General features: G+C 43.8%; 45 protein-coding genes (2 of these 45 only partly in view). 38 read left to right on the forward strand and 7 right to left on the reverse strand.

From position 1 onward, the window contains the following. The 10 genes from IGJ44_RS04375 to IGJ44_RS04420 form a co-directional block, all read left to right on the forward strand. A protein-coding gene (locus tag IGJ44_RS04375; RefSeq protein ID WP_005225346.1) for a GGDEF domain-containing protein crosses the window boundary here: on the forward strand, window positions 1-91 show its end. Its footprint begins 962 nt before the window's first position; the window shows 91 of its 1,053 coding nt (coding positions 963-1,053); its start codon lies off the left edge, out of view; the stop codon is at window positions 89-91. 59 nt (window positions 92-150) lie between these two features. Continuing rightward, on the forward strand, window positions 151-1,191 hold the full coding sequence (locus IGJ44_RS04380) for a bifunctional glycosyltransferase family 2/GtrA family protein (RefSeq protein WP_074932399.1): 1,041 nt from the start codon (window positions 151-153) through the stop codon (window positions 1,189-1,191). Beyond that, window positions 1,188-3,452 carry a glycosyltransferase family 2 protein gene (locus IGJ44_RS04385; RefSeq protein ID WP_167827130.1) on the forward strand — a complete coding sequence of 755 codons (2,265 nt, stop codon included), beginning with the start codon at window positions 1,188-1,190 and terminating at the stop codon, window positions 3,450-3,452. Before IGJ44_RS04380 ends, IGJ44_RS04385 begins: the two co-directional genes overlap by 4 nt. Next, window positions 3,427-5,256, forward strand: coding sequence for a lantibiotic ABC transporter permease (locus IGJ44_RS04390; RefSeq protein WP_167827129.1), 1,830 nt, complete (start codon window positions 3,427-3,429; stop codon window positions 5,254-5,256). Before IGJ44_RS04385 ends, IGJ44_RS04390 begins: the two co-directional genes overlap by 26 nt. A gap of 304 nt (window positions 5,257-5,560) precedes the next feature. After that, window positions 5,561-7,465, forward strand: a complete 1,905-nt coding sequence (locus tag IGJ44_RS04395) for a BglG family transcription antiterminator (protein ID WP_430606184.1) — start codon at window positions 5,561-5,563, stop codon at window positions 7,463-7,465. A gap of 1 nt (window position 7,466) precedes the next feature. Next, window positions 7,467-7,916: a PTS sugar transporter subunit IIA gene (locus IGJ44_RS04400; protein WP_167827127.1), complete on the forward strand. Its 450-nt coding sequence runs from the start codon at window positions 7,467-7,469 to the stop codon at window positions 7,914-7,916. A 23-nt stretch (window positions 7,917-7,939) separates the two neighbouring features. After that, window positions 7,940-8,257 (forward strand): PTS fructose transporter subunit IIB, encoded by a 318-nt coding sequence (locus tag IGJ44_RS04405; protein ID WP_008380922.1) that lies wholly within the window; start codon window positions 7,940-7,942, stop codon window positions 8,255-8,257. Next, window positions 8,247-9,383: a PTS fructose transporter subunit IIC gene (locus IGJ44_RS04410; protein WP_144771415.1), complete on the forward strand. Its 1,137-nt coding sequence runs from the start codon at window positions 8,247-8,249 to the stop codon at window positions 9,381-9,383. Before IGJ44_RS04405 ends, IGJ44_RS04410 begins: the two co-directional genes overlap by 11 nt. A gap of 2 nt (window positions 9,384-9,385) precedes the next feature. Beyond that, window positions 9,386-11,971, forward strand: coding sequence for a glycoside hydrolase family 38 C-terminal domain-containing protein (locus IGJ44_RS04415; RefSeq protein ID WP_167827126.1), 2,586 nt, complete (start codon window positions 9,386-9,388; stop codon window positions 11,969-11,971). Window positions 11,972-12,073: 102 nt separating this feature from the next. Next, entirely contained in the window at window positions 12,074-12,928 is an 855-nt protein-coding gene (locus tag IGJ44_RS04420; RefSeq protein WP_156236009.1) for a GRP family sugar transporter, read from the forward strand. A 166-nt stretch (window positions 12,929-13,094) separates the two neighbouring features. Here the strand turns inward: IGJ44_RS04420 and IGJ44_RS04425 are convergent, their stop codons facing one another. Beyond that, the gene (locus tag IGJ44_RS04425; protein WP_074536510.1) at window positions 13,095-14,063 is read right to left on the reverse strand and encodes an AraC family transcriptional regulator; all 969 of its coding nucleotides are present in this window, start codon (window positions 14,061-14,063) and stop codon (window positions 13,095-13,097) included. Window positions 14,064-14,215: 152 nt separating this feature from the next. On the opposite strand from IGJ44_RS04425, the gene IGJ44_RS04430 reads away from it, so the two are divergent. Both IGJ44_RS04430 and IGJ44_RS04435 read left to right on the forward strand, forming a co-directional pair. Beyond that, window positions 14,216-16,873 (forward strand): cadherin-like beta sandwich domain-containing protein, encoded by a 2,658-nt coding sequence (locus IGJ44_RS04430; protein ID WP_074536509.1) that lies wholly within the window; start codon window positions 14,216-14,218, stop codon window positions 16,871-16,873. Then, window positions 16,870-18,684, forward strand: a complete 1,815-nt coding sequence (locus IGJ44_RS04435; protein ID WP_167827124.1) for a beta-glucoside-specific PTS transporter subunit IIABC — start codon at window positions 16,870-16,872, stop codon at window positions 18,682-18,684. The genes IGJ44_RS04430 and IGJ44_RS04435 overlap by 4 nt, the downstream gene beginning before the upstream one ends. Before the next feature lie 55 nt (window positions 18,685-18,739). On the opposite strand, the gene IGJ44_RS04440 is transcribed toward IGJ44_RS04435, so the two are convergent. Then, window positions 18,740-19,621 (reverse strand): AraC family transcriptional regulator, encoded by an 882-nt coding sequence (locus IGJ44_RS04440; RefSeq protein ID WP_074536507.1) that lies wholly within the window; start codon window positions 19,619-19,621, stop codon window positions 18,740-18,742. Window positions 19,622-19,820: 199 nt separating this feature from the next. Here IGJ44_RS04440 and rhaB point away from each other — a divergent pair, with 199 nt between their 5' ends. The 11 genes from rhaB to tkt all read left to right on the forward strand — a co-directional run bounded on the left by rhaB (window position 19,821) and on the right by tkt (window position 31,729). After that, the gene (rhaB, locus tag IGJ44_RS04445; protein ID WP_205821379.1) at window positions 19,821-21,236 is read left to right on the forward strand and encodes a rhamnulokinase; all 1,416 of its coding nucleotides are present in this window, start codon (window positions 19,821-19,823) and stop codon (window positions 21,234-21,236) included. Next, window positions 21,233-22,486, forward strand: a complete 1,254-nt coding sequence (gene rhaA, locus IGJ44_RS04450) for an L-rhamnose isomerase (RefSeq protein WP_074536505.1) — start codon at window positions 21,233-21,235, stop codon at window positions 22,484-22,486. The genes rhaB and rhaA overlap by 4 nt, the downstream gene beginning before the upstream one ends. Before the next feature lie 7 nt (window positions 22,487-22,493). Next, window positions 22,494-23,318, forward strand: a complete 825-nt coding sequence (gene rhaD / locus IGJ44_RS04455) for a rhamnulose-1-phosphate aldolase (protein ID WP_074536504.1) — start codon at window positions 22,494-22,496, stop codon at window positions 23,316-23,318. Between the two features lie 84 nt (window positions 23,319-23,402). Then, the gene (fucO, locus tag IGJ44_RS04460; protein ID WP_074536503.1) at window positions 23,403-24,554 is read left to right on the forward strand and encodes a lactaldehyde reductase; all 1,152 of its coding nucleotides are present in this window, start codon (window positions 23,403-23,405) and stop codon (window positions 24,552-24,554) included. Window positions 24,555-24,906: 352 nt separating this feature from the next. After that, window positions 24,907-26,385 carry a BglG family transcription antiterminator gene (locus IGJ44_RS04465; protein ID WP_074536502.1) on the forward strand — a complete coding sequence of 493 codons (1,479 nt, stop codon included), beginning with the start codon at window positions 24,907-24,909 and terminating at the stop codon, window positions 26,383-26,385. Then, a complete protein-coding gene (locus IGJ44_RS04470; RefSeq protein WP_074536501.1) occupies window positions 26,378-26,815 on the forward strand; it encodes a PTS sugar transporter subunit IIA in 438 nt (145 codons plus the stop codon). Before IGJ44_RS04465 ends, IGJ44_RS04470 begins: the two co-directional genes overlap by 8 nt. Before the next feature lie 58 nt (window positions 26,816-26,873). Then, the gene (locus IGJ44_RS04475; protein ID WP_074536500.1) at window positions 26,874-27,326 is read left to right on the forward strand and encodes a PTS sugar transporter subunit IIA; all 453 of its coding nucleotides are present in this window, start codon (window positions 26,874-26,876) and stop codon (window positions 27,324-27,326) included. A 25-nt stretch (window positions 27,327-27,351) separates the two neighbouring features. Next, window positions 27,352-27,672, forward strand: coding sequence for a PTS fructose transporter subunit IIB (locus IGJ44_RS04480; protein ID WP_074536499.1), 321 nt, complete (start codon window positions 27,352-27,354; stop codon window positions 27,670-27,672). A gap of 24 nt (window positions 27,673-27,696) precedes the next feature. Further along, window positions 27,697-28,797 (forward strand): PTS fructose transporter subunit IIC, encoded by a 1,101-nt coding sequence (locus IGJ44_RS04485; protein ID WP_167827122.1) that lies wholly within the window; start codon window positions 27,697-27,699, stop codon window positions 28,795-28,797. Between the two features lie 70 nt (window positions 28,798-28,867). Continuing rightward, window positions 28,868-29,560 (forward strand): D-allulose 6-phosphate 3-epimerase, encoded by a 693-nt coding sequence (alsE, locus tag IGJ44_RS04490; RefSeq protein ID WP_086294769.1) that lies wholly within the window; start codon window positions 28,868-28,870, stop codon window positions 29,558-29,560. Between the two features lie 165 nt (window positions 29,561-29,725). Next, complete coding sequence (tkt, locus tag IGJ44_RS04495; protein ID WP_430606191.1) at window positions 29,726-31,729, forward strand: transketolase; 2,004 nt, start codon at window positions 29,726-29,728, stop codon at window positions 31,727-31,729. A gap of 86 nt (window positions 31,730-31,815) precedes the next feature. Here the strand turns inward: tkt and IGJ44_RS04500 are convergent, their stop codons facing one another. Then, complete coding sequence (locus IGJ44_RS04500; RefSeq protein WP_167826877.1) at window positions 31,816-32,688, reverse strand: alpha/beta hydrolase; 873 nt, start codon at window positions 32,686-32,688, stop codon at window positions 31,816-31,818. A gap of 170 nt (window positions 32,689-32,858) precedes the next feature. Between IGJ44_RS04500 and allC the strand changes: the two genes are divergently transcribed. The 7 genes from allC to arcC (IGJ44_RS04535) are packed head-to-tail and all read left to right on the forward strand — an operon-like array spanning window position 32,859 to window position 40,826. After that, window positions 32,859-34,088 (forward strand): allantoate deiminase, encoded by a 1,230-nt coding sequence (gene allC / locus IGJ44_RS04505; RefSeq protein ID WP_005225359.1) that lies wholly within the window; start codon window positions 32,859-32,861, stop codon window positions 34,086-34,088. A 15-nt stretch (window positions 34,089-34,103) separates the two neighbouring features. Beyond that, window positions 34,104-34,889: a (S)-ureidoglycine aminohydrolase gene (gene allE, locus IGJ44_RS04510; protein ID WP_151195846.1), complete on the forward strand. Its 786-nt coding sequence runs from the start codon at window positions 34,104-34,106 to the stop codon at window positions 34,887-34,889. Window positions 34,890-34,902: 13 nt separating this feature from the next. After that, window positions 34,903-35,979, forward strand: coding sequence for an ureidoglycolate dehydrogenase (gene allD, locus IGJ44_RS04515; RefSeq protein ID WP_015509185.1), 1,077 nt, complete (start codon window positions 34,903-34,905; stop codon window positions 35,977-35,979). Between the two features lie 8 nt (window positions 35,980-35,987). Continuing rightward, window positions 35,988-37,742: an acyl-CoA synthetase FdrA gene (gene fdrA, locus IGJ44_RS04520; protein WP_167826876.1), complete on the forward strand. Its 1,755-nt coding sequence runs from the start codon at window positions 35,988-35,990 to the stop codon at window positions 37,740-37,742. 12 nt (window positions 37,743-37,754) lie between these two features. Then, complete coding sequence (locus IGJ44_RS04525) at window positions 37,755-39,017, forward strand: DUF1116 domain-containing protein (RefSeq protein ID WP_005234461.1); 1,263 nt, start codon at window positions 37,755-37,757, stop codon at window positions 39,015-39,017. Window positions 39,018-39,054: 37 nt separating this feature from the next. Then, window positions 39,055-39,918, forward strand: coding sequence for a DUF2877 domain-containing protein (locus IGJ44_RS04530; RefSeq protein ID WP_167826875.1), 864 nt, complete (start codon window positions 39,055-39,057; stop codon window positions 39,916-39,918). Continuing rightward, the gene (arcC, locus tag IGJ44_RS04535) at window positions 39,891-40,826 is read left to right on the forward strand and encodes a carbamate kinase (RefSeq protein ID WP_005225365.1); all 936 of its coding nucleotides are present in this window, start codon (window positions 39,891-39,893) and stop codon (window positions 40,824-40,826) included. The genes IGJ44_RS04530 and arcC (IGJ44_RS04535) overlap by 28 nt, the downstream gene beginning before the upstream one ends. A gap of 30 nt (window positions 40,827-40,856) precedes the next feature. Here arcC (IGJ44_RS04535) and IGJ44_RS04540 read toward each other — a convergent pair whose 3' ends face one another. Continuing rightward, on the reverse strand, window positions 40,857-42,488 hold the full coding sequence (locus tag IGJ44_RS04540; RefSeq protein WP_060791737.1) for a PucR family transcriptional regulator: 1,632 nt from the start codon (window positions 42,486-42,488) through the stop codon (window positions 40,857-40,859). A 130-nt stretch (window positions 42,489-42,618) separates the two neighbouring features. On the opposite strand from IGJ44_RS04540, the gene IGJ44_RS04545 reads away from it, so the two are divergent. From IGJ44_RS04545 to abc-f, 4 genes are all read left to right on the forward strand, one after another. Further along, window positions 42,619-43,833 (forward strand): pyridoxal-phosphate-dependent aminotransferase family protein, encoded by a 1,215-nt coding sequence (locus IGJ44_RS04545; protein ID WP_430606196.1) that lies wholly within the window; start codon window positions 42,619-42,621, stop codon window positions 43,831-43,833. Between the two features lie 151 nt (window positions 43,834-43,984). Further along, window positions 43,985-45,235, forward strand: a complete 1,251-nt coding sequence (locus IGJ44_RS04550) for an MFS transporter (RefSeq protein WP_005225368.1) — start codon at window positions 43,985-43,987, stop codon at window positions 45,233-45,235. 18 nt (window positions 45,236-45,253) lie between these two features. Beyond that, window positions 45,254-46,522: a dicarboxylate/amino acid:cation symporter gene (locus IGJ44_RS04555; protein WP_167826874.1), complete on the forward strand. Its 1,269-nt coding sequence runs from the start codon at window positions 45,254-45,256 to the stop codon at window positions 46,520-46,522. A 359-nt stretch (window positions 46,523-46,881) separates the two neighbouring features. Then, window positions 46,882-48,351: a ribosomal protection-like ABC-F family protein gene (gene abc-f / locus IGJ44_RS04560; RefSeq protein ID WP_167826873.1), complete on the forward strand. Its 1,470-nt coding sequence runs from the start codon at window positions 46,882-46,884 to the stop codon at window positions 48,349-48,351. Between the two features lie 156 nt (window positions 48,352-48,507). Here the strand turns inward: abc-f and IGJ44_RS04565 are convergent, their stop codons facing one another. The 3 genes from IGJ44_RS04565 to IGJ44_RS04575 form a co-directional block, all read right to left on the reverse strand. Continuing rightward, window positions 48,508-49,653, reverse strand: coding sequence for a cation:proton antiporter (locus IGJ44_RS04565; RefSeq protein WP_060791741.1), 1,146 nt, complete (start codon window positions 49,651-49,653; stop codon window positions 48,508-48,510). Window positions 49,654-49,857: 204 nt separating this feature from the next. After that, entirely contained in the window at window positions 49,858-50,655 is a 798-nt protein-coding gene (locus IGJ44_RS04570; protein ID WP_167826872.1) for an alpha/beta hydrolase, read from the reverse strand. Further along, window positions 50,652-52,229, reverse strand: coding sequence for a PucR family transcriptional regulator (locus IGJ44_RS04575; RefSeq protein WP_005225373.1), 1,578 nt, complete (start codon window positions 52,227-52,229; stop codon window positions 50,652-50,654). The genes IGJ44_RS04570 and IGJ44_RS04575 overlap by 4 nt, the downstream gene beginning before the upstream one ends. A gap of 116 nt (window positions 52,230-52,345) precedes the next feature. Here IGJ44_RS04575 and fdrA (IGJ44_RS04580) point away from each other — a divergent pair, with 116 nt between their 5' ends. The 4 genes in view from fdrA (IGJ44_RS04580) to arcC (IGJ44_RS04595) are tightly spaced (at most 15 nt apart) and all read left to right on the forward strand, a layout consistent with a single transcriptional unit that may run on beyond the window. After that, window positions 52,346-55,354 carry a DUF1116 domain-containing protein gene (gene fdrA, locus IGJ44_RS04580; RefSeq protein WP_167826871.1) on the forward strand — a complete coding sequence of 1,003 codons (3,009 nt, stop codon included), beginning with the start codon at window positions 52,346-52,348 and terminating at the stop codon, window positions 55,352-55,354. After that, entirely contained in the window at window positions 55,344-56,165 is an 822-nt protein-coding gene (locus tag IGJ44_RS04585) for a DUF2877 domain-containing protein (RefSeq protein WP_167826870.1), read from the forward strand. The genes fdrA (IGJ44_RS04580) and IGJ44_RS04585 overlap by 11 nt, the downstream gene beginning before the upstream one ends. A 15-nt stretch (window positions 56,166-56,180) precedes the next feature. After that, window positions 56,181-57,431, forward strand: a complete 1,251-nt coding sequence (locus tag IGJ44_RS04590) for an MFS transporter (RefSeq protein WP_005225376.1) — start codon at window positions 56,181-56,183, stop codon at window positions 57,429-57,431. After that, window positions 57,428-57,671 carry the beginning of a carbamate kinase gene (gene arcC, locus IGJ44_RS04595; protein WP_008379201.1) on the forward strand. The gene runs 689 nt beyond the window's last position, so the window shows 244 of its 933 coding nt (coding positions 1-244); the start codon lies at window positions 57,428-57,430; its stop codon lies off the right edge, out of view. The genes IGJ44_RS04590 and arcC (IGJ44_RS04595) overlap by 4 nt, the downstream gene beginning before the upstream one ends.

Raw genomic sequence — 57,671 nt, forward strand, 5'->3', positions numbered from 1 at the left:
GGGCGAGTTGCTACAGCAAACACAAGAACGAGCCGATCAAGCATTGTATCGAGCCAAGCGCAGCGGTCGCGACCAACTCTGTCTTTACTGACGGGGTTGGCTTCTTTTCTTTTTTATTTTCAAAAATACTACCTTAAATGAGGAGCGCATATGGAAAATAGTTTAATCATGATTCCTTCGCTAGAACCTGACCACAAACTGCTGGCTCTGGTGGAGAAAATTCGTTTGCATAACCAGCACCTGCCGATTTTGGTCGTGGATGATGGCAGTGGGGTAGCTTATCAGCCTGTCTTTTCGGCATTGGCACAGCAGTTTGGTTGTCAGGTTTTGACCCATCCAAAGAATCTTGGAAAAGGCGCAGCCATCAAAACCGCCCTCACTGAAGTGCTGACAAACCAGCCAGCTGTTGAATTTATGGTGACCATTGATTCGGATGGGCAGCATGAGTATACCGATATGATGGCTTGCTTAGCAAAGGCACAAGCCCATCCCGACAGTATTATTTTAGGGACCCGATCCTTTGGCAAAGAAGTGCCCTTGCGGAGTAAGTTCGGCAACATTTTGACCCGAAATATCCTACGTTTAGCGACTGGTCTTGCCATCGAGGATTCGCAGACGGGCTTAAGGGTTTTCCCTCGGAAATTCATGACAGATTTGTTGGCGATCTCAGGTGAGCGTTTTGAATACGAAACGCGGATGCTGATCGAAGCCCAGAAACGGGGGTGGCCGATTCTCTCGCAACCGATCGCCACCATCTATATTGAAGAAAATGCCTCTTCCCATTTTCGGGTCTTGGCAGATTCCGTCGCTATCTATAGCGTCTTTTTGAAGTATTTGTTTTCATCTGTGGTCTCCTTTTTTGTCGATGTGATCGCCTATGCGTTATTGATCCATTTCTTGTCTGTCATCGATCTGTCCTCCATCGTGATCGCTTCGTTGGGTGCCCGCTTGATTTCGGCGATCGTCAATTACTACATCAATCGCGAGCTTGTTTTTGGTCAACGGACAAAGAACAGTATGCTGCAGTATTTTTTATTAGTGATCGTACAGATTTTGCTGTCCTCTTTCCTCGTCTACCTGATCTATTTGATCCTGCCGATAGGAGATTCTGTGTTGTTAAAAATAGGCGTCGATTGCCTGCTCTTTTTCTTTAGTTACCATGTGCAAAAAAATGTCATCTTTAAGGAGTGATTGAGGTGGAACAAAAACGTTTGCCTTGGGCGAAAAAAGTCGTTTACTTTCTGGCGTTTGTCTTTTCGCTGATCTATTTAGCATGGCGGGGGCTGTATACATTGCCATGGCACGAGTCTTGGTTTGCCCTGCTGTTTGGTTTGCTGCTTTGGGGCAGTGAGATCGTATCGAACTTTACGGGCTTGCTGTTGATTTGGAACAAAAACAAAGCAAAGCCTTTTGAAAAACCGATCGTGCCAGAAGCCGACTATCCAGCGATCGATGTGTTGATTGCTACCCATAATGAAGAAGTGCCGCTTTTATTAAAAACAGTCAATGCGGCAGTTCATATGAAATACCCCGATCCCAAAAAAGTTCACATCTACTTGTCAGATGACACCAACCGTCCAGAGGTCAAAGCACTGGCAGATAAATTTGGCATCGGCTATATCGGATTGACAGGCAATCAGCATGCCAAGTCAGGCAATCTCAATCATGCATTATCAAAAACCAATTCGCCGCTAGTGGCGACCTTTGATGCAGATATGATTCCTTACTCAGATTTTTTGCTGGAAACAGTGCCATATTTTGTGGCAAATCAGCAGGAACGCCGCAAAGATCAGACCATCAAACCGTTGGGCTTTGTCCAAACACCGCAAAGCTTTTACAATGCGGATCTTTTTCAGTACAATCTTTTTTCAGAAGCGGCGATCCCTAACGAGCAGGACTTCTTTTCCAGAGAAGTCAATGTTTTGAACAACGCCCATGATACAGCTATTTATACAGGTTCCAATACGGTGATTGCACGAGAAGCGATCGAAGCCGCTGGCGGATTTCCGACAGACACCATCACGGAAGACTTTGAATTAGGCGCCTTGATCAATTGCCAAGGTTACCGCAGCTTATCAACACTGCAGCCCATGGCCAGCGGTCTGTCTCCCATTGATATCCCAAGTGCCTTAAAGCAGCGGATTCGCTGGGGAAGAGGAGTGGTCCAAAGTGTCCACAATCTCCATCTTTTTAAGAACAAGACGTTGTCTTTGGCGCAAAAAATGGTTTTCTTAAACAGTTATTTGTATTGGTGGTCGTTTTTACGTCGGTTGCTGTTTATTTTCGCGCCGATTTTGTACACCGTCTTTAATGTAAGGGTCGTAGAGACCAACTTTTGGGTCTTGCTGCTGTTTTGGCTGCCAAGCTATACGTTCTTGCATTTGGCGATGCAGGATTTGAGCAGTGATATTCGAACGCAGCGCTGGGGCGAGATCCAGGAAACGATTTTTGCACCTTACCTAGTGATTCCTGTCTTTTTGCAAGCCATTGGCATCAAAGAGACCCGTTTCAAAGTGACCAATAAAGCAGCAACTCAGTCTAAAAAAGACTTGTTGTTTGTGGTGCCGCATTTGTTGCTGTTGATTTTGACGATTATCGGCTTAGTGAAGTTTAATTACGGCAAATTCGGTTCAGAGATTTTCTATGGCAGCGTGTTGACCTTCTGGCTGCTGACCCATTTCTTTAACTTAACCTTTGCGGTCTTATTTTATCTCGGTCGCCCGATTTACCGAACGACGGAACGGTTCAGAGCTCATTATCCTGTTGAAGTTTCCGACCAAGACGCCAGCTATTCTTTGATGACAGAAAATATCTCAGAAAACGGCATGTCCTTCGTTTCTGACGTTCCTCTTTATTTTCCGCCAGATGCGCCGCTGACTTTTAAAATCACTCGTGATGGCTACCAAGCAGAGATGACGGGAAACGTCGTCCGCGTCTTTTCAGGCAAGGATCGCTGGGTCTATGGGGTTGCTTTAAACCAGTTGACAGAAAAAGATTACTTAGCCTATCTGCAGATCATTTATGATGGCTTCAATCAAAGCCTGCCGGTTCTGCGGGACCCATGGATGACCTTCTTTGACAGTCTTTTTGAAAATCTCGGTAAGCATCTGCTGCAAGCCAAACAAAAGCCATTGCCGCCTCAGCGAGTGCCCATACTGACCATTGATCAAAAATGGCACTTTGATGAAGGAACCTATACGGTCACAACGTTTGGTTTTGACCAGCTCACGTTGGTAAAAACAGAAGAGGTCGAGATGCCGACCCATCTAACCTTACCGATCAGTAATCTTGTGCTTCACGCTGAAAAAGCAACGCTTCAACCAACAGAAAATCAAGTGATTTATCAAGTAAGCAATCTTTCCGAGCTGCGTTTTACAGCAGCCTTTCAAGAATGGGTAGACAGCTTGCTGAGAAAGGAGGAAGATGATGATCGAGATCCTGCTGCGATTTAGTCTCTTTGGTTTATCATTAGCTGGCTATGCCTATCTTTTTGTACGAGTTTGCCATTTTCCCAAACACATCAGCTGGATCGCTGCTTGCTGTTTGCCGATCCTCGTTCTTTCCTTTGTCGCATATGGTCCCAAAGGATGGTTGATCTGGGGGGCCTGGGTTTTATTTGGTCTTGGCTTACTATTATGCGTTTGGCGTTTTTGGCAGGAGCGCTATCAGGTGCGGTGGGGCTTACAAGAGCCCATCATGCTGTGGTTTTACGGCTATTTTGCTTTGTTCGTTTTAACCTTGCTTCACAGTCATTTGACCCACTATGACAACTTCTCCCATTGGGCGACGATCGTTAAATTCCTTTATACGCAGGGACAATTACCAACGGCAGCCGATGCCATCATCAGTTTTACTTCCTATCCTTTAGGCAGCTCGCTGTTTGTTACTTATACAGCGATCATTGTTGGCTATCATGAGAATGTCTTGTTGATTGGTCAATTGATTTTGATTTTCTGTAGTCTGTATAGTTTCTTTGCGATTATTCGTGATCCGAAAAGAAAGCTGGCTTTTGCCCTGTTCTTCACCAGTATGGCGGTTTTCAATTATTTTAATATTGCGATTCGAATGAATAATTTGTTAGTAGACTTTATCCTGCCAATGTTGACTTTAGCTGGCATCGCTGGCTTATTCGCTTTAAAAGGCAACGTACTACCGTCGATCGGTTTCTTTCTTTTGATTGGCGCCTCTCTTGATTTGGTCAAAAATAGTGCCGTCTTTTTTCTGCTGATTTTAGGCGGCTATTTACTAGTCTGCTTGTGGCAGGCATCAGTTCGTTGGCGGCAACGGCTGGGCATGATGATTGTAGGATTAGCTGCCATTGGGCTATCTGTCCTGCCAGCGATTCTTTGGAACCTGCATGTCAAAGCGAATTTTCCTAAATCGAAGCATGAAGTCAGCGTGACCGCTTATAAACAGATTTTTGGCGAAAAGGATTCTCAGATACTGCAGCAGATTACGGATGTTTTTGTCAAAACCATCACGGATGTTGCGACGATCTCCACGCAAGGGATTCTCTTGATCCAGGTCATTCTTTTGGGCAGTTGGCTATTTGTCCGATTTATCATGAAAAAACGCAATCCATTTTTCAAAGAACTGCTGTTGATCGATGGTATCATTGGGGGGTATTATTTAGGAATCTATGCCATGTTCTTGTTCTCGATGCCCACTGATGAAGCATTGTCTTTGGCAGGGTTCGATCGCTATGCCTCAAGTATCGTGATTTTAGCACTTGGCTTAATGACCTTTTTCATGGTCCGAGGCACTGATCATTTGTATCATGAACAAGCGATCGATCGGCGAAACTACCGTAGTTTTGCCAGCTTGACCACGAAAAAAATCTATCAATACAGTACCTTGATTCTGCTATTTTTTGCGACATTGCTGATCCTTTCAGAGAATAATGGCATGCGTTATACCAATCGTGAATATGCTGCTTCGATTCCAGCACAAGTTTCAGCCGTTACTGGCGATCACTTTGACCTAAACGAGAAAAAATATTTGGTGGTCAGTACTAACAAAGAAGCAGTAGATAGCTACTTAGTTGGCTATGTCGGAAAATATTACTTGTTTTCACCTAATGTCGATGGGCGAGAGAATTTCCTCTTATCCGATGCTGAATTTCGCACGCTATTAAAGCAATACGATGAAGTCGTCGTCTTAGAAGAGCACTATACCTTTAATGCCATGACGAAGAAGCTAACAGGCAAGACCTTTGCCCCAGGCGTTTATTCGGTGGCGGAGGTGTTGGGGCGTTAAGGGAAGGAATTGCTCAAGCGTGTCTCGTTATTAGAGAATCAAAAGTTAAAATACCAATGAAACAGACGACAGTTCGTTTGTTCATTGGTATTTTTTTTTCTGTTCCCACTGAGTAATATCCTCTATACTATGAAAATACCAAGGGACATGTAAATAATCTGGATTAAACGAAAAAGTACACATGAAAAAAACGGCGCAATATATTCAGTGCCTATGATTTACTGTAATGAATGCAGTAAAAGTAAGTGTTTTCATTTTTTTAAGAAAAAGCTACCATTAGAAATGTAGACGAGGTGATAGTTTCATGATCAGTGAACGGGAAAAAGCAATTATTCGATATCTCTTAGAGAATGGACCAACAACGGTTGCTAAAATTGGGTTGCATATGTCGCTTTCGCAAAAGACAGTTTCGCAATCGCTAAAGAGAATTGATGAATTTTTGCAGGAAACAGCAATAAGGCTTGTTCGCAAACCTAGAGTAGGGGTATTTCTTGATGGCGATTCAGCTGAAATTCTAAAGTATCTTGATGGGAACGAGGAATCAAACTTACCGACGAGCAAAAAAGATCGTATTCAGTTTCTTTGCTTTGAAATACTGAAACAAAAAACGTATTTTACGCGTCAACAACTGCAAGATGCACTCTACATCAGTAAATCAACTTTAGAAAATGACATGGGGCAGGTAAGCGAGATCTTTCGTCATTTTAACGTTACGATTGAAGTTTTACCGGGGAAGGGTTCCTTTTTGAATTTGTCAGAACAAGAAAAACGTCGTTTAGCATTTGATTTGATCTACTATTTTTGGGGTGGAAATTGGAAAATAACACAAGAGCAACAACGCTATTTGCATTCGATTCAAGGAATTCCTCAGTTTGTTAATGATTTTATTGACCTGACAAAGATTTCTTTAGTTGATACGCTCTTACAAGAGTATTTGAAAAAAGAACAAATTACGCTTAATGATGCTGCCTATCACTCACTATTGCTTCATCTAATCATCATGATTGATCGGGTCAAAGAGAAGAATTATCTGACTTTCGAAGAAAGAAGACATCCTTTGATGGAGAATAGAGCTTTTTATCGTTTTATTGCTTCAATAGAAGAAACGTTTTCTCTGTCGTTGCCAGTTTCGGAAGTTCATTATATTTCGCTTCATATCTATGGGGATTCGTTGGTGAAGAAGAATGACTCCGATGATTTGCTTGATGAAACGATACGCAAATTGATTCATGAAACGATCTCCCTACGCAATGAAAGTCTTTTGTTAGGATTGGTATCACATATCAAAGAAGCTATTTATCGCATTCAAAAAGGATTAGTCATTCATAACCCTTTTCTAAATGATGTGAAGAAGAATTTCCCTTTGTCTTTTGAGGAAGCGCTTCGATTAGCTCATGCCTTAAATTGGCATTTTTCGATTTCGATCCCTGAAGATGAGGTTGCCTTTCTGGCCGTACACATCCAAGTGATGAAAGAACAACGAGAAGAAAAACAACCTAAGAAAGTGAGTGTCTTATTAGTTTGTAGCAGTGGGAAAGGCACTTCACAGCTATTAGCTGCTCGTATTCGGAGAAATTATGAGCAAATCGATATTTCCAGGATTCTTTCAATTCAAGAGTTGATTCAGACCAATATTTATGAGGACTTGATTTTATCGACAGTGGATTTAAAAATCGATTCGATTCCAACAATCCATGTTTCACCTGTACTGAATAAAGATGAGCAGCGAAAAATAGAAGCCTTTTTAAGAAAAGTCGAAGAAAAACAAAATGGTTCTTTCAGTCAGTTTGCGAAATTGATTCATGAGGACTTGATTTTTTTAGATCATCATTTTGAAGATTATCAAGAGGTGATTACATTTATTGGGGAGCAATTGATTACTCGTGGGTATGTAAACGAGGAAATGATTGACTCTTCGCTAAAAAGGGAACAGCTTTCCTTTACTTCTTTTGGACGATTCGCAACACCTCATGGTACACCAGAATACGTGAAAAAATCAGCGATTGTATTTTTACGTCTTCATAATGAGATCCACTGGGGAGAAACAAAGGTGAAATATGTCTTTTTCATCTGTATCAAAGATGAAACTGTACAAGAACTTGAGGAAATCTATGACACGATGCTTAATGTGATGGAATCAGATGAACGAACCTTCCTCCTTAAAGGGACGAAAGAGGAATTAAAAAAGTATTTACAAGGGGGAATATAAAATGAATATAGAAACACTACTACCTTTTGAACATATTGTTCTTGGTCTAGAGGCAACCACTAGAGAAGAAGTGGTCCGTCAATTAGCAAAAATATTGGTAACTGAAGGAATTGTTCAATCCGAAAATGAGTATGTTCAATCAGTTATGGAAAGAGAAGATCACTCGACCACAGGAATAGGCAATAATATAGCAATCCCCCATGGAAAAAGTCGTGCAGTTTCTGAACCCGCAATCGTTTTTGCTCGGTTAAAGGCACCATTAGAATGGCAATCCTTAGATGATGAACCAGTAACGGTTGTGATTATGCTTGCTATTCCTGAAGAACATCAAGGAGACACCCATTTACGGATCTTATCAGAAATTGCCATGAAATTGATGGATGAAGACATCACAGAAGCGCTGAAAAGCGAAACAGATAAAGAGATTATCGCGAAACTATTAAGCGAATAAAACGGAGAAAAGGAGAAAGAAGAATGAAGAGAAAAATTATTGCAGTAACGGCGTGTGCCACAGGAGTTGCCCATACCTTTATGGCGGCACAGGCGCTAAAAAAAGCAGCAGCGAAACGTGGGGATTTAATCAAGGTTGAGACACAAGGAGCAACAGGTATCGAAAATGAATTGAACGAGCGGGATTGTCAAATTGGGGAAGTCGTGATTTTTGCCGTCGATACGAAAGTGAGAAATGAAGAGCGTTTCAATGGCAAGGAGATCCTTAAAGTCCCGGTAGCAGCCCCTATAAAAAATGCAGAAAAAGTAATTGAAGATGCATTAAAGCTGATTGATCAATAAAGAGGAGGAAAATCAGATGAAAAAGTTGGCAAGTGAAATGAAAAATCATGTTTTAACAGGAATATCTTATATGATTCCTCTGGTGATTGCCGGAGCAGTTATCATGGCGATTTCTCGAGTAGGCGGATCAATATTTGGGATCGTCGATATTTGGGACGCCTCTCATGGAGAAAGTGCGAATACGATCATCCGATTACTCCATAGTTTAGATGGATTCGGTGGCATCGCTTTAGGATTGATGTTTCCCGTAATATCGGCATTTATTGCTTATTCGATTTCCGATAAGCTAGGGATTGCCCCTGGTCTTGTTGGAGGTATGTTAGTAAAAGACATTAACGCAGGCTTCTTAGGCGCAATTGTTTCAGGGCTGATCGCTGGGTACATTTGCTTGTGGATCAAAAACCATATCAAACTGCCAAAATCGATGGCATCGGTAGTTCCAGTGTTCTTAGTTCCTGTTTTAGGTACTTTAGTCACTGTCCTACTTGTGAATTATGTGATCGGTACACCATTTGCAGCTATCAATGTGGGCTTAGAGTCATGGTTGAACGGATTGAGTGGCGGAAATGCGATCGTGATGGCGGCAGTTGTAGGGGCAATGGTTGGATTTGACCTTGGGGGACCAGTAAATAAGGCAGCTGTGACAACCGCGATGGCTTTATTGACAAGTAACGTTTATGCACCAAACACTGCAGCGCAAGTGGCGATCATTATTCCGCCAATTGGTTTAGGCTTAGCGACTGTTTTTGCAAAGAATAAATACAATAACGAATTAAAAGAAGCAGGAAAATCGTCGATCATTATGGGTCTAGTAGGCATTTCAGAAGGAGCGATCCCATTTGCGGTGGAAAATCCCCTAAAAGTGATCCCAGTGAATATGATTGGTTCAGCGATTGGTTCTGCAATGGCTGTTGGTCTAGGAGCTGTCAATACAGCCCCAATCTCTGGTTTTTATGGCTGGTTCACTGTAGAAAAATGGCCACTGTATGTTTTATCGATTGCTACTGGCTCATTATTCATTGCGATTTGTACAAGCTTGCTACGTTCAAAAGATGCGGGGAAAGAAACAGATACCACGATGGAAGAATTTGACGAAGCTGCTTGGGAAGAGCAGTGGGAAGCATAGCTATGACAAATGTACACATAGTAAACCACACCCATTGGGATCGTGAATGGTATTTTACTTCAATGGACTGTGTCGTTTTGAGTGATCAATTATTTAGTGATGTACTAAAAGAACTAAAGAGGCAACCGACTGCTTCTTTCGTGCTAGATGGACAACTGTCTATTCTAGACGATTATTTAGAACTCTATCCTGAGCGCTTGACTGAGGTCAGAGAGTTGATCGCCAATGGTCAATTGTTCATCGGTCCTTGGTACACCCAAACAGATGCCTTTTTTGCTTCTGGTGAGTCCATCATTCGAAATGCCATGATTGGTATATTTGATAGCAAAAAATATGGCAGCTATATGCCGATCGGCTATTTGCCAGATACATTTGGTTTTAATGCTCAAATGCCAACCATATTGAACGAAGTTGGACTTGATAACATTATCTTTTGGCGAGGCATCGATTTAGGGGAACAGGTCAAATCCCCTTACTTTAAATGGACGAGTTTAAGTGGGCAAGATTCACTGTATGCGGTGAATTTTCCTCAAGGATATGGTGCACAGCAGCAATTGGAGCCAACGAGCAGTTATGTAGATGGCAGACTCGATAAAGGTGTCGATTTTATTAAGAGCTACGCGAATGAACCTGAAATCTTGATTCCAACTGGAAATGATCAGTTAGGCATTGTTTCTGCCATAGAAGAAAAACTAACGAAAATCAATCAGCTTGGAAAATACAAGTATCAATTGAGCACCTATCCAGCATTTATGGAGATCGTCCGTCAAAAAGAACTGGAAGTTTATCAAGGAGAGTTTCGTGCACCGGTTTTTGCTCGGGTCCACAAAACAATTGGTTCTGTACGAATGGATCTGAAACGTGAGATATTTCGATTAGAAAACAAATTAGTCTTAGAAATTGAACCAATGCTAGTTATTGCGAAAGATTTAGGGGTTGAATTAAGTAATCGATTGCTAATGAAAGCTTGGAAAAAGTTATTTGAATGTCAAGCCCATGATAGTTTGGCAGGCTGTGTATCAGATAGTGTTGCTCAAGATATCAGTCATCGATTAAAAGAAATCAGTGAGATTTGTGCTAGTATTGAAAATTTGATTTTAAAAAGAATCAGTGAAGGACTCGCTTTACAAGCCAATCAATTTCTGATTCTTCATCCAACACCAGTGCCATTTCAAGGGGAGAAATTCGTTAAGATCGTATCCAGAACCAACAATATCAAGGTTATTGGAGCTGATTCATCTGTTCTTGAAGCAGTGTATATCCCAAGCAGGAAAAATATTATGGAAGAAACGCCTGCTGGCAACCGTTTTATTGAAGAAGAGGGGTATTATCTGTTAACTGTTCAAGTGACTTGTGCCTTTTCAGGCCTTGGTTATCGAGTCTTTACATTTGAAGAGCAAGAGACAACTCCCGAATTTTCTTTAGATCAAAACCCATGGATTAGAAATGGGAAATATACGCTTTCCTTTGAAGACGGCCACCTGATTTATTCAGATGGAAAACAACAGATCGTGGATTTCTTGTCGATCATCGATGATAGTAATGCCGGTGATACGTATGACTATTCGCCTATTTTGAATGATCAACCGATCACGCTTTCTTTTGCCAGCTGCAAAGGAAAGCAAGAAACGTTGGTTTTGGAAGGAAGTTTAAATTTACCGTATACGATCGAAGAACGGATGAAAGGGATCGCCACCAAAACATTCGCCTATACATTGATCCTCCAACTGACAAAAAACGGTGAGGTAAACGCAAAGCTACGTTTTAAAAATACGCTTTTAAATCATAGGATTCGAGTGAAAGCTCGACTAAACAAGCCGATAGAAAGAGCGGTTGCAGCCATTCAATTTGGTTATCTTGAAAAAAGAAATCAAACACTGGAAAATTGGCAAGAAAAATATGCAGAAAAACCCGTCAATATTGAACCATTTGAAAAACAAGTGGTTGTTTATGATCAAGAAAACGCCCTCGTTTTTTATAGCGAGCAGAGCAAAGAGTATGAATATCTCGACGACTCCTTATATGTAACGGTACTAGCTACAACCGACTCCCTTGGAAAACCGGATTTGTTGTATCGACCAGGTCGCGCTTCTGGCGATACAACCAAAAAGGGACATATTATGATGGAAACGCCTCTTGCTCAAATGGAAAACTATGAGATGGTCTTCGATTTTTCCCTGCGAGTTGCATCAACAGCTATTTCTGAAGAGTTGTTGGCTACTTGGAAAACTGTTAAAGAACAGCCATCGATTTCTTATCAATTACAAGATTTGAATTACTTTATTTATCGCATAGATAATAAAATTCAAAAGCGCATTGATCCATTATCTCTGACCGACATGTCTCTTTCTTTGTTGTCCTGCAGCTTAGAACCAGGTGTGGGAGTCAGTGCGCTTCATAATGCGTATTACTCTGAGGGAATCGTTATCCGTTTCGTCAATTCAACAAACAAAGAACGATCTCTTGAGCCCAAAAAATTATTTAATGGGTACGCATATCAACGAATCAATGCATTAGAAGAACTGCTTGAAGCGGATCATATCATCCATGCTTATGGGGTAGCAACCTATTTATTAACTAAAAAATAGGAATAAAGAACACAAAATTTGTCGAGAAGGAATTGCTTCTGTAACGTTTTCCTCTACAAGATTTTGTGTTCTCGCTTTTTACAACGTTTAGAAGGAGTTTTTATGTCCGTACAACTTTTATTGCTTGCCTCACTGCCTGCACTAGGATGGGGCTTAATGCCAATCGTCGCTAAATTGATGGGAGGGAAATCAGAGGAACAACTGCTAGGAACAACAATCGCAGCCTTGATTTTCGGTAGTGTATTTGGTTTTTTGAATCAAGTGAGTTATGCCATGGTGCCATTTTTCATCAGTTTATTATCTGGGGTTTTTTGGGCTTGCGGACAATACTTCCAATTTCTCGCTTTGGAAAAAGCGGAGGTTTCTAAAGTAATGCCCGTCTCCGTCGGTACCCAATTATTATTTGTTACATTAGCATCTGGCTTCTTTCTCAAAGAATGGAAAGATTTAACGACGGTAATTTTTTCAATCATGGCACTAGGAGTCATCCTAACAGGTGTTTTCCTTGTAACTAAGACAACTCATCAGAAAACAAGCTTATCACAGCAAGTACTTCTTTATCTATGTTGTTCTTCAGCTTTTTTGATGCTATATGTGACAGTCACTGGTCTGTTTCAGATAAGTGGCGCACAGATTTTCTTGCCTCAGGCAGTAGGGATGTTTCTCGGGGGAAGCGTGATTTCCTTGAAAAGTAAGAAACAACTGCGTTTCCGCAAAATAATCCGCAATTTAGGTACTGGTAGCACTTGGGTTCTCGCGAATGCTTCGTTATTCGCTGTGTCGTCTTCTTTGGGTGTAGGCGTAACCTATTCATTTTCTCAAATGAGCTTACTTGTTGCCACCTTTGGAAGTATTATTTTCTTAAAGGAACGAAAAGTTGGCAGAGAAAAGCAATTTGTTGCTCTTGGTAGCTTGCTCTATATTGTTGGTGTATTAGGGATGAGTTGGTTGAAATAAATTTATCAGTTGAGCAATTTTAGTTAGCGACCAATAAAATAGCAGATAATAGTTTAACAAATAAATAATTTCAAAGAGTGGGTAGCCACTCTTTTTTTGTTTTGTTTAGAACATGAATATTTACCTTATGCCACATTTTTTTATTTAAACAAGTAGCGACATAGGATCACTTTTTCTTCTTCGGTGTATGCCCATAATAAATTTTGTATTTTTTATAGAAAAAAGTGATATTGGTGAAACCTGCTTCAGCCGCACATTGGGTGATTGGTTTGGTGGAGGAAGCAATTAAGTTGTGGGCGAGATTCAATTTCTTTTCGATAATCAATTCGGTCAAATTTTTACTAGTTTCTCGTTTGATCAATGCACTTAGATAGGAAGGAGAATAGTTAAAAAGGGTGGCGAGTTTTGGCAAAGTAACTGTTTGGAAGTTCTCTTCGATATAGGTCAAGATCGCTAAAATGTGCTGTTTTTTTGCCGCTTCTTGCTTGTTGGTCTGATAGTCGAACTCACGCACGAGAAAAGTGAAAAGAATGGCTATTAGATTGCTGATGATTCGTTTACTGCCAATGGCTTTTTCATAAGTTTCTTTCAGCATTTCTTGAATCACAGCATGGATCCGATCATCTTTATTGTTCTTAAAGACAATATATTGGTCATGCGCGTGTTTGTCTGACAATGCAGTCAGAACGAAATCAAGCACGACCCCTTCATTAAACTGTTCCCGACTGATCAATTGAGCGAAATAATCCCGCTTGATCAAAAGATTGATCAAGACATCTTCTTCACCAGTCATTTCAATCGAATGTGGAATTCCAGTATCAATCAAACAAATTTGTCCTTTTGTCAGCGTAACTTTCTGATCATCGATCAATTGGATGCATGTTCCTGAGTAGATATAATTTAATTCGATAAAACTGTGGTTATGATAAGGAACTGGACTGAAGCGGCTTTGCTTTACCAGAGTAAAGTTTTCTTGTTCTTCTATCAGATTATCGAATAAGTAAACTTGTCGGCCATTGATCGTCACTTTTTCCAGCTGTTTATAATAGTCAGAAAGGTGGTTTGGATGGTCTCTGTGATAGCATTCTCGCTCAGATAACTGAAAAAGCTTTTTTTCCATTTCTTCGGTTGTCATTATGATCCCCTCCTTTCGTAAATCTAAAAATATGATAATTATCTGCAAAGAAGATGACATTGTTTCAATCTGCAGAATTGCTTATGATACATTTGAAAGCGTATTTATTATGATTTTAAATGAATTTGGATGAGAAAGAAAGAGGAATTTGTATGAAAAAGATAACGAATTTATTGAACGAAAAATATGATAATCATATTTTTCCGTTTTTATGGATGCATGGAGAAGAGAAGGAGACGATTCAAACTTACATCAATAAAATTTCCGAAGCCGGCATCCGATCTGTCTGCATCGAATCACGCCCTCATGAAGAATTTTTGAAAGTGCAATGGTGGGACGAGTTGGCGATCATCATTGAAGAGTGTGAAAAAAGACAAATGACACTTTGGATTTTGGATGACAAGCACTTTCCAACAGGCTACGCCGCAGGAGAAATTGAGAAGAATCATCGACATTTGCAGAAAGAATTTTTGAATTTTCGTCAATTTGATTTTGTAGGTCCCAAAAAGAATGCTGGAATTATGTTGGATTGGTGTTTCAATGCAGAGCGACCGAATATTTTGAATTCCGAAGGGGAAACGGTTAAGGAGAGTGGCAAATCGTTTTTTTCTGCTGAAATCATCAGCGCCGTTGCGGTCAAAAAAACTGGATTTAAGCAGATCAGCGAGGAGGAGTGGATCGACCTTACAGACTCAATTATTGATGAGACATTGTATTGGTCTATTCCTGAAGGAGAGTGGAGTATCTTTGTCTTTTACACGACACAAGAAGGCGGGGAAGCTTCGACACAAGGGTACTTGAATCCTTTGGTACCAGAAGCAACAGATGTTTTGCTGGAAACGGTTTATCAAAGTCATTATCAACACTTTGGAGAGAAATTTGGCACAACGATCCAAGGATTTTTCTCAGATGAACCGCGGTTTGGGAATATCAAGGGTCCTGATGCAGTCCTTGGAAAAGTAGATATGCCATTGCCGTGGCGGTATGATTTGTTGATTTTGTTAGCAAACCAGCTAGCCATATCTGAAACTGAGCTGCGAGGGCTTTTGCCGGCTCTCTATCGTGGTGAATCAAAACAGGCGGCTAAGATTCGTTACAATTATATGTCGTTGGTTTCTGAGCTATATAGTCAACACTTTTCTCAGCGGATCGGACGTTGGTGTCGTGAACATAAAGTCGACTATATCGGACATGTGATTGAGGATAACAATGCCCATGCACGTTTAGGCTATGGGGCAGGTCACTTCTTTCAATCGATGAAAGGTCAATCGATGGCAGGAATCGATGTCGTTTTGCATCAATTGATGCCGCAACAAAATGATGGATACTTTGAAGCCATGACATCTACTGGCTGGGATGGTGAATTTTTCCATTACGCATTAGGGAAAATGGGGGCGTCTTTAGGAAACTTAGACCCTGTGAAACAAGGTCGAACGATGTGCGAAGTATTCGGCGCATATGGTTGGTCAGAAGGAACCAAACTGATGAAATGGCTAACCGATCACATGCTGGTGCGAGGGGTCAATCATTTTGTCCCTCATGCCTTTTCAATGAATGACTTTCCTGATGCCGATTGTCCGCCGCATTTTTATGCGCAAGGCCATAATCCACAATTTGAGGGCTTCAAACAGCTGATGACGTATATGAATCGTTTGAGTTATCTATTTAGTGACGGGAAACATCAAGCGGACATTGCTGTGCTGTACCATGCTGAAGCGGAGTGGGCAGGCACTTATATGCCGATTCAAAAAGTTGCTCGTGAACTGATGGAACATCAATACGAATTTGAAATCGTTTCGGTTGAGATGATGCTTGATGCGCAATATACGAATCGAACGTTTGTCATCAATGAGCACGCCTTTCAAACACTAGTCATTCCATATATTGAGCGAATGCCTGATTCATTGATCAAAAAGCTGACAGCTCTCGCAGAATCTGGTATTCAAATTATTTTTATTGAGGAGATGGTGAAAGAATCCCTTGAACAAACTCTGCTTACCCATGAGCTTCGGCTTCTCGATCGTCTGACAGAAGTAACGCCGCTCACAGCACTTACTGATAATGCTGGCTTGAAGGTACGGGATCGTTTAGAAACGTCAAAAGCTCTGCCGTATTTGCGGTACTATCATTATCAGCAGCAAACAGATGAGGTATTCATGCTTTTCAATGAAAATGACAGTGAATCGCTGCAGTTTCAGGCTGTTTTTCCTGCTGAGAAGCCTTTAGTTCAATATGATCCAGTAGAAAATAAACTGAAACCTGTGTCATATAAAAATGGCAGCTATGAGATTCATTTAGCACCAGCAGAGAGTCTGATTCTTTTTGAAGCTACCTCGGAACAACCATTGCGTATTGAAAGAAGCAAACCAATGAAAGAAGTTCATCTAAACGATCAGCCATGGCAAGTCACTTTCGAAGGAATCGGGAAAGAGCAAGTAGCAGTTGCCTGTCAAAAACAATATTCGTCACTGCCTTTACTGGGGGTCGGTGATGACTTCAGTCGGTTTAGCGGGAAAATCACTTATACCGTGGACTTTCCTAAAGCAGTAGGAGAAGTTTTATTAAGTATTGAAGATGCTTCAGAAGTTGTGACTGTTTCAGTCAACGGTCATTGTGTAGGCACAAGAATCAGTACACCGTATACATTTGAGTTGACGGACCTGCTTCAAGAAACGAATAATTCCATCCAGATTGAAGTGATCAATAGTTTAGGTCGCAGTATGAGGGATTATCTTTCGCAATTTGTCCTGCTCGAGCCTTTGGGGATCACTGGAGAAATCAAACTTTTTATTGAGGAGGAGCAAAAATGAACAACCAGCAGTTGGCAACAGATATTTTGAAGGAAATTGGTGGAAAAGCCAATGTCGAATCGGTAACCCATTGCGTCACACGTCTGCGCTTTGTATTGCATGATACCGGTATTCCAAATAAGGAGACGATTGCTAGTCTTGACGGAGTGATCTCAGTCGTTGAACAGGGCGGACAGTACCAGATCGTCTTAGGAAATCGCGTGAACGATGTCTATGATACGGTCCTGCAACAAGTTGGCGAACTAAAAGAGGACAATACTCGTGAAAAAACAAAAAAATCTCTTTTTGATCAATTTACCACCACGATTTCAGGGATTTTCACGCCAGCTTTAGGCGCCATGGCTGCGTCAGGAACGATCAAAGGGATCTTGACGATTTTATCAGTAACAGGTATTTTGTCAGAAACTTCGGGAACCTATATCGTTTTGTACGCATTGTCTAATGCTTTCTTTTACTTCATGCCAATCTTATTAGGTGCTTCGGCGGCAAATTATTTTAAATTAAACAGCTATGTCGGAATGTTGATCGGGGCATCGTTGATCTATCCTACTTTGCTCCCGTATGCGACAGAAGGTAGTTTGACTTTTTTGTCGATTCCCGTGAATATGATGGACTATACTTCTTCCGTTTTTCCGGCAATCATTGCTGTCTGGGTGGCAGCCCAAATCAATGGTTTCGTTCAGAAATGGCCGTTGAAGGATTTGCGATTCATGGTACAGCCTCTTATCGTGTTGCTAGTTTCTGTCCCCCTTGCCTTGCTGGTCGTTGGTCCAATTATATCCAACTTATCCAGTCTACTGGCAACGCTTGTAAATAATGTTTATCAATTCAGTCCGGTTTTGGGTGGGCTGGTGATTGGGGGACCATGGATCTTGATGGTCATGTTCGGATTGCATTGGGCATTCATTCCGATTTTTCTTAACAACATGGCGATGCAAGGATTCGATCCTGTGATGGGTCTGCTCCTAGCGAACCAAATGGCAATGGCTGGAGCTGTCGTGGCGGTTGGTCTACGAACGAAAAATGATAAAACGAAAGCACTCGCATACTCAACAGGTCTGACAACCTTGATTGGTGTCAGCGAACCAGCATTGTACGGGGTATTACTTCCTTATAAGCGTCCGCTGATCGCTGCTGTTATCGGTGGAAGTTTAGGTGGTGTTATTGCAGGATTTATGCAGACAGTGCAGTATTCTTTTGGTGGTTCGGGATTATTGGGTATTCCTTTGATCATCAATCCAGCAGGAATCGATGGTGGATTTTATGGTGGGATCGCTTCGCAGGTAGTAGGGCTTGTTACGGCATTTCTAATCACCTATTTTTGGGGGATTATAGAACCTGAAAAAAGTAAAACAGTCAAATCAAAAGAATCAGTGAATACAAAAATCAATTTTCAAGAAGTCGTTCAAGGAGAAGTCGTTCCCTTAACTGAGGTTCCTGACAAAGTTTTTTCAGAAGGCTTGATGGGGCAAGGTAAAGCTGTCAAACCGGAATCAAATACCTTTTATGCCCCTTTTGATGGCGTGGTCACTGCTTTATTTCCGACAAAGCATGCGATCGGCTTGACCAGTGATCAAGGCGTTGAGCTTTTGATCCATATCGGTGTTGACACCGTAGAGCTAGAAGGCAGGCACTTTACGACCCTTGTTGAAGCAAATCAAGCAATCAAAAAGGGCCAGCCCCTGATAAAAGCCGATCTCGCAGCTATCCAAGCAGAGGGATATGCGACCATTACGCCAGTTGTGGTAACAAATGCGTCAGCATTCGAAAAGATCATGAATGAAAAAGAGTCTCTTATTGTTGCTAACTAAAATGTTAGATTCAATGCAAAAAAACATGAAATCAGTGAATGATTTCATGTTTTTTTTACCGCCCATTCTCCGTCTGTCGATAATCACTAGGTGAAATGCCGACTTTTTTCTTGAATAAACGGCTGAAATAGGCGGTGTTTTCGATGCCGATCGCCAATGAGATCTCTTTGATGGAAAGCCGAGAATAGCGCAAAAGGTCTTTCGAATAAGAGATGCGTTTGCTGATCTGGTACTCGATGGGGGGCAAGCCCATATATTTGGAAAACTCCTTGACGATTTGATACTTATTGATATGATACCTTTCCTCCAAAGATTCCAAGGTGATCCCTTGACGGAAATCTTCTTCTAGCTGGTCACGAATCTGCAAAATATAAGGCGGGATCTCACTATCCGAAAAATCGAGATGATATTTTTGCAGGAGCAGTTCATTGAGCAGCTGATGGATCAAAACAGAGCTTTGGAAGGCAGTTTTCGCATTTGGTTCTGGCTGTAGCATCAATAATTCTTGTAAGACCAAATGGATCGGATTTTGGCGGCTGCTGGCAGGATTGGTGTGAAAAACTGGACTGCCATTTTTGAGGAATTCCTCATAAAACGCTGCGACGTTGGCGCCATATAGATGGATCCAGTCCATTTCCCAGGGCTCTTGACTAACGGTGCGGTAGTACTGATAGTCTAGACAGTCGATAAAAAACACATCACCTGCTTTCAATTGATAGCTTTTTCCTTTGTAGCGCAATTCACCGCAGCCGGACAATGTATATTTGATCAAATAAGAAGGCAGGTTCTCTCGTTCTGTAAAGTAAGGTTTGCTGGCTTTGAAATAGCCGATTTCTTGAATGTAATAGAAAAGTTCACGCTGCTTTTGGGTTGAAGTATTGATGTAACGCAGTGAATCGGTTGACCATGAGTGGTTGGCTTTTTCCCAGTAATCCATCGGATCCTCCTTTTTACCAAGATTGTGCAAGTCTTTATCAAAATTGTGTGATGAAACTCGTTGATTGTCAATCTAAAATTGAGGCAACAAGAATGAATCAGTGAATTGCAATCGATTTATTTTTAAACAAGATAATGAAAGGTGGAGACCAGTGAACACATTTATCGCAATCGATATCGGTGCATCAAGCGGTCGTCTGATGCTGAGCCGTTGGGAAAATGAGCAGATCACTTTAGAAGAGATCCATCGCTTTAAAAACGGCTTTCGTCCTCATGAAGGCTTTGACCGTTGGGCGATCGATTATTTGATCCAAGAGATTTTAGTAGGACTGCAAAAAGTGAAACAAGCAGGTATCAATGACTGCTTCGTCGGAATCGACACCTGGGCAGTGGATTACTGTTTGATCGATCAAGCAGGCGAACGTTTAGGCGACCCAGTCGCTTATCGAGATAGTCGCACCAATGATGCGATCGCAACTTTTGGTCAGCGCTATTCTTTGCAAAAACTGTATGAGAAAACAGGCATTCAGTTGCAGCCCTTCAACACGATTTTTCAGTTAGCCACAGAAGAAGCGCAACTGCTGCAAAAAGCCGACAAGCTGCTGCTGATTCCAGACTACTTGGGCTACGTTTTTACTGGCAAGATGGTCACGGAAAAAACCAATGCTTCGACGATGCAGCTTCTAAATGCCAACACCCAAACATGGGATACAGAATTGTTAGCTGAGATTGGCGTAACAGAAGGACTATTCCCACCATTGGTTGATGCTGGAACGGTTTTAGGCACACTGCAAACACAGAAGTTTCCAGCCTATGATTTGCCACAAGCGACCTTTGTCACTGTCGCTAGTCATGATACGGCATCAGCGATCATCGGTACACCTGGAGAGGGGGCAGATTGGGGCTACATCAGCAGCGGGACTTGGTCATTGCTGGGGATCGAAACCAAAGTACCCAATGTTTCCCTTGCCGCCTTTGATGAAAATTATACGAACGAATGGGGTGCCCACAACACGATTCGCTTTTTAAAAAACATCATGGGCATGTGGCTGATCCAAGAAGTGGCTCGGCAGCAAAACTATCAGTATTCCTATGCAGAATTGGCGGAATTGGCGCAAGCCACGCCTGCTTTTCAACAGTTTGTCGATGTCAATGATCCTCGTTTTTTGAATCCAGAAAACATGATTACTGAACTGCAAGCGTATTGTCGAGAAACCCAGCAGAAAGTTCCAGAAACCGCAGGGGAACTGGCTCGCTGTGTGTATGATAACTTAGCGCTTTGTTATGCCAGTGAATTACAAAAGCTGGAACAGCTGACAGGTACGACGAGCAAGCTGCAAAAATTGCATATCGTGGGGGGCGGTTCCAACAATCGCTTTTTAAATCAACTGACGGCTGATGTTGCGCAGCTGACGATCGAAGCTGGCCCAAGTGAAGCAACGGCGATCGGTAATCTTTTAATGCAGATGATGAGTGCTGGCATCTTCACGTCGCTGGCTGAAGCACGCCGTGCGGTCAAACACTCATTTCCTTGCAGTGTTCATGAACCACAGCCTTTTGATCACAAGATTTTAAGCAACTATCAACGTTTTATAGAAGGAGTAGGAAAAAAATGACAACGATTCAACAGCGTTATGAAGAAGCTAAGACAGCATATGCCAAATTAGGCGTCGACACGGATGCGGTTTTGAAAAAATTAACCGATGTGAAAATCTCGATGCATGTTTGGCAAGGGGACGATGTCCAAGGATTTTTGAGTGATGAAGCATTATCTGGTGGGATCTCTGTAACGGGGAATTATCCTGGTGCTGCCCATACCCCAGAGGAGTTGCGCCAAGATTTAGAAAAAGCCTACTCTTTGATTCCTGGAAAACACAAATTGAACCTTCACGCCATCTATTTAGACACCGAGGAAGCAGTGGATCTAAATGAATTGGAGCCGAAGCATTTTGAAAAATGGGTTGCTTGGGCGAAGGAACAAGGCTTAGGTTTAGACTTCAATCCAACCTTTTTCTCACATCCCATGTTCAAAGATGGCTTTACCCTTGCTTCACCAGATGAAGAAGTTCGTCAGTTCTGGATCGAACACGGCAAACGTTCTCGTCAAATCGCTGCTTATATGGGGAAAGAAACTGGGCAAGTCTGTGTCAATAATTTCTGGGTGCCAGATGGCTACAAAGACAACCCGATCGATCGTTTTACACCACGGGAACGCTTGATGACAGCATTAGATGAGATTTTTGCTGAAGAATTGCCAGCGGAATACACGGTAGATGCCGTGGAAAGCAAGTTGTTTGGTCTTGGTGCCGAAGCCTACACCGTCGGCTCTCATGAATTTTATATGGGCTATGGCTTGACGCGCGATAAATTGATTTGTTTGGATGCTGGACATTTCCATCCAACCGAAGTGATCTCCAATAAATTGTCTTCATTGGCACTATTTAGCAAAGGCATTTTGCTGCATGTCAGCCGTCCTGTACGCTGGGATAGTGATCATGTCGTGATCATGGACGATGAATTGCAAGAGATTGGCCGCGAATTAGTTCGCAATGACTTATTGCCAAAAACCAACATTGGGTTAGATTTCTTTGATGCGACGATCAATCGGGTCGCTGCGTGGGTGATCGGGACGCGCAATACTCAAAAAGCGTTGCTAAAAGCGATGCTAGAACCGATCGAAGAACTAAAAGCAATCGAATTATCAGGTGATTTCACCACTCGTTTAGCCATGACGGAAGAATTAAAAGACTATCCGTATGCAGATGTTTGGAATTACTTCTGTGAAAGCCAAGGGGTACCAGCAGGTCTGGATTGGCTATCAGAAGTGAAAGCCTATGAAGAAACCGTCTTAAAAGCCAGAAAGTAGGAGAACGATGAAAAAGATTGATATTTTACAAGCGAATTTTGTACAAGAAATGATGGAAACGACAGCAAATCTTTACCGTTTAGGGTGGGATGAGCGCAACGGCGGCAATATTACTTACTTATTAACAGAAGAAGAGATCTTGCCTTTCATCGATCCGCAAAGCGTCTTGCGGGAAATTCCCATGATTTTTGATGCCACGGCATTAGCTGGCAAGTACTTTATCGTGACAGGTTCAGGAAAATACTTTAAAAATGTAGCGGCACATCCAGCGGAAAATCTTGGTGTGATCCGAGTCAAAGAAGATGGGCAAACATTGGAATTGCTTTGGGGCTTGGAAAATGGTGCGGTGCCAACGAGTGAACTGCCAAGTCATTTCATGAGTCATATTGCTCGCTTGTCGGTCGATCCAGAAAACCGAATCATCATGCATAACCACGCATCGCATCTTTTAGCCATGAGTTTTACCCATGAGTTGGATGAACGCAGTTTCACGCGGACCTTGTGGCAGATGTGTACGGAGTGTTTGGTGGTCTTCCCAGAGGGTGTTTCCATCATTCCTTGGATGGTTCCAGGAACGAATGAAATCGGCGAAGCAACGGCTGCTAAAATGAAAGAAACCCGTTTGGTTCTTTGGCCACAACATGGCATCTACGGTGCTGGCAAAGATATGGACGAAGTCTTTGGCTTGATTGAAACGGCAGAGAAAGCTGCGGAAGTGTACACCTATGTCAAAGCGCAAGGCCCAATCTTACAAACCATTACAGATGAAAATCTGAAAAAATTGGCTGACGCTTTCAAAGTCACTCCCCGAGCAGGCTATCTTGAGGTATAATCAATGGTAGAAGAATAGAAAAGGCTTTCAGTCTTTTCTGTTTAAAAGATATTGTGAATAAACAAACAAATGGAGGTAGGAAGAATGGCAAATAGAATGATTTTGAATGAAACATCGTATTTTGGAAAAGGAGCGATTGAGAACGTACCGACCGAATTCAAGACACGAGGGTTTAAAAAAGCGGCAGTGATCACCGACAAAGATTTGGTGAAATTTGAAGTTGCGACCAAAGTGACGAAATTATTGGATGAAGCAGGTGTCGATTATGCGTTATATGATGGGATCGTGCCGAACCCAACGATCCAAAATGTCAAAGACGGCTTAGCCTTTGTCAAAGAAGCCCAAGCCGATTGTATCATTGCGATTGGCGGTGGTTCACCGATCGATGCGGCAAAAGCGATCGCGATCATTGCTACGAATCCTGAATTTTCCGATGTGATTAGTTTGGAAGGCGTGGCAGACACGAAACATCCATGCTTGCCGATTTTAGCGGTACCGACAACTTCTGGGACTGCAGCCGAAGTAACGATCAACTATGTGATTACAGATGAAGAAAATCATCGGAAATTTGTTTGTGTGGATCCTCACGATATTCCTCTGGTAGCCTTTGTGGACAGCGATATGATGATGGGGATGCCTAAGAGCTTGGCAGCCGCAACGGGAATGGATGCCATGACCCACGCCATCGAAGGCTTCATCACCAAAGGCGCTTGGGAAATGACTGATATGCTGCACATCAAAGCAATCGAGATCATCGGCCGCTCATTGAGAGATTCCGTGAATGGCGATCAAGCAGGACGAGAAGCGATGGCGTTAGGACAATACATTGCCGGTATGGGCTTTTCAAACGTCGGCTTGGGCTTAGTCCACGGCATGGCCCATCCATTATCCGCTTGGTACAACATTCCTCACGGAGTAGCGTGCGCGTCCTTGTTGCCAACCATCATGAAATACAATAAAGACTTTACGGGTGAAAAATACCGTGAGATCGCGATCGTTTTAGGCATTGAAGGGGCAGAAACGATGTCACTTGAAGACGTCCGAGATGCTGCTTGCCAAGCAATCGATCAGTTAAGCAAAGATGTGGGCATTCCAGCGACCATTTCTGAATTAGGCGTCAAAGAAGAAGATATCCCAGCCATCGCCAAAGATGCCTTGAACGATGTCTGCACACCAGGCAACCCGCGGGATACGACTTTAGAAGAGATTATTGAGCTTTATCGTTCGTTGATGTAAAAAGCTCAAATCATTCCTTTCAATGAGAGTGGTTATTTCGCTTGCTGCACAAGCCGTTTAAACCTAGATTGTTTTTTAACGGGGGTTGAAGGGTTTCGATAAACGGCGTTTTCCTTCTCGTTTTATTGGAACTAGCAGCTTTTCTTTTCTTATTCCAACAGTTGAATAAGGAACATTGATGATAACACAGATTTTGTTACAGCCATTTTGAAAAATGGCTGTTTTTTTTGTCCTTAACGTTGTATTGTAATTCTTATTATCGATCGTCTTTGTCCCTTGAAGGGGACAAAGAATGATATAACGCTTACATTTCCTGGTGCTATGATAAGTGTGTAGAAAGGAGAACGGTTACATGACTGTTATGGAACAACGAAAGAGAAAAATCATCCATATTCTTTCCAATACGAGAGAATTTGTCACAGCCGATGAACTATCCGCAGCGCTTCGACTTTCTACAAAGTCGATTTATCGCATCGTAAAAGCGATCAATGAGGATGCCACGATTGACTATGTGATTCTCTCAGAAAAAGGGAAAGGCTACCGCTTAAGTTTCCATCATCAAGAAAAGCCCCAGAGTCAGAAAGCGGAGATGCCGAATGCACTGACACCAGTGGAACGCCGTAACAAGGTGATGGAGGAGCTATTGCTTATTTCACCCAAAAGAAAGAATATTTTTTCCCTGTATCAGCCTTTTTATGTGAGTGAAACGGTCATCAACAGTGATGAAAAATTAATTTCTGAAGCTTTGCAGCGTTTTGAGCTGACGGTTTCCCGCAAAAATAAAATGATTGGGGTGAACGGTGCAGAAAAAAATATCCGTCGTGCATTGCAGGAGTATATCCAACAAACCCGCAATATCCGCTTGGATGATCTGCATGTGACGAATGAGGCGTTCAACCGTTATGATGCGGAGTTTGTTTTGCGACAGCTGAATTTGATTGAAAATCACCTAGGCTTAGTAATTCCTCACCCATACAACATCAATCTTTTTTCTCACCTGTATATCTTATTGCGGAGGTTTCGCAAAGTAGGGAATTCGTTTAACGAGGATATTTTAGATGAGAAAGAGAAACAGCAAATGCAAGAAAACCCAGAGTTAGCCACCATCGCCAAAGAGATCATTGGCAATAGCGAACAGTACTTGCATACGAAATTACCAGAAAACGAAAGCTATTATATGTATCAGTACCTCGTCTCCTCACGGATGCAAAAGGCCACGGATGAATTAGAGGATCTGTCAGAACAAGTAAAACTGATTTCCAATGCATTTATAGAAAAAATGAGCACCCAGCTGCAGCGCTCATTTGAAGACGAGGAGTTATTCGGTAAATTGGCTCGCCATATCAAACCAATGATCAATCGATTGCGACATGGGATTGAAGTCAAAAACAATCTTTTGGAGCAAATCAAATTAGAATACACAGATTTGTTTTTTGCTACCGAAGAGACTGCAAGAGAAATCTGCCAAGTGTACGATTTGCCAGCGCTCACAGAAGATGAAATCGGCTTTGTCACCCTTTACTTTGCTCAAGCGATCGAAGAACATCCTCAACAACTCAAGGTTATGATCGTCTGTACTACGGGAATCGGAACCTCCGAATTATTAAAAGTAAAAGTGCATAAGAAATTTCGTGAGTTGGCAATCACCGCTGTCCTACCTTCTCGTGATGTGGAAGCGGCTTTAAAGCAACACCCGGATACGGAGATGATCATCTCAACCGTTCAATTAACGATCGATAGTCCGATTCCGGTCGTGATCGTGAGCGCCATGCTGACGATGGAAGACCAAAAACGCCTTGAAGTGATGATTGGGAGGGTGAGAAATGACTAAATTCCCTTTGTCCCTTACTTTAGTTTCAACAAAAGCAGGAGAGACGAAAGTCGATGTTTTAAGGAAGATTGCAGCTGTTAGCCAAACAATCGGGCTGACGGAGAGCAAAACCCTGCTATTTGAAGCACTGCAAGCCCGAGAAGCGAGCGGCAATACGATGATTGCTGAAGATTTTGCGCTACCACACATTGAAAGTGATGTGGTGAAAAAAAGCGGAATCGTCCTAGTCAGAGGTGAAAAAGTCCTTTGGCAGGGAACGCTGCAAGCAAAAACGATTTTTGCGATCCTGATGAAGACTGACGAAACAACCGCGGTGAAACAAGCAGTCATCCGCTTAATGAAATGTTTCGCCTATGAAGAAAATCTGCAATTCATTGCAGAAAAATCAAAAGAAGAAATCGAAGCCTTCCTTCTCAACCAACGCGGCTGATAGGAATGAATGATCAATTCAGTAAGGCAAGAGGTACTCAACTAGAGGAGGAAAACGAATGGATATTTCAACAGTGATTGATCCAAAAATAATCAAAACCAACATGGAGGCAGCTTCTAAAGAAGAAGCCCTGCAGCAATTGAGTCAGCTTTTATATACCAATGAGTACTTGACGGATCAGGCAGCATTTTTAAAAGATGTCTATGAGCGGGAAGCAGTTGGTCAAACAGGGATTGGTAATTACATTGCCATTCCTCATGGAAAAAGTGCTCATGTGAAGGAGATCGGCGTAGCAATCGGGGTTTTAAAAGAAGAGATCCCTTGGGAAACGTTGGATGGCAAGGGAGTGAAAGGAATTATCTTATTCGCCGTCGGTGATGACACGGAAGGGGCGCAAAAGCATTTGAAACTGCTCTCTTTGTTCGCTCGGAAATTAGGAAATGACGAGGTGACGGCTGCCTTGTTGAAAGCAAAAGAGCCGCAGCAAGTGATTGAAGCATTTCAAGGATAACAGAAAATTTAAGGAGGAATTATTTATGAAAATCGTCGGAGTATGTGCATGTACAGTAGGGATCGCTCACACTTATATTGCTCAAGAAAAGTTAGAAAATGCGGCTAAAAAGGCAGGTTACGAGATCCATGTGGAAACACAAGGAACGATCGGTCGTGAAAATGAATTGTCACCTGAAGCGATTGCGGCTGCAGATGTCGTGATTTTAGCAGTTGACGTCAAAGTAGTAGGACGTGAACGATTTGAAGGGAAACGGATCATTCAAGTGCCGACCGAAGTTGCCATCAAGTCCCCAAGCAAATTGTTGGAAAAAGCCAAAGAGGTCGTCCAACAGCAGGCGGTCTAAGAAAACCGAAGGAGGAAGGAAACTATGGAAAAAATCAAAGCATTGAATTTAAAAGGACACTTGTTGACAGCCATCTCCTATTTGATTCCGATTGTCTGCGGTGCTGGATTCTTGATTGCCATTGGCATGGCTTTCGGCGGCACCAGCCAGGGACAACTAGTGCCAGGTGAATTTACGATTTGGGATGCTTTAGCTACGATGGGAGGCGCAGGACTCGGGTTGCTTCCAGTGGTCATTGCGACAGGAATTTCTTATGCGATTGCCGAAAAACCGGGGATCGCGCCAGGGTTTATTATTGGTTTGACAGCCAATGCCATTGGTGCAGGTTTTATTGGGGGAATTTTGGGCGGCTACTTAGCTGGATATCTAGTAATTGCTATTTTACGATTTATTAAAGTACCAAATTGGGCGAAAGGCTTGATGCCGACATTGATCATTCCCTTTTTGACCTCTTTGATCGGTGGTCTGATCATGGTCTATATTATCGGTACACCGATCACTGCCTTTACGAACTTACTGACGAACGCATTAAATCGCTTAGGCTCCTCTTCATTATTGGTTTTTGGTGCCGTCATCGGCTTGTTGAGCGGCGTTGATTATGGTGGACCAATCAATAAAACGGTCTTTGCTTTTGTTCTGACGATGCAAGCAGAAGGGATCAATGGACCGATCACTGCACTGCAATTAGTCAATACTGCAACACCGATCGGCTTTGGTTTCGCATTCTTTATTGCAAAACTGTTCGGCAAAAACATCTATACGCCTGTAGAAGTGGAAACGTTAAAATCTGCCGTACCAATGGGTGTGATCAATATCGTTGAAGGGGTGATCCCAATCGTTATGAACGATATCGTCCGAGGGCTGATCGCAACAGCTATTGGCGGCGCTGCTGGCGGGGCTGTTTCAATGGTCTTAGGGGCAGATGCAACTGTACCGTTTGGTGGTGTGCTGATGCTGCCGACCATGACTCGTCCGTGGGCTGGGGCAGTAGCTTTGCTGGTAAATATAGTAGTGACTGGGATCACCTTGGCTTTGATTAAGAAAAATGTCACTGAAGAACAAGTAGCCGCACAAGCAGAAGTGGAAGAAGAAGAAATCGATTTAGATGATATTCAAATTTTCTAAAAAAGCGATTCAATTGAAAGAAGAGTCGTTCCTCTCAGTACAAGACTGATTGAGGAGAAAGGATAAGTCTATGAACAAAGTTGAATTTTCACCGTCATTGATGACGATGGATCTAGATAAATTTAAAGAACAAATCACTTTTTTGAATGACCAAGTTGACTCCTATCATATTGATATTATGGATGGTCATTACGTACCCAATATTTCCCTATCCCCATGGTTTATTCAAGAGGTCCGCAAAATCAGTACTTTGCCTCTGTCCGCTCATTTGATGGTCACTGAACCTGCTTTTTGGGTGCAGCAGCTGATCGATATCAACTGTGAATGGATCTGTATGCACGCTGAGGTTTTGGATGGATTAGCATTTCGTCTGATCGATCAAATCCATGATGCTGGATTAAAAGCCGGGATCGTTTTAAATCCTGAAACGCCAGTATCGGTCATTTTGCCTTATATCGATCTTTTGGATAAAGTCACGATCATGACAGTTGATCCAGGGTTTGCTGGCCAACGCTTTATTGAAGGGGCGTTAGATAAAATTGTTGAACTACGGGAATTACGGGAAGAATACGACTATCACTATGTCATTGAAATGGACGGTTCCTCCAACCGGAAATCCTTCAAACGGATCGATGAAGCCAATCCAGACATCTATATTGTCGGACGCAGTGGATTGTTTGGTTTAGATGATGACATTGCCAAAGCATGGTCGATCATGGTCGCAGATTATCAAGAAATGACTGGAAAAGTTTTGAGCAGCTAAGCAAAGCCAAAAGTAAAAGAATCGGACGACCAAAGTTAGGACTGTTAAAAAGAGGAGCATTCGTTGCCTATTAGCCAGTAAACTTTGGACGTCCGGTTCTTTTCTATTATGAAAAGGCAGTGAATAGAAACATGCTGGCTGAAGAAAGTGAAGGAGGCAATTTAATTGAAAAAACTATTTGATAAAATCGATCAATTAGGAGTGAACACCCTTCGTACATTAAGTATCGAAGCCGTACAAAAAGCCAATTCAGGACATCCAGGATTACCGATGGGGGCAGCACCCATGGCCTATGCCTTGTGGACGAAACACTTGAAAGTCAATCCAACGACTTCTCGCAACTGGGTGGATCGTGACCGTTTTGTTTTGTCTGCTGGACACGGTTCGGCGTTATTGTACAGCTTGTTGCATGTGTCTGGCTACGATGTGACCATTGAGGATCTAAAAAACTTCCGTCAATGGGATAGCCGCACGCCAGGACATCCAGAAGTCGATCACACAGACGGCGTGGAAGCAACCACTGGACCTTTAGGACAAGGGATCGCCATGGCAGTCGGTATGGCAATGGCCGAAGCCCACTTGGCTGCAACCTACAATCGCGACAAGTATCAAGTCATTGATCACTATACCTACGCTTTATGTGGCGATGGCGACTTGATGGAAGGTGTTTCGCAAGAAGCTGCATCCATGGCTGGTCACATGAAATTAGACAAACTGATCGTCTTGTACGATTCAAATGACATCTCCCTAGATGGCCCAACTTCAAAAGCCTTTACAGAAAATGTCGGTGCGCGTTTTGAAGCGTATGGCTGGCAACACATTCTCGTTGAAGACGGCAATGATTTAGAAGCGATCTCGAAAGCGATCGACGAAGCAAAAGCTGAAAGCGACAAACCAACCTTGATCGAAATCAAGACTGTGATCGGATATGGTGCGCCAAATCAAGGCACCTCTGCCGTTCATGGTGCGCCGATCGGTACCGAAGGCATTTCTGCAGCCAAAGCGATTTATGGTTGGGAATACCCAGAATTTACCGTACCTGAAGAAGTTGCCGCGCGTTTCAAAGAAACCATGATCGATGAAGGGCAAAAAGCTGAAGCAGCTTGGAACGAAACCTTCCGTGCCTATGAAGCAGCCTACCCAGAACTTGCTGCGCAATTCAAACAAGCCTTTGCGGGTGAATTGCCAGCAGATTGGGCTGCAGCATTACCAAGCTACGAAGTTGGCAGCTCACAAGCTAGTCGGGTATCTAGCAAAGAGATGATCCAAGCCTTATCCAAAGCCGTCCCTAGTCTCTGGGGTGGATCGGCTGACCTTTCTAGATCCAACAACACGATGGTGGCAGCAGAAAAAGACTTTGAACCTGGCCAATACGAAGGCCGCAACATTTGGTTTGGCGTCCGAGAATTTGCGATGGCGGCAGCGATGAACGGAATCCAATTGCATGGCGGTACGCGAATCTATGGCGGAACCTTCTTCGTCTTCGTTGATTACTTACGTCCAGCGGTGCGCTTGTCTGCGATCCAGCATGCACCTGTAATCTATGTCTTGACGCATGACTCCGTAGCGGTTGGAGAAGATGGACCGACGCATGAGCCAATCGAGCAATTAGCCAGCGTCCGTTGCATGCCAAATGTCCAAGTGATTCGTCCAGCAGACGGCAATGAAACCCGTGCTTCCTGGAAATTGGCTATGACAACAACGGATAAACCAACGGTCTTAGTCTTAAGCCGACAAAATCTACCAGTGATCGAAGGCACGCAAACCGGTGCGGATGAAAATGTCGCAAAAGGTGGTTACGTGATTTCAAAACAAGCTGGTGAAACACCAGCGGGGATTTTGATCGCCACAGGTTCTGAAGTGAATCTTGCGGTCCAAGCACAAGCTAAATTGGCAGAAGAAGGCATCGATGTATCGGTGGTCTCCTTACCAAGCTTTGATTTGTTTGAAGCACAAAGCTTAGAATACAAAGAAAGCGTCTTGCCAAAAGCAGTGAAGAAACGGGTAGCGATCGAAGCGGCTTCCCCATTTGGTTGGGAACGTTACACCGGTTGCCATGGAAAAGTGATCGCGATCGATCATTTCGGTGCATCCGCACCTGGTGACAAAGTCTTAGCGGAATTCGGCTTCAGTGTTGAGAATGTCGTGAATACCTTCAACTCACTATAATCAAAAAACAGGCGATCTATTAGAGGGAACATTCCTTTGAAGATCGCCTGTTTTTGTTTACTAAAGAAGCATGGCCAAATCTGCGCTTAATTTTTCTCTATTGTTAAAAGGAGCCATGAAATCATCTCTCGATAGCACTCATCAGCGATCGCATTTGGTGTCCGATCAAAGTCATGCTGATCTAAGTCGAGCCAAAGTGTTTTGGCATGGGGGACTTGTGCAGCGAAAGCTTCGGATGCGCTGAAGGGAACATCTGGATCTTTTTTGCAATGAACGACAAAGCAAGGAGGAAAGTCTTGGTAAGCGGCAGCAGGAATCGCCAAGGCTGCTAGCTGTTCCCGATTCCCTAAATAACGCTGCCAGTTGCCATATTGACGGGCGGAAAGGTACAAAGGGAATCGTTTTTCTAACGTGCCGTGGGTGATGGGTTGGCTTTCGATCATGGCTTCAGCGGCGAGTGGTGGGACTTTCGGAAATTGTGTGTAAAAGCGTGCCGGTTGCAAAAATTCTTTACAAAACAACTCTTGGTAACCGTAAAATCGGATCAAGCCCTTTTGCTCCGCGTGCTTTGTGCGTGCGGTCAGTAAGGTCGCTAAAAAACCGCCGGCGGAGCGACCGAACAAAGCGTACTCATTTGTACCAACGCCGCTGAACTGCCAGCCTTCGGCCAAAAACCACTCAACTGCCTTTTTTGCATGAAGGTAGATATCGTGTAGCGCTACTTCGGGAGCCAGTGGATAATCGAACAGGTAAAGGCTAACATCGGCAGCCAGCAATTGGTGGACATAATCCTGCGGAAGGTCTTCTCGCTGACCATAGAGGAAGCCACCACCATGAAAATACAAAAGGCTGATCCGAGGCTGCGCTGCTTTTAGGATCGTCACTTCTAACGGCAAAGTGCCGTAGGTGTCAAATTGGATTTTTTCTGTTTGCGCAAAGGCATTTTTAGGATAAACCATTGTTTTCTTCCTTTCTCTTCTTCGATAGTATAAGGAAGAGTATAGGAGAAGGAAGCGGTTAAAAAAAACAGCGTTATGACTAAAAATAGAAACGGTTTTGTCGAAAGTGAACAATGATGTCCTTCAGTAACACGCTTACAATAACCGTATAAATCAAAGGAGGCAGAACAATGGAGTTGAAAAAAGAAGTAGCGGCAATGATCGATGCACTATCTCAGATTGGGAGTGATCCAACTGGAGGAATGACTAGACTGCTTTATACCGATTCATGGAAAGAAGCGCAATCATTTGTAGAAAAACAATTAAAAGAAACTGGCTTAACGACGTCCTATGATGCAGTCGGCAATCTCTTCGGCAGAATGGAAGGCAGCCAGTATCCAGAAGAAACGATTCTTTCAGGGTCACATATCGATACCGTCGTTAACGGTGGCACATTAGACGGTCAATACGGGGTCGTTGCTGCTGCTTTAGCAATCAAGTATTTAAAAGAGACCTATGGGCAACCTTTACGCTCCTTGGAAGTCATCTCAATGGCAGAAGAAGAAGGCAGTCGCTTTCCAACCGTTTTTTGGGGAAGCAAAAACTTTGTCGGAGAAGCCAAAAAAGCCGACGTTGAAGCGATCGCAGATTTTGAAGGCAATCGCTTCGTAGCAGAGATGCAACGCCAAGGCTTTGATTTTCGCGACCCACAAGAACCGGTTCGATCAGACATCAAAGCCTTCGTGGAAATCCATATCGAACAAGGCAGTGTTTTAGAAAAAGAAAATTTGCAGATCGGTGTCGTCAATAGTATCGCTGGTCAAAAGCGTTACACCTTTGTTTTAAAAGGACAAGCCAATCATGCAGGAACCACACCGATGGGCTATCGCCAAGATGCTGTGTATGGTTTTGCCAAAATGTGTGCCGCAGTGATCGACCGTGGCTTAGAGCTTGGGGATCCATTAGTAGTGACATTCGGTAAAGTTGAGCCAAAACCGAATACGGTCAACGTGGTTCCTGGTGAAGTGTTGTTTACGATGGATTGTCGCCATACCGATGGGCAGCTATTGGATGCCTTTACTGCTGAAGCAGAACAGATCATTCAAGCGATCGCCAAAGAGCACGACCTGACAGTGGAGATGGATCTATGGATGGATGAACGCCCTGTGCCGATGGACGAGACGATCGTTGCCACGGTGGAACAAGCGGTGAAGCAAACTGGCAAACGCTACAAAGTCATGCATAGTGGGGCGGGGCATGATTCCCAAATCATTGCACCACATTTTCCAACTGCGATGCTGTTTGTACCAAGTATTGATGGGATTAGCCACAACCCAGCCGAAGCAACGACTATCGAAGATTTAGTAGCTGGGGTTGAAGTTTTAGCAGCTTCCCTTTATGAGCTAGCATACAAAGAATAGAAAGCAGGGACACACATGGGATATAAAAATAATAATACGGGCTATTTAGAAGGATTGCTGCAATCACGAGCAGTCATTAGAAAAAATAATTTTGCGATCTTGCCGCATGATGGGCTAGTGAATAATGTCATTCCAGGCTTCGAAAACTGTGAATGTTCGATACTCGGCACACCAAAATTAGGGGCGTCTTTTGTCGATTACATCATTTCATTCAAAAAAGATGGCGCCAACCAATTGGGCTTCGGCGGTCCAGAGATCGAGAGTTTCTTGTATGTCATCTCGGGCAAACTGGAAGTAAGTGATGGCAAAGAAACCCATACATTGACGGACGGAGGCTATATCTATCTGCCTGCTGGAGAAAAACTGTATATGAAAAATCTCCAAGAAGAAGCGACAGAAGTGTTCTTGTATAAGAAACGTTACCAACCACTTGAAAATCACCAAGCCTACAAAGTAGTGGGGAATCTTTCAGAGTTGACACCGATCCAATACGAAGGGATGGCAGACGTCCTACTTTGGGATTTCTTGCCAAAAGAGCTGGGCTTTGACATGAATATCCATATCCTTTCCTTTGAACCAGGGGCAAGTCATGGCTACATTGAGACCCACTACCAAGAACATGGAGCGTACTTACTGTCAGGTAAAGGGATGTATAACTTAGATAATGAGTGGTTCCCAGTGGAAAAAGGCGACTATATTTTCATGAGTGCCTATGTACAGCAAGCGGCCTATGGTGTTGGTCGTGACGAACCATTGACCTATATTTATTCCAAAGATTGCAACCGCGATCCGGAAATTTAAAGGAGTTTAGAAGATGGAAGAGACGGTTATTGTACAGTCACAAGAGTTACAGCAATTGATCCAAAACAAATTAGCGGCTGCTGGTTTGTCTGAAGAGCACGCAGCCATCGTTGCAGAGCATTTGGTCTTTGCCGATGCCAGCGGGATCCACTCTCACGGGGCTGTGCGGGTAGACTATTACGCAGAGCGGATCGCTAAAGGCGGGATGAATCGCACCCCGCAGATCACGTTTGAAGAGACTGGACCGAGCAGCGGGATCGTTCACGGTCAAAATGGCGCAGGGCAGGTCGTCGTATTAGAAGCGACAAAGCATGCCATTGAGATGGCCAAACGTTCTGGGATCGCGGCGGTTGGTGTGCGGAAAACGAGTCATAGTGGGGCACTATCCTATTATGTCAAAAAAGCCGCAGAAGCTGACTTGATTGCATTATCTATGTGCCAATCGGATTCAATGGTGGTTCCTTTTGGCGGCAAAGAAAATTATTTTGGTACCAATCCGATTGCCTTTGCGGCACCGCGAAAGCATGGTGCGCCGGTGGTTTTTGATATGGCAACGACGGTCCAAGCGTGGGGCAAAATTTTAGATGCTCGTTCCAAAGATAAAGAGATTCCAGCAACATGGGCCGTTGATGCCCATGGCAAGCCAACGACAAATCCGCATCATGTTCATGGGTTATTGCCAATCTCAGGACCAAAAGGCTTTGGGTTGATGATGATGGTGGATATCTTGTCTGGAATGCTCCTTGGGCTGCCTTTTGGCAAGCATGTTTCCTCTATGTACAACGATCTGACGAAAGGCCGCGACTTAGGGCAATTTATTTTGCTGATCGATCCGCAACGCTTCACTGATTTAGATACATTTAAAGAGTCAGTCGAAACGATGATCGAAGAGCTACACGCCATACCGGCTGCTGAACAGTTCCAGCAAGTCTATTATCCAGGCGAGATCAATCAACTAACCTATGAAAAATATATGGCAGAAGGTATTCCTATCGAAAAGAACATTTATCGCTATCTCATTAGCGACACGGTTCATTTTGACCAGTATTCTGGGTCAGATGCCTTTGCACAGACAGGAACAGGAAAGTGAGGAGACCCATGTTACACACTATTATTCAAAAAAACAATTACCAAGATTCCATTGTTTTAATGCTTTTGACCAATCGTTTACTGACGATCGAAGGGATCAACAACGCTTCGGTCATGATGGGTACACCTGCCAATAAGGATATCTTCAAGACGGGTGGTCTTTATACCGAGGAGATGAACAATGCGACATCCAACGATATGGTGCTCGTTTTAGACATTGAAGAGGAAGAAATCATCGAAACAGTCCTGTCAGAAATCGATGCCTTCTTATCGGACCAAAGCAATAGCGCAGGAGAAGAAACCCAAAGCGTCAAAACTTGGGAAAAAGCCTTAGATCTTGGAAAAGATGCGAAGGTCGCTGTCTTATCGATTCCTGGTACTATGGCAGCACCAGAAATTGAAACCGCATTAGCAGCAGGCAAACATGTTTTTTGTTTCAGTGATAATGTTTCATTGGAAGAGGAAGTTCGACTAAAGAAAATGGCTCATGAACAAGGACTTCTTTTAATGGGACCAGATTGTGGCACAGGGATTCTCAATGGGATACCAGTAGCCTTCACGAATGCCGTCCGTAAAGGGAAAATCGGTGTTGTCGGCGCTTCGGGTACGGGCATCCAAGAAGTCACCACCATCATTCATAAATTGGGTGCTGGTGTGACACAAGCCATCGGAACCGGTGGACGAGATCTCAAAGAAGCCGTCGGCGGGATCACCATGAAAGACAGCATTCTTGCCTTGGAACACGATCCTGATACGGAGGTGATCGTGGTGATCTCCAAACCACCTGCACCACGTGTCCGCGATGAAGTGTTGGCATTATTAAGAAGAGGAACAAAACCTGCAGTCACGATTTTTCTGGGGGAAGAACCAACGGACCACGAAGAAAATCTTTACCGAGCCTACACGCTGGAAGAAGCGGCACAATTAGCCGTGCAGCTGCTACGTCAAGAACAGATTGGATTAGAGCCAGTAAAAGAGGAAACGGTAGCTGCCGCTTTTGGACCTGAACAGCAAAAAATCAAAGCTTACTATTCTGGCGGAACGTTGGCGTACGAAGCAGCGATGCTGGTCAAAGCAGGATTAAATCTAGAACAAGAAGATGCCCATCAGGAAGGGTACATCTTAAAAGCAGCTGGCCATGAGATCATCGATTTAGGTGATGACATCTATACGCAAGGCAAGCCCCATCCGATGATCGACCCAACAAAGCGGATCGAACTGTTGAAACAAGCGGGAGAAGATCCTGAAACGGCAGTGATTTTGTTAGATATCGTTTTAGGATACGGCTCTCATCAAGATATGGCGAGTGAATTGGCACCGACCATCAAATCGTTGAAGGAAGCAGCGCAAGCAGCTGGCCGGGAGATAGCGGTGATCGCTACGATCGTCGGAACTGATTTAGACCCCCAAGACAGCAACGAGCAAGCAGAGATTTTAACCGCAGCTGGCGTGATTTTGTGTCAAAGCAATGCCCAAGCAGTCAAACAAGCTTTAGCAATGCTCGGTCACCCATTTTCACCAATTAGTCGTAAGCTGTTGCCAAAAGCAGTGACAACTGCCGATGCGTTGCCAGAGTCATCTGAAAAGAGCCGCGAATTGTTGGCGAATGACGCGTTCATCAATGTAGGATTGCGTAGCTTTGCGGAAGCGATCCAGGCGCATCACGGTCAAGTCGTTCAATATGACTGGCAGCCAATTGCTGGTGGAAACGTAACGTTACAAAAAGCCTTACGTTTCTTAGCACAAGTGTCACTATCAGAGTAGGAGGAAGTTATCGTGTACGAAACTATTGAAGAAGCAAACCAAGCCGTTATTGCCAAAATCGTTGCCGGTTCGCCTTTTTTGCTGGATGTCGTTCCAGCAGTCAGTGTCATTCCAGAATTAGGTGAAGGAAAAGTCCTATTGCATGCAGGACCACCGATCCGCTACGACCAGATGATCGATCCGATTCAAGGTGCTTGTGTTGGCGCGGGGCTTTTTGAAGGCTGGGGCGAAACGGAAGAAGAGGTACGTCATTTATTAGCATCTGGGGAAGTTCAACTGATTCCTTGTCACCACGTGCAAGCGGTTGGTCCAATGGGGGGCATCACCTCTGCCAATATGCCAGTGCTCGTGGTGGAAAACAAAACCGACGGCAACCGAGCGTATTGTACGATGAACGAAGGGATCGGGGCAGTTTTACGTTTTGGCGCCTATTCTCAAGAAGTCATTGATCGCTTGCATTGGATGAAAAATACGTTAGCGCCAGTTTTAAGTGCTGCACTACAAACAAAACCCGATGGCTTGAACATCAATGTCTTAGTCGCAAAAGCAATCGCTATGGGGGATGAGTTCCATCAACGGAATATCGCTGCTTCGTTGGCGTTCTTAAAAGAAGTAGCACCAGCGATCGTTACTCTGGAAGGATTTGAAAAAGAAAAACCAGAAGTCATTCAGTTTCTAGCAGACACGGATCAGTTCTTCTTGAATATCATGATGGCTTCTTCAAAAGCGGTGCTTGATGGCGCCCGGACGATTGAAGAAGGCACGGTTGTGACCGCAATGTGTCGCAACGGGCATGAATTCGGTATCCGTATTTCTGGCATGGGAGATGAGTGGTTTACTGGTCCTGTCAATACACCAAAAGGGCTGTATTTCTCAGGATTCAGTGAAGAAGATGCCTCTCCAGATATGGGCGACAGTGCCATTACGGAAACCTTTGGTGTTGGGGGAATGGCAATGATTGCTGCCCCAGCTGTGACACGCTTCGTTGGTTCCGGCGGATTTCACGATGCGTTGAAAACCAGCAATGAGATGTTAGAGATCTCCATTGATACCAATCCGAATTTTCCCGTTCCTACATGGGACTTCAAAGGGATCTGTTTAGGGATCGATGCTCGGAAAGTCGTGGAAACAGGGATCTTACCGGTGATCAATACAGGGATCGCCAACAAACAAGCTGGACGGGGACAAATTGGGGCCGGGACAGTGACACCACCAATGGATTGCTTTGAAAAAGCTGTCTTGGCTTATGCAAAAAAATTAGGATTTGAAGAATAACTCAGGGTCTGAAAACGTGAAAAGGAGCAACCTAGCGATGATACAGGCAAAATGGATCGACCAAGCTTTATTTGAACCCGCATTTATCAATGGCAACTGGATCGTTCACAGTGTGTTTCAGCATAGTTTCAATCTGCAAGATCCTCGTCAGGATCAGCTGATCTGTGTCTCCAAACAAGCGGCTCGCGTGCCCAAAGGGATGATTTTAGCTGCCGACGATTATGCAACGTTGGCGACAGGGTTAGTTGCTGGTACCACTCTTTTGGTTCAGCAACGGGTGATCCATTTTCCGCATCATCGTCTGTCTTTTCAAAAGGCAGCCAAATTTACAACCACCTTTCCAGCTGGCACAGTCCCATTTGATCGAGAACTGTTTTGGTCAACCCTTCAAAACGTCACGGAAAAGACGGGGATTCAAGAAGCTGTTTCAGAAACCATCAGCAGCAATCATCCGTTTTACGACGCAATCGATCAGCTATGCACGCCTTCATTTAAGGAACAACGGCAAGCAGTCGCTTATTTAGTCGGACGGGGTGTCGGATTGACCCCCACAGGCGATGATATGCTAGTTGGTCATTTACTGGCTCGCCGAGTGATGGGGCAAGAAGATACCCGCTTGTTGGCTTATCTACAAAGAAGGCTGTTGACAGTCAATGATTTAACGACTGACGTCAGTAAACACTATCTTCTGCATGCACTGACAGGCGCATTCAATCAATCGACATTATCCTTGACCAAGTGTACTGATTCAGTGGCTTTTTCCCAAGTAATCAAAGAGATACTAGCGATCGGTCATACCTCGGGGGCCGACTTTTTGGCAGGGTTTGCTCGCAGTATCGATCAATTTCAAAACAATAGAAATGAGGAATTCATATGGCAAAACGAGTGGTCATCGCTCTAGGGGGCAATGCAATTTTAAAACCGAATCAACCAGCGACCGTAGAAACACAGCTTGCAAATATCCAGTTAAGTGCGGAACAGATCGCTAAAATCGAGAAGCTTGACCATCAAATCGTCGTGACGCACGGCAATGGTCCGCAAGTCGGCAATATTTTACGACAAAATGAAGAAGCCAAAGAAGTCGTGCCGCCTTTTCCACTAGATGTCTGCAATGCAGAGTCACAAGGCTTTATCGGTTATTTAATGGAGCAAAGCATCAAAAATAAAATCGAGCAAGAAGAACTGACCAGCAATGTCGTGACCTTATTGACCCAAGTGGAAGTGGCAGCGGATGATCCCGCGTTTGAAAAGCCAACGAAGCCGATCGGCTTGTTCTACTCAGAAGAAGAAGCAAAAAAGATGGCTGAGGAAAAACATTGGGTGATGGAAGAAGATGCTGGACGTGGGTATCGTCGCGTCGTGCCATCTCCACAACCTGTGACGATCCACGGCGTGGAATCAATGGTTCATTTATTGAATCAAAATACCATCGTGATCGCTGGTGGCGGCGGTGGGATTCCAGTCGTAAAACAAGCGGAAGGCTTGAAAGGGATCGAAGCAGTCATCGATAAAGATCGAACTGGGAAAAAACTGGCAGAACAAGTGGATGCCGATGTATTTATGATGCTGACCGACGTCAACAACGTTTATATCAATTATGGAACACCGAAACAAGAAAAATTAACGGGCTTATCCGTAAGTGAAGCGCAAGCATATTTTGATGCGGGGCATTTTGCAGAAGGTAGTATGGGGCCGAAAATGGAAGCGGCGATTGCGTTTGCCAAACAAGGAAAGACAGCAATCATCTGCTCATTGGAAGAAGCGGACTTAGCATTGTTAGGTGAAGCAGGCACAAGGATCGCTGGGTAAAACCAGCGATCCAGCTGCTTGATTCGCCTATTAGTCGCCTTCTTCCGACAGCTCAAGGGCTAAACGCAGATCCAGGCTGATGCTAGGATCATGTACGTTTTTTCCTAGTAGCTTTTGACACTGTTCGATGCGGTATTTGATCGTGTTGCGATGAACGAACAAGGCTTTGGCGGTGCGGGTGATCTCACATTGATAATCCAAGTAAGCCCGTAAGGTTTTACGCAATTCGATGGTGGCATCTTCTTGCGGAAACGCCAATTCTTTAAGAATCGTACGGCAGAAATAATGGATATCTTCAGGACTCATTTTTTCAAATAGACTCCGCATTCCCCGTTGATGGTAGAAAGAGACGATGGAAGAATCATGTTGGCCTCTTCGTTCTTCATACGCAGTCTTTGCTTCGATATAGGAACTGGCTAAATCATTGATACTTTCACAGACACTCCCTACACCAAAGGCCATTCGAAATGGCAACCGATTGGTCAAAGCATTGGCGGTCTCGATCAAATGGTCTTCTAAGGCATCACACTTGTGCTGCACGAAAATCGCAAAGTGATTGCTGCCCTTTAAGCGAAAGAGACAAACATCTTTGATGCGATAAGGCAGTTGTTCACTAAACCACTGATAGACCAAGTCACTTTCTTCTTTTAGGTATTTGTCTTTGCCTTTGGTTTCTTTAGTTGGTTCACAGGCACCATAGATGACACGATAATGGCGGGCTTTGACCAACCCGTAAGTCTTTCCGAGATCTAACCAATCTTTTTGTTCTTGCTTGGTGGATTGCTGGTATTCGATCATCCGTGTTAAAAAGTCACTTTTTAAATCTTCAAAAGATTCTTGCACTTTTTGGTTCTTGTAGAGCATAAACGACAAGACCAAGGCTGCTTGTTCCAGCGCAAAATCCGAGACAGGATAAGGAATCGCCTCAGGATTCAAAATGACTAAATAATGGGGGAAATAAGTGGAGGTTTCAATGGCATAATAAGAAATTTGTGACGTTTTTTCATGAAGATCTTTGATAGGGATCGCCCCGCTTTTTTCACCAGTAAAAACCCCTTTCGTTTGTCCTAATTGATGGATGTAGTACTCCGCGGGTTTTGACATGCGGGTGAAATGCTTGGAGTGGGCAATCACTTGTTTAAAAGGATTCAACAAAATGATCGGTGTATTGACCATTTGGCCAAAATCAGCGATAAAGCGAGCGATGCTGACATCCTTCATCAAGGAAGCAGAGAACCGTTTTTGAATGTCTAACGCATAACTCAGCTGCTCGGTTTTGGTGTTCCACAATAAATTCAAAAGCTGGTGCATCAAACGACCTAGCGGCATCGTGGCAGGTACTTCTACGATGGGGAAACCCAAGCTATCGGCGTAGGCGATGACTTCAGGATCGATGACATCCAAAAAACGACCGATCTTGATGCCTAATCCAGCGGCATTTTTGGCTACGAGAGAATCGATCAGCTCTAGAAGCGCTCCTTGATTATCTTTATAAACCATCGCCGTGCTTAAGATAAAGGTATGCTCAGGAATATAGTGGGCGATATCGGGGGTCTCGGTGATTTCGATACTGTCGACGGGAATTTCCGCAGTCAGGGGATCTGTCAATAAACGCAAATTGGAAAAGCGTGGTATAGCAAGCAATTCAGCAACTAACTTCATAGAGAAACTCCTTTTGGAATTGAACAAAACAAACAAAAACATGTCCTTTTTTAGCTTTATTGTACAACAAACTTGGAAACGTTGACAAGGCGTTGGACAGTGAAATCAAAAAGAGAAATGAGGGGAAAAGATGTATAAAGAGTTAACGATCGCACAACGTACGATCATGACACCTGGGCCTGTAGAAGCCCATCCAGCTGTTCTACAAGCAATGACCAATCGTATTTTGGGGCAGTTTGATCCGAATTTTTTGGCGATCATGGATGAGGTAAAAGAAATGATCAAACAACCGTTTGGAACCAAAAACAAAGAGGCATTTGCCATTGACGGGACTTCCCGAGCTGGTTTAGAAGCGGCGCTGATCGCTTTGATCGAACCAGGGGACAAAGTCTTGATCCCCGCCTATGGGCGCTTTGCTTTCTTACTTGGAGAAATCTGTGAACGTGCCCAAGCGCAAGTCAAATATGTAGAAAAAGAATGGACGGCTCCTTTTGCACCCGCAGAGGTCATCAAAGAAATCGACGCATTTCAACCCAAGATCGTGGCGATGGTCCACGGGGAAACTGCCAATGGGCAAATGCAGCCGTTAGCAGAAATCGGGCAGTATTGTCGCGCAAAAGATATTTTCTTTGTCGTTGACATGGTGGCGACTTATGGTGGCGTGGCCCTGTCAGTCGATGATTGGTGTGTCGATTTGGCAATTGCCGGTACACAGAAGTGTTTAAGTGTGCCGTCTGGTCTTTCATTAGTGACCTACAACGATCGAGTCGAAGCCGTCCTTAATGCCCGTTACCAAAAAGAATTAGGCTTGAGCAAAACGGATCGAAACAAGCGGCACATTATGAGTAATTACTTGGATTTGAGTCAATTGCAACGCTACTGGAACAAAGAGCGAATCAACCATCACACAGAAGCGACGAGTATGATCTATGCGCTTCATGAAGGATTACGGATGTTGCTAAACGAAGGCCTCGATGCAGCCTATCAAAGTCATTTGACGAATGAAGGGGCGTTGGTCGCTGGACTGGAGGCAATGGGGCTTTCGATTTATGGCGAAAAAGCAACCAAAATGCCGACAGTTACCCCCATCTTTATTCCAGAAGGTGTTGATGGCGAAGCTGTCCGAGAAGAGATGCTTCACTCCTTTGGTGTAGAGATCGCTAGTTCATTTGGTGATCTAAAAGGAAAAATCTGGCGGATTGGAAATATGGGCTACAGCAGCCGCAAAGAAAATATTTTACATGTCCTAGCCGCGTTAGAAGGGGCACTATTGTACCAGCAAGCACCAATTTCTGCCGGCAAAGCGCTCATCGCTGCGTTAAATTACTACCAAAAAACGACTTAAAATTTTAGCACAAATGCACAACGACTGAGAGCGCTTTGTGAAAAATGACAAATGCAATAGTCGGCAAAAAAACGTACACTAAAACTATCTTAAAGCGCTTTCGTTGGCGTGCTTCACAAACTTTACTTGTGTAACTGATGGAGGGAAAAAAATGGAAATCAATAAAGAACGTGGTGGGCTTGCCTACTGGAAACAAATTATTATCTTAATGTGTTCAGGCTGGGTCACTATCTGGATTTATCGCGCTGCGTTATCACCGGTCTATCCGCAAATCAATGAGTCACTTGGCGGCAATATTTCTGATACAGCATTAGGATCGATCGCCAGCTTTTACTTTTTCGGCTATGTGATCATGCAGATCCCTGCCGGCTTTTTAGTGGATAAGATTGGGAAGAAAACAGTTCTGCTTCCGGGATTTGTGGTATTTGCACTGGCAGCTTTACTGATTTCACAAGCCTCTTCAATCTCCATGATCTATACCGGTAGCTTTTTAGCAGGGATCGGCTGTGGATCATTTTATGGTTCCGCGTATTCTTTGACCTCACAGAACATCCCGAAAGAAAAGAAGAGCTTCTCAACAGCGATCGTCAATAGTGGTTCTGCCGTTGGTTCAGGGTTTGGGATGATCTTATCAAGCTTTATCGTTATTCAGATGAATATGCCTTGGCAAACAATGATGTATTTATCCGCTTTCTTGATCGTTTGTATGACGATCGCTTTCGCATTGGTGATCCGCAGCAACAAAGAAGACGTAGCTTTCTTGGAGAGTCAAGCAGCAGCTGAAGAAGAAACAACGGATCAGCCGAAAGAAAAAGTTTCCCTTTCGACCTTGTTCTCCCTGCGGATGCTCTTTACGTATGTGTTATATTTTGCGACGTGTTATGCCTACTATATGACGGTTACTTGGCTACCAAACTTCTTAGGAACAGAACGAGGCTTCCAAGGAGTCGCAATCGGATTCTCTTCTTCATTGGTGGCATTTGCTTCCATTCCTGGGGCATTGTTCTTTAGCCGCTTGGCAGACAAATACATGCACAAAAAAGTAACTTTTATCGTTATTTTAGAAGTGTTGGCGGCGTTGATGTTACTAGTAACGGTGCAAGCGACAAATTCGACCTTCTTAATGATCGCGTTGATCTTGTACGGGTTCCTTGGGAAATTAGCGGTTGAACCAATCATCATTTCTTGGCTAGGGGAAAATGCACCCAAAGTTGGGGTCGGTACGACATTAGGGGTCTTCAACTTTTTCGGCATGATGTCTTCCGTTATCGCACCAACATTGACCGGATCGATCTCGGATGCAACAGGGTCAAAAGTAATGGGCTTTTATATCGCAATTATTTTGTTGATCGGTGGTACATTCTTATTCTTGACTGTAAACTCTAAGAAAACAGCCAAGTAGAAAAGTGAGGCACAACAGATGAAAAAACGATCCTTAAAAATCAGTTTGACCAACCAAATCATGATTGCAACGGTATTGGGGATTTTTTGGGGCGTTTCCTTTCCCGGGTTAGGTGATCAAATGCAGCTAGTCGGGGACTTCTTCTTGCGACTGATTCAAATGTCTGTGGTCGTGCTGGTCATGGGCTCGGTGATTGAAGCGGTGGGGGGACTTGATCCAAAAGAATTAGGTGGGATCGGCGGGAAAGTCTTCCTTTGGTTTACTGGATCGACCCTCGTCGCCGCTATTTTCGGTCTCTTGTTCGCCTTGATCCTCAAGCCTGGCGCCGGCCTTGATCAGTCCCTGCTGCAAAGTACAGAAACCGCATTAAGTACCAGCAGCATGGAAGAAGTCATCTTAAACTTTGTTCCACTGAACATTATTCAAGCCATGGTGGAGCAGAATATGATCCAAGTGATTATTTTTTCACTCTTCTTTGGCCTTGCCTTGAGCTTGATCAAGCATGAAAAAAAGAATCAGCTGTTTCTAGATATGATCAGCAGTTTTAATAATATTTTGATAAAAATGGTCAGCATGATCATGAAGTTGGCGCCGATCGGGATTTTCGGCCTTGTTGCTTCCTTAGTAGAAGATACCGGTATTCGTGTGTTGGGAATGTTAGCCAGTTTTTTATTGACGTTAGCAGCAGCATCTTTGCTCTTTTTGTTTCTTTGGTTTCTCTTGACGTCGCTCTATTGCAAAGTTTCCTTGTTTCGTTTGATAAAGAACATGTGGCGCCTCTCGGTGGTTTCCTTTACGACCACCTCCTCTGCTGTTTCATTGCCGTTTCAAATCGAAGATGGCAAAGAGCGATTTGGGATCAGTGATCGAATCAATAAGCTCGTGATGCCTCTGGGCATGACCTTAAATAGCAATGGGCTCTCCTTATTTTTAGCCCTGGCAATCGTAACCGTTGCTCAGGCGTACCAGATCCAATTGAGCTGGGGGGATCTTTTGCAAGTGGTCTTGTTGTCCTCGTTGGCATGCTTGGGAACGATCGTCGTTCCAGGCGGCGGATTAGTCACACTGGCTACGGTTTTACCTATGTTAGGACTGCCTAATGAAAGCATCGCCTTACTGGCTGGGATCGATTGGTTTTCTGGGATGTTTCGGACCCTCTTGAATGTTGACCCTGACGTCATAGTGGCGTTGATCGTTGCTCATGGTGAAGGAGAACTGGATCATGCAGTCTTCAATGGTGAAAAAGCCTCGGTAAAATTAGCAGAAAAAATCACCGATGGCGTATAAGACCAATCATTCTTGTGATGAAACTTTACTCTTTTTTGAAAACGTGCTACGATTGATTCGTTGATAGACGAAAGAAGCTTCCTGAAATACCGTAAACGGTAAACAGTAGCGGCTGATTTTCCGCTCGTCATTCAACAGACAACTACGACAAAAAGAGGAGGAAAAAACATGACAGCATCGATGAAATTGTGGATTGACCTTTTGAATAGCTAATTTAAATCTATTTCAAAAGTCTAGGCAATCGTGATTTCAAGGGATGAGTGTCCTCTTTTTTCCAATTTCTTATTAAAATCAGGGTATAGCGGTAGGCTATGCCCTTTTTTTGTGCTTACGTTTTCCTAGACGGGAAGGACAGACTGATGGAACAATTAAGTGTAAAAATAAACAATCTAATCAAAAATTATGGGTCCAAAGAAATACTGAACATTGAAGAACTGAGCGCCTATCAAACGGATCGTATCGGGATCGTGGGAGCAAACGGGCAAGGCAAGTCTACCTTGCTGAAGTTGATTGCGGGAGTGGTCGATCCTGATTCAGGAACGATCCAAAAAGAAAATTCGTTTCACTATTTCCCGCAAATCGCTGAGGTGACTGAAAAGACGGAGGGCCTTGACTGGGCGCTGTTCGGTCGTTTTTCGATCCCAACAAATGAATTGGCGACACTAAGCGGCGGGGAGGAGACCAAATACCGGTTGGCACAAACGTTATCTTCCTATCAGTTAGGACTTTTGCTCGATGAGCCAACGACCCATTTGGACCAGCAAGGAATTCAAGTCTTGATTGAGGAATTGCAGTATTATTATGGCACCCTGATCGTGGTCAGTCATGATCGGTATCTATTGAATCAGCTGGCAACGAAAATCTGGGAAGTCGATCAAGGAAAAGTCACCGAGTATTCTGGTAATTATGACAGTTACCGACAGCAAAAAGAGCAAGCGGCACAGCGTATTGCCTGGGAGGCTGCGCAGTATCAGCAACAAAAACAGCAGTTGACCCAAGCAATCCAAAAGAAAAAAGAACAAGCGATCAAGAGCAGTCGTATTTCTGAAAAAAAGCGACAGCAGAACATCCGACCAGACCGTTTGTCGTCATCAAAACAAAAAGACACGGTGCAAAAGTCATTGCAAAAAACAGTCAAAGCCATGGAAAGCCGCTTGGATCAGTTGGAAGAAGTGAAGGGCGTCGCCCGGCAGCAGGTGATTCGTTTTCCAGTAGTCCCTGCAGTGGAGCTGCATAATAAACGACCGATTCGTGGGGAGCAAGTAACCATTCAAAGAGGGGCGAAACGTTTGCTAGACAGCAGCAGTTTCCAGTTTGCTGCCGGGAAGAAAATCGCTATCGTGGGTCCGAACGGTTCGGGAAAGTCGACTTTACTAAAAGAAATCATCGCAGGCGGAGAGGGAATCTATGTATCACCGAAAATCGTCTTTGCGGTCTACGAGCAAATGGGCTATCGAAAAAACAGCACCACACCGCTTTTGACGGAATTGATGGCTCAAACAGACTATCAGGAACCACTGGTCCGCAGTATTTTACACAATCTGGGATTTAGCCAGATTGACGTGATGAAGCCAGTCAATGTGCTAAGCGGCGGAGAAGCGACACGGGTCGAGCTCGCACGCATCTTTACTCAACCTGCCAATGTTTTGATTCTTGATGAACCGACGAACTTTATTGATCTGCCGACAATCACCGTCTTGGAACAATTGATTCGCAGCTATCGAGGCATGGTTTTGTTCACATCTCACGATCAAGCGTTTATCGATGCCGTCGCGGATGATGTGTATCAAATCGATCATGGAAAATTAACATTGGTTTCCAGTAACTAGCAGCATTGTCGCTTTTATAACTGTATAAAGAAAAACAGCGCGGGAAAGGAAGCGACCGCCCAACGTTCGATCAACAATCGGCCGTTGAGCGGTCACTACAAAACCCGTGCTGTTTTTTTCGCAATCATCGGTATCGCCTAGCTGTTGCTACATCGCTTAATAAATCTTTTTCGTAAAGTATTTTAAGATCAGGGGAGAGATCAAGGTACTCAACAAGACAACGATCACCAAAGGGGAATACAATGCGGACGAAATCAATTGGTTTTGTTGACCAATCTGCAAAATGATCAATGCCATTTCACCTCGGGAAATCATTCCAGCTCCCACCATCCAAGCACTGTTGTTCGAGAATTTCGCGATTTTCGCCCCGACATAGCCGCCGACCAGTTTGGTCAAGATCGCGACCACGGTAAAGGCAAGAATAAAGAATAATTGCTCATTTAAGCGGGAAAAATCAACTTCTAAGCCAACGCTGACAAAGAACACCGGAATGAAGACGGCGTAACCTAATGCTTCGACACTGTGTTCCACTTCCTCACGAACCTTCGTTTGACTGACAGCGATCCCTGCGAAGAAGGCACCAATGACAGAGCTTAACCCAACGAGGTCAGCAAGATACGCCATTCCTAAGCAGATGATCAGTGACATGATGATCACCGCGGAATTTGCAAATAGCTTTTCTGCAAGTGCCAATAAGAACGGAGCGATCCATTTCACTAATAGAAAAATCAACACAAAATAAATCAATTCTACCAATAAGGTGACCGGCAGTGGTGTTGCTTGGCTGCTTTCGCCGCCTAAAAAGGAAAGGCTAAGACTCAAAACCAACACGACCAAAATATCATCCACGACGGAAGCACCAAGAATCGTCGACCCTTCTTTCGTATTCACCACATTCAACTCTTTCAATACTTCGACAGAAATACTGACTGAGGTGGCAGCTAATACGATCCCGAAAAAGAACGCTTCTGTGGGACTGCTTTGAAAACCGACCCCCGTGGCATACCCGAAGAGCATTGGGAACACGATCCCCAAAAGGGCAACGAGCATCCCAGGACGAAAATAGCGTTTCAATAAAGAAATATCACTTTCCAGTCCCGCTAAAAACATCAGCAAAATAACACCAATCTCTGAAAAATCATGAACCAGAATATCTGGATGGACCCAATTGAGTCCTGCGCCTCCTAATAAAACCCCCGCTAACAACTGCCCGATAACAGCAGGAACGCCCATCCGTCTCGCCAGATGCGAGAAGAGGGTCGTCGTGATTAGGATCAAACACAAAATCCCGACAAAATGCATAAAACCTCATCCTTCTTTCCTATAACATACTCCCCTTTAGTATAGCATTCTCTCTTGAATTGAGCCTGTATCAAGCCTTTTTTTATTAAAAGAGTTTCATTAAACCACACGTTTTTTGAGATAAGGAGGAAGCGAAGGCAATCAGAGTTTTTCTGTGCACTCGTCGAAATAAAAAAACATTATTTTCACTTTACTTGTATCAAATTATTGTTTGAGCCAACGGGCGAGCTGCTGAAACACCATTTGGACTTGCGGCTCCTCGACGTTTTTCAAAAAGTCGTGGGGCAAATCATAGACAGGGACAAATTTGCTTTTAGGCACTTTCTTCAAGCCTTTGCTGTAACGAAAAGGAACTTCCTCATCGGTACTGCTGGCACTGCTGAAAATTGGAGGAAATTGAGCAAGCAGCTCAGGATCAATGGCATAGTCAGAAAGAGCTTCAGCTGTTAGACCATAGATCGTGGTGAGTTCTTGCTGTTGAACCCAATAAACATAAGGCAAATAGCGCTGAAACTGCGTATCATCCCAAACGATCTCGGTTTGATCCAAAGAAGGGACTTGCTCTTTGCTTAAGAGCGGCTGCTGCAAGACTCGTTTGTTTTCAATAAAAGAAAGATCGGTATACCCATAAAAATTGACCAGTTTTTCAGGCAATCTCTGTTGTTCCTTCAGTAATTGCTGGGTCAGCGCCAGCATCAAATAACCGCCAGCTGAGCGTCCGCAGAAACAAAACGGGTTATCTTTAAGCACAGTTGCTTGCAATTCTTGAAAATTTTGCCAGTTCAGCGCCAAAATCTCAGCTAACGAGGAATTGGGCGCCAGCAAATAATCGACTGTGAGGACGCTGTATTGCTGCGCTTGAAATAGTGTGATCAGTGATGCGGGAATGTCTTGGCGGGTTCCATAAACAAAACCGCCGCCGTGAAAGTAGATCACGTATTTCTCCGAAGCAGGATAGAGGGTCACGGAAGCACCGGTGGTCAATTGCCATTCTTTTTTCATTTTGCTTGACTCCTTTTTTGAAGCTCTAATAAATAGGTGCCGATCTCGTAATTGACTAATTGGATCGGACTTGTCAGATCGATCTCTAGCAGCTGCTCAATTTTGCTTAGCCGGTAGCGAATCGTTTTGGCATGAAGAAACAAGGTTTCAGCCGTATTTTTGTAATTGCGATTCGTGATAAAAAAGGTATACAGCGTTTTGAACAGTTCTTCATTTTCTTCCGAAAGTTGATACAGCTTCGGGGGAATGCTTTGCTGCAGCTTTTCTAGTTGGTTCTCCTTGATAAAGGAACTAAAGATACCTAAGTCGCTATAGGCAATGATCGGCGCCAAATAAAACTGCCGATTGAAGCGGATCGCATCCAAACACTCTGGCAAGATCTCTTTGATCTGTTCCTTGCGCAAGACTTCGCTGACCACCAAGCAGCCATGTTCATCGGCTAGCAGGGCATCATCAAAATGTGTTTGCAGCATCTGTTTCGTCACCTGATGGGCGATCGATTGGAAATTATAAAGGATCACCAAATAATTGTGGTGTTCGAAAAAGACGTGGGGTGTTTTCAACGCCCGCAGCTTGTGCAAGACGACGGACTTACGCTCCTTATCTTTAAAGCTGTTGGAAGCAAAGGCGATGCCTTGGTAAAAATCGTAGCGATCCAGTTGCGCTTCTTCTAACAAAAGATCCAGCTCAGCCAAATTACTAGGAGTGTTTTGCAAGATCGCATCGGCAAGATTGTTCATACGATTGTAGCGTTCTTTTTTCAACAAATACTCCATTTGGAGGCGTTCATAAATGACGTCGATCACATTTTCAATGATCATGACTTTTGCCTCAGGGATCTGCGAATCTTTCTGATAAACGATCAAGGTACACAGATCATTGTAAGGATTGATGATCTCTACTTTTATGGCAGTCACATATTGATTGTTCTCATGAGAAAATAATTCCAAATATTCGTAGTGGTTCTTGGTAAACTCGATGGTTTTCATGGGTTCTTGTTTGGTCACCACGAAATTCTTAAAGGATTGACCGACGGACACATGCACATCTAAATGGGGGATGCGCAACGAACAAGGCTTTTCGATCAATTGATAGAACTCCTGCATGATCTGATCGAAAGAAGAGTGGTTGCGCTCAACTTTCATGAAGCGCTGGCGAACTTCGTAATAGGTACGCAGCAGCTGGGTTTGGTGATTTAGCAATGGTTCGTAAACCGCTAGCATGATGGCTTCATAGCTGACTTCTTGCTGCACTTTGATCAAAGGGATCTGATAAGCAAAGCTAAGCTCAATCACCCAATCTGGGATCATAGGGATCAAGCGATCCACTTTGATCACTAAACCGCTGACACCGATTTGCTGCATTTTTTCAAAAAAAACACGCAGTTCCTCAGGGGATTGGTCTTTGAAGGCATAAAAAGAAGTCAAAATCAATTGATGGGCTTTGCTCCATTTCTCGATATCCATCGCTTCCAGCACCATGACGGAACCGACGGAATTTGTTAAACCAATGGAGCCAGTCAGGACTTTACTTTTTTCAAAAAGCGGCAATTCAACCAATTCTTTTAATTTCATAAAACACTCCTTTTTTCTCTTTTGGATAAAAAGTATAGCATTTTTTTAGAACTTTATCCAATGAAAACGCAAACAAGTCTCGTTAGAATGAGAGTATAAGAAAAGGAGGAGAACAAATGCTGCACACAGTAATCTTAAAGAATAACTACCAAGATTCCATTAACTTAATGCTGCTGACGAATACGATCAATGATCTAGGCGATGTCGAAATGAGTCAAATCATGATGGGGACGGATGCAAACAAAGATATATTAAATAACACTGGCTTGCTTTCTAAAGAGGCAGAAGGTGCTTCACCCAACGATATGATGATCGTAGTCGATAGTCAAAACGAACAGATCATGGATCAAGTAATGCCAGCGATCGATTCATTTTTAGCTGATCTTTCAGCAAAAGATCAAGGCAAAGAAACGCCAGCGGCGGCTTCATGGCAAGAAGCCTTGAGCGCAATGCCGGATGCCAATGTTGCATTATTTAGTATTCCTGGGGAATATGGCGCAGCCGAGATGGAAAAAGCCTTGAAAAATGACTTGCATGTTTTCTCGTTTACGGACAATGTCGCTATCGAAGATGAAGTGCGTTTGAAAAAGCTGGCTCATGAAAAAGGCTTATTGATGATGGGGCCAGACTGTGGGACCGGTATTATTTCCAGCATTCCGATTGCCTTCACGAATGTCGCGGCACCAGGAAACATCGGCGTCGTTGGTGCCTCTGGTACGGGGATTCAAGAAGTGACGACGATCATTGACCGATTAGGCGGTGGTGTCGTTCATGCCATCGGGACCGGCGGACGTGACTTAAGCGACAAAGTTGGGGCGATCACTGTCAAAGATGCCATCGTTGCTTTAGAAAATCATGAACCGACAGATGTGATTTGCGTGATCTCGAAACCACCTGCAAAAGAAGTGCGGGATGAAGTCGTTCAATTGCTGCAAAGTATCAGCAAACCAGTGGTAGCGATTTTCTTAGGAGAAAAACCAGAAGCCCATGAAGGAAAAGTCTATTTGGCACATACTCTGGAAGAAACAGCGCGCATCGCTGTTGATCTTGCCAATGAAGAACCCGTCAAAGCGAACTATTTTGAACGCGTGGCAACCCCAGATGTGCCCAAACTCGCTGAAGACAAAGTGGTCAAAGGTCTTTATTCTGGCGGTACATTAGCTGCCGAGGCAGGAATGCTGATCTCCGAAGCCTTGAATCTAGAAGGCCTTGTAAAACAAGAAGGCTATATCTTGCATTCCCACGGCTATGATGTGATCGACCTTGGTGATGATATCTATACCCAAGGCAAACCGCACCCAATGATCGATCCTGAAGTGCGCATCAAAAAAATCGAAGACTATGCGCAAGATGAGCAAACCGGGGTCATTTTATTTGATGTGGTGTTAGGTTACGGCGCACATGCAGATATGGTAGGTGCACTGTTACCAGCCATCGAAGCTGCACAGCAAACAGCCCAAGCAGCCGATCGTGCGCTATACTTTGTTGCTACCGTCTGCGGAACTGAAAAAGATCCGCAAAACTATCAAGAAGCAGTCAACCGTTTGAAAGCAGCTGGCGTCTATGTGGCACCAAGCAATGCTCAAGCAGTGCAATTAGCCCTCGCCTTAAAAGGGGCGACTCTTTCTGAAGCAGACAAAGCGGTCAATGATTATACTGGTAGCAAAGTTGAGGTGCCGACAGTTAGCGAAAAAGTGATGGAGCTGTTGACCACCAAACCACGGATCATCAATGTTGGCTTGCAAAGCTTCAATGAATCGATCCTGCAATATGGCGGGAAAACAGAACAATTTAACTGGCGTCCTCGTGCCAACGGCAACAAGAAAATGATCCGTATTTTAGACGCGTTAGAAGAATTTGACGAAAAAATCACAGCTGAAAACCAAGCAGTGACGGATAAAATCAAAAATGCCCAACCATTCTTGATTGATGTCGTTCCAGCTAAATCAGTGATCGCTGAATTAAACGAAAGCCAGAAAACCTTGCTGCATGCAGGACCGCCGATCCAATGGTCGGAAATGACGGGACCGATGCAAGGGTCTTGTATCGGCGCTGCCTTGTTTGAACGCTGGGCGAAGGATGAAGACGAAGCCCGCCGTTTACTCGAAAGTGGGGAAGTCCGCTTTATGCCATGTCACCATGTCCAGGCAGTTGGACCAATGGGGGGAATCACTTCTGGGAATATGCCTGTCTTTGTGGTTGAGAACCGCCTTGTCGGCAACAAAGCCTACTGTATTTTGAACGAAGGGATCGGTAAAGTCTTACGATTTGGTGCCTATTCACAAGAAGTGATCGATCGTTTGGATTGGATCAAAGACGTCTTAGGACCAACCATTGCCAAGGCATTACAATTAACAGAAGAAGGCATCAACTTGAATGTATTGATTGCCCGGTCGATCACAATGGGGGATGAATTCCATCAACGAAATATTGCAGCATCATTGAACTTTTTGAAAGAAATCGCGCCGTTGATCATCCAAACAGAAATCGATGAAAAGCAAAAATATGAAGTGATCAAGTTCTTAGCAGATACCGATCAGTTCTTCTTGAATATCATGATGGCAACCGGCAAAGCCATCGTTGACGGTGCCCGTGTCGATGCCAAAGGAACGATCGTGACCACCATGACGAGAAACGGTGTCAATTTTGGGGTTCGTGTCGCCCAAACAGAAGACCAATGGCATACTGCACCAGTCAATACGCCGAAAGGTTTGTACTTTACTGGGTTTACCGAAGCAGATGGCAATCCTGATATTGGGGACAGTGCCATTACTGAAACCGTCGGCGTTGGAGCAATGGCGATGGTAGCCGCACCAGGGGTAACACGCTTTGTCGGCGCTGGGGGCTTTGAGGATGCGCTGGAAACTTCCAACGAAATGGCAAAAATCTGTTTCGGTCATAATCCGACCTTCTCGATCCCAACATGGGACTTCCAAGGGACTTGTTTGGGGATCGACATCCGCAAAGTCGTTGAAACAGGCATCACCCCAATCATTAATACTGGGATCGCCCATAAAGAAGCAGGTGTCGGTCAAGTCGGCGCAGGCACGGTGCGTGCACCGTTAGGCTGTTTTGAAAATGCCTTGACGGCTTATGCGAAGGATCTGGGGATCGATGTTGACTGAGAAAATTAAAATCAGTGATTATCTAGACCCACTGCAACGATTCGGTCGTACCGGTCGGGTGCATAGCGTGTTTGATCGTTCATTCAATGTGATGATCGGGCAGCAGCTGGTCAATATCAACAACTATCGCAACTATTTGACTGGCTTCGGGGTCTTTTTACCTGATGCATTGTTTGAACAAGTCTTGCCTTTGATCGAAGTCGGCAATCGCGTGCAAGTCCGAGAGCATGGTCTGACTTTTTACAGCAGAAAAGGAACATTTTCTCTTTCATTAGAGGAGAAAGAATTGGTTTCGCTGCAGGTGAAGGAGCTATCCTTCACCTCTGCGGAATTGCAGCTTTTGAAAGAAATACTGCTTCAACAAAAACTAGAAACCAAGATTGGGTTGCCAGAAGATGAGAAAACCCGAGCAGTGTTTGCGGCATTGCGGCAGTCTGTCTCAGATTGGGAACCAATCATTGACCACCTGATTGGTCGCGGCAAAGGATTGACACCTAGCGGCGATGATCTTCTCGTTGCCTATCAAGCGATGCTCTATGCCTTGCAGCAGCCAGAAGCCGAAACGTTAGCGCAAGCATTGGCAAAACCGCTGTCTACGACGGATGTCAGCCTTGCATATATTCAAAGTGCCAGTCAAGGGTATGTCAATTCGGTAATGCTGCAATTATTCCAAGACGTAAAAAGTAAAAACCCGCAGGTGCTGGAAAACGATGTGCAGCAGCTGATGTCCATCGGTCATTCGTCAGGCAAAGATCTTAGCTTTGGGTTGTTGTTAGCGTTGGAGTCATTGTCACTTGAGGAGAAAGAATAGAAAAGGGGAGAAATCATGGAAATCAGTAACCAGAAAGATGCGGTCAAAGTAAGCAATTCTTACTGGAAAAAAGTCGTTGCTATTTTCTTTGTCGGCTGGATTTTAATGTACGCCACACGGACGATCTTCAATCCAATCATGGGTGTGATCGGTGAAGAATTCAATTTAAGTAACACACAACTAGGACTTGCCAATAGTATTTTCTTTTTGACTTATGCCGTTGCGCAAATTCCTTTTGGTATCATCGGCGACAAAATCGGTCGTAAATTAGTGATCGCTCTAGGCTTTGTTTTATTAGCGGTGACTACGTACTTCAGTGGGCTAGCCACAAGCTTTGTTTTGTTTTTAGTGATTCGTGCCATTGCAGGGATTGGTCAAGGTGCCTATTACGGTCCGCAATACGCATTGTCTACCGAAGCGATTCCCGACAACAAACGAACCGTCGGAAATGCCATTATCAACAGTGGGATGGCGTTTGGAACGTCTGGTGGGTACTTGCTTTCTAGTAAATTGGTCTTGGATAACGGGGGCCATTGGAGCCAACCCTTCTTCCTAATGGCGATTCCGACCTTGATCGTCGGTGTCTTGTTCTATTTTGTTTTGAAAGAAAAAGTGATTCGTCCAGAAGATGAAGGACAAGAAATAAAAGAAGAAGGGCCGAAAGAAAAGATTTCCTTGAAGCAGATTTTTTCAAACCGCAATCTCGTGGCAGCCTTTGTTCTATGCTTTACCAGCATTTATGCAAACTTTGTGATCATTACTTGGCTGCCGCAATTCTTGATTGCCGAGCGTGGCTTTGAAGGGGCGAGTGTCGGCTTTATTGCTTCCTTAGTCCCATGGGCATCAATTCCAGGTGCGTTGATTTTTGCTCGATTGAATGATAAAACAGGCGCAACGAAAAAATTAGTCTATTTATTGGTCCCATTGGCGACCCTTTCCGTATTTGCCATTGCCTTTGTAACGGATCGTACCTTATTGATCACTGTCTTGATTTTGTATGGATTGACTGGCAAGCTGGCGCTCGATCCAATCGTCGTGACCTTTGTGACGAAAAACGCACCAAAAGGCGCCTTAGGAACGACTTTGAGTGCTTATAATTTTATCGGGATGTCGGGATCGATCTTAGCACCTTATGTTACTGGCTTTTTAGCCGATTCTTTAGGATCGATGCAAGTCGGGTTTTACCTGTCTTGTCTATTACTGCTGATCGGATTAGGTGTTTTTGCCGTATTAGCAAAGGAAAATCAGAAGGAGAGCATAAAATGAGTTTGAATGTGATCGCGTTAGGCGGCAATGCTATTTTAGATAAAGACCCTAGTGATGAAGGACAAAAAGCAGTTGTTGCGCAAGCAGCACGTTATATTGCCGATTTTGTCGAAAAAGGGGAAAAAGTCATTGTTTGTCACGGCAATGGACCACAAGTCGGCAACTTACTGTTGCAGCAAAAAGCAGGGGAAAGTGAAAAAAATCCCCAATTGAAATTAGACAGCTGCGTGGCAATGACCC

Origin of the sequence: Enterococcus sp. DIV1368d (genome assembly GCF_050542975.1) — a bacterium.
GTDB classification, from domain to species: domain Bacteria; phylum Bacillota; class Bacilli; order Lactobacillales; family Enterococcaceae; genus Enterococcus_D; species Enterococcus_D casseliflavus.

What these genes read in the sequence shown, in the direction of transcription:
- IGJ44_RS04480 (WP_074536499.1), top strand. Translation starts at nt 27,352, where the DNA reads ATGAAAATCGTCGGAGTATGTGCATGTACAGTAGGGATCGCTCACACT.
- IGJ44_RS04555 (WP_167826874.1), top strand. Translation starts at nt 45,254, where the DNA reads ATGAAAAAACGATCCTTAAAAATCAGTTTGACCAACCAAATCATGATT.
- IGJ44_RS04390 (WP_167827129.1), top strand. Translation starts at nt 3,427, where the DNA reads ATGATCGAGATCCTGCTGCGATTTAGTCTCTTTGGTTTATCATTAGCT.
- abc-f (WP_167826873.1), top strand. Translation starts at nt 46,882, where the DNA reads ATGGAACAATTAAGTGTAAAAATAAACAATCTAATCAAAAATTATGGG.
- IGJ44_RS04435 (WP_167827124.1), top strand. Translation starts at nt 16,870, where the DNA reads ATGAACAACCAGCAGTTGGCAACAGATATTTTGAAGGAAATTGGTGGA.
- allD (WP_015509185.1), top strand. Translation starts at nt 34,903, where the DNA reads ATGGAAGAGACGGTTATTGTACAGTCACAAGAGTTACAGCAATTGATC.
- IGJ44_RS04420 (WP_156236009.1), top strand. Translation starts at nt 12,074, where the DNA reads ATGTCCGTACAACTTTTATTGCTTGCCTCACTGCCTGCACTAGGATGG.
- IGJ44_RS04530 (WP_167826875.1), top strand. Translation starts at nt 39,055, where the DNA reads ATGATACAGGCAAAATGGATCGACCAAGCTTTATTTGAACCCGCATTT.
- IGJ44_RS04590 (WP_005225376.1), top strand. Translation starts at nt 56,181, where the DNA reads ATGGAAATCAGTAACCAGAAAGATGCGGTCAAAGTAAGCAATTCTTAC.
- IGJ44_RS04575 (WP_005225373.1), bottom strand. Translation starts at nt 52,229, where the DNA reads ATGAAATTAAAAGAATTGGTTGAATTGCCGCTTTTTGAAAAAAGTAAA.
- fdrA (WP_167826871.1), top strand. Translation starts at nt 52,346, where the DNA reads ATGCTGCACACAGTAATCTTAAAGAATAACTACCAAGATTCCATTAAC.
- IGJ44_RS04430 (WP_074536509.1), top strand. Translation starts at nt 14,216, where the DNA reads ATGAAAAAGATAACGAATTTATTGAACGAAAAATATGATAATCATATT.
- allE (WP_151195846.1), top strand. Translation starts at nt 34,104, where the DNA reads ATGGGATATAAAAATAATAATACGGGCTATTTAGAAGGATTGCTGCAA.
- rhaB (WP_205821379.1), top strand. Translation starts at nt 19,821, where the DNA reads ATGCTGAGCCGTTGGGAAAATGAGCAGATCACTTTAGAAGAGATCCAT.
- IGJ44_RS04400 (WP_167827127.1), top strand. Translation starts at nt 7,467, where the DNA reads ATGAATATAGAAACACTACTACCTTTTGAACATATTGTTCTTGGTCTA.
- IGJ44_RS04405 (WP_008380922.1), top strand. Translation starts at nt 7,940, where the DNA reads ATGAAGAGAAAAATTATTGCAGTAACGGCGTGTGCCACAGGAGTTGCC.
- IGJ44_RS04475 (WP_074536500.1), top strand. Translation starts at nt 26,874, where the DNA reads ATGGATATTTCAACAGTGATTGATCCAAAAATAATCAAAACCAACATG.
- IGJ44_RS04415 (WP_167827126.1), top strand. Translation starts at nt 9,386, where the DNA reads ATGACAAATGTACACATAGTAAACCACACCCATTGGGATCGTGAATGG.
- IGJ44_RS04440 (WP_074536507.1), bottom strand. Translation starts at nt 19,621, where the DNA reads ATGGATTACTGGGAAAAAGCCAACCACTCATGGTCAACCGATTCACTG.
- IGJ44_RS04565 (WP_060791741.1), bottom strand. Translation starts at nt 49,653, where the DNA reads ATGCATTTTGTCGGGATTTTGTGTTTGATCCTAATCACGACGACCCTC.
- IGJ44_RS04550 (WP_005225368.1), top strand. Translation starts at nt 43,985, where the DNA reads ATGGAAATCAATAAAGAACGTGGTGGGCTTGCCTACTGGAAACAAATT.
- arcC (WP_005225365.1), top strand. Translation starts at nt 39,891, where the DNA reads ATGGCAAAACGAGTGGTCATCGCTCTAGGGGGCAATGCAATTTTAAAA.
- rhaD (WP_074536504.1), top strand. Translation starts at nt 22,494, where the DNA reads ATGAAAAAGATTGATATTTTACAAGCGAATTTTGTACAAGAAATGATG.
- IGJ44_RS04485 (WP_167827122.1), top strand. Translation starts at nt 27,697, where the DNA reads ATGGAAAAAATCAAAGCATTGAATTTAAAAGGACACTTGTTGACAGCC.
- IGJ44_RS04540 (WP_060791737.1), bottom strand. Translation starts at nt 42,488, where the DNA reads ATGAAGTTAGTTGCTGAATTGCTTGCTATACCACGCTTTTCCAATTTG.
- IGJ44_RS04470 (WP_074536501.1), top strand. Translation starts at nt 26,378, where the DNA reads ATGACTAAATTCCCTTTGTCCCTTACTTTAGTTTCAACAAAAGCAGGA.
- IGJ44_RS04465 (WP_074536502.1), top strand. Translation starts at nt 24,907, where the DNA reads ATGACTGTTATGGAACAACGAAAGAGAAAAATCATCCATATTCTTTCC.
- IGJ44_RS04500 (WP_167826877.1), bottom strand. Translation starts at nt 32,688, where the DNA reads ATGGTTTATCCTAAAAATGCCTTTGCGCAAACAGAAAAAATCCAATTT.
- IGJ44_RS04425 (WP_074536510.1), bottom strand. Translation starts at nt 14,063, where the DNA reads ATGACAACCGAAGAAATGGAAAAAAAGCTTTTTCAGTTATCTGAGCGA.
- IGJ44_RS04545 (WP_430606196.1), top strand. Translation starts at nt 42,619, where the DNA reads ATGTATAAAGAGTTAACGATCGCACAACGTACGATCATGACACCTGGG.
- IGJ44_RS04585 (WP_167826870.1), top strand. Translation starts at nt 55,344, where the DNA reads ATGTTGACTGAGAAAATTAAAATCAGTGATTATCTAGACCCACTGCAA.
- allC (WP_005225359.1), top strand. Translation starts at nt 32,859, where the DNA reads ATGGAGTTGAAAAAAGAAGTAGCGGCAATGATCGATGCACTATCTCAG.
- fucO (WP_074536503.1), top strand. Translation starts at nt 23,403, where the DNA reads ATGGCAAATAGAATGATTTTGAATGAAACATCGTATTTTGGAAAAGGA.
- IGJ44_RS04570 (WP_167826872.1), bottom strand. Translation starts at nt 50,655, where the DNA reads ATGAAAAAAGAATGGCAATTGACCACCGGTGCTTCCGTGACCCTCTAT.
- alsE (WP_086294769.1), top strand. Translation starts at nt 28,868, where the DNA reads ATGAACAAAGTTGAATTTTCACCGTCATTGATGACGATGGATCTAGAT.
- fdrA (WP_167826876.1), top strand. Translation starts at nt 35,988, where the DNA reads ATGTTACACACTATTATTCAAAAAAACAATTACCAAGATTCCATTGTT.
- IGJ44_RS04380 (WP_074932399.1), top strand. Translation starts at nt 151, where the DNA reads ATGGAAAATAGTTTAATCATGATTCCTTCGCTAGAACCTGACCACAAA.
- rhaA (WP_074536505.1), top strand. Translation starts at nt 21,233, where the DNA reads ATGACAACGATTCAACAGCGTTATGAAGAAGCTAAGACAGCATATGCC.
- IGJ44_RS04395 (WP_430606184.1), top strand. Translation starts at nt 5,561, where the DNA reads ATGATCAGTGAACGGGAAAAAGCAATTATTCGATATCTCTTAGAGAAT.